Raw genomic sequence first — 57,671 nt, forward strand, 5'->3', positions numbered from 1 at the left:
TGTCCCTTGAGGACTTCAACTCAATAAAGGTCCCCAAACTTGGAAGCCATGGCATGAGGAGGGCGATACGCTTCAGGATATGGGACGTGGATGCCCATGAGAGCCAGGAGGGCCTTACAGTTGAATTCTCAATACCCAGGGGGTGCTATGCAACCTCTGTTTTAAGGGAGATCATGAAAAAGGATGTTGTCTAGGTCTTCAGACATGCAGGTGGGTCCATGGATTTTACTGAATATCCGTGACCACTTACTGAATGATTAAAGGTATGGAGATGATCCGGTGGAAGTTGACTGCAGAGTTATATCACGTGGAAAGGGAAGAGGTCCAGTTCTGGTATCAACCGAACCATTGAGCTTTCTCGGAGGAGTTGATCCCGGCACAGGGAGGGTTATTGACCAGAAACACCCATTACATGGCAGGAGCATTAGGGGGAAGGTTCTCCTCATACCCGGCGGTAAGGGCTCCACGGTGGGGTCCTATGTCATATTTCAGATGGCAAAGAACGAAACAGCTCCGGCCGCCATAATATGCCTGAACGCGGAGCCAATAATCGCAACCGGGGCCATAATGGCTGGAATACCCATGGTGGACAGACCCTCGGAGGACCTCCTCGGTCTTCTGGAGGATTCAATGGAGGTTGAGGTGGATGCTGATGAGGGAAAAATCAGGTTCTAGTCCCTGAAGGACCCCAGTATGCTGCCGGCGCTCCCACCAAGGAATCCAAGGCTCATATCACCTGCAAGGGCGTATATGAGTATTGAGAGGATCGGCATATTCATGATACCAGTTTTGATGTAGACCATGAGGATGTTTATGATGCCAACGGCGGCCCCCATGATAACCCCGTTCACCGCACCGTTGAGATAATCCTTATCTGCGATGTAACCGCAGGCCACAGAGGCCAGGAGAATTGAAAGCACGCCCATCAATGAGGGGATCAGTAATCTGAGGAGGGGTCCAAGGATGACTGTAAGGATGATACCAGAAACAACTGCCTTCCAGTTAACTTCAATTTCCATCATCGATCACCATGAATAATAATTTATGATGGATATATAATCTTATGGTCGAAAGGGTAATGATGCTCCAGATAAAAGTAAGAACCTGCTGGATCGGGGTTCATTCATGGGATAATTTGAACGGTTTTTGGGTGCTAAGGAGTTGCATTTCATGATTATTGATGATTTTAATGATTATAAGCTCTCATTTTTTGATGATAAATGGTTACCGGTTTTTCTGATCGTCTGGTTAACGGTATTCCTCCTTTCCCATCCTGACATGAACTTTAAGCTCCTGGCGGGCCTGATCTTTTCCACCATAATAATCGTCTATAAACCGGAGGGCTTCCTTGAGGACCATAAAAGGAGGATCTTCATCTTAACAGTCATACTGTATCCCCCCGCTGAATTTGCACTGAAGCTACTGGCTGCCTCAGGGCCCCTTGCAGTTAACATGGCCGAGCACTTTACTGCGGGTCTTGTGGTGGCAATTTATCTTTCAACACTCCTCCATGGCGCACTCAAAAAACTGAGCCAGTGGGAGAGGTTCATGTTCACGGTATCGGCTGCAGTCCTCTTCTGTCTCTTATATGAAATCACAGGGTTTTTAATCTACTATGAGCCATCTGCTGCCCTGTACTCAGACACAATGAGGGACCTCTCAATGAACATGGCCGGTGCGGTCATGGTAGCTGCACTCATCTCCGACTATGAGGGAAAATCTAGAATATAGGTTTTTATGTTCTCGGTAACGATGGATGAGTTACAGCAGATAGTACTGAGAAAATCTAGAATATAGGTTTTCATGTTCTGGATGGAGCCAGCAGTTCAAGCTGGTCACGGGAACGATGGAGGTATCGGTTCTGGCTCCGGGCCAGGGCCGGAGGTGTTATTTGTCGGCGGGTTCTCCGAGGCACTTCCACTATCGGTACTGCAGCGTACCTCCCCGGTGTCCTGGGCAGAGTTTAGTCTGCTCCTCTGGAAGTAGGACCTGTAGATTATCAGTGAGAGTATTGCAATGACCACTATGGCTCCGAAGAGGAGTATGTATTCTGAGGATGACTGACCGGATTCATCCAGTAAAAATGATTCAGAAAACATGTAGATCAGCCCCTAAATCTATATAGGTATATAGGTTCCGTTGTATATATATTTTCCTTACAGAATTGAAGGTGACCATAAGGGTATTTTCAGGGGTTTTTACATGAGATTTGCAGTGAAGGGTGAATTTCTGGACATCTATTCAGGGGAGCATGAAAGGAGGTACGTGCTTGTTGATAAGGGGAGGATAACCGCCATTGAGAGTAGTGTCACAGGTGTTGAGGTTATTGATGCCTCTGATAAGTTCATTCTACCAGGCTTCATTGACCTGCACACCCATCTAATGGAGGATGGGTTCAGGACAGAGAGCAAACTTGAGGATCCACTCTCACTCTACTTCTACGGGGCCCTTGACAATATGAGGGCAACCCTCCAGGCAGGTGTTACAACGGTAAGGGATGCGGGTCTTGCAGACCTCGGTGTTAAGATGGCCTCCGACCGGCACATCATCCAGGCGCCCCGGATGCAGATAAGCGTCACGCCCCTATCAATCACGGGGGGGCACTTCGACTTTCACACAAGATCAGGACTCAACATTGAAAGGAGATACAGGGGGCTACCCTCCGGTATCTGTGATGGGATCCCATCTGTGAGGAAGAGGACGAGGGAGGTCCTGAGGGCTGGGGCGGATGTTGTTAAGGTAATGGCGACTGGTGGAGTCATGAGCAGCACGGACAGACCATCGGACACCCAGTTCACACCGTCAGAACTTGCAGCCATAGTTGAGGAGGCATCATTCAGGGGTAAAAATGTTATGGTCCATGCCCATGGTCTCCAGGGGATAAAGAATTCCATAAAGGCGGGTGTTCATTCAGTTGAACATGGAACATACCTGGATAAAAGGACCGCCAGGTTGATGGCTGAAAGGGGCGTCTACCTGGTACCAACATTCCTGGTAACCCGCCTCAACAATGATAAGGCCCTGAGGGGAGAACTGGCGGAATACAGCCGCAGGGACGCCATTGAGGTGGCAGAAGTCCACCGGGAGAACATGGAGATGGCCTACAATGAGGGTGTGCGGATGGTTATGGGCACAGATTCAGGTGTTGTTGAGCATGGAATGAACCTGCTTGAACTATCCTACCTTACAGAGACCGGCATGGAGCCACTGGAAGCCATAAGGGCTGGAACCATACATGCAGCCGAATGCATGGGGTGGGAGGACCGGATAGGTTCAATAGAAAAGGGTAAAATTGCAGATATTGTTGTAACTGAGGTGAATCCGGTGGAGGAGATAGACGAACTTTCCAGGCCCGGGAACGTGCTCCTGGTTGTGAGGGATGGCATAATCTACAGGGATGAGCTGGTCTATTGATTGGCTGAAGTTCAGGTTGAATCATGGATCTGGTGGAATGTAAATGAAAAGAATAACGATAAGGATAGGCGGGATGGGGTGCGCTGCATGCGCACTGAAGATCGAGGAGGCCCTCAGAAAACTGGATGGAATCCGCGATGCTGCGGTCAACCTGGTTGAGGGAAAGGTTTCAGTTGAGTATGACCCCCGGAGGGTTGATCTCTCCGATATGGAGGCCGCCATTGAGGACGCCGGCTACACTGTACTCAATGAGAACATAGCCATGGCTGTGGGTGGTATGAGCTGTGCGATGTGTGTACAGAAAATAGAATCCGCCCTGAGGGGACTTGAGGGCGTAAGCAATGCCACAGTCAACCTCGCAGCTGAAAAGGCCTACATCTCCTATAACCCATCCCTGACCTCTGTGGAGGACCTCAAAAGGACGGTGGAGGATCTTGGATACACCGTGAGGGGTCTGGAGGGTGAAGAGATCAGTGAGGACCTGAAACCAAAAATTAGAAGAATAATAGTGGGTTTCGGAGTGTCAGTCCCCCTGATGGCGATGATGTACCTCGGTCTACAGCCCCCAGGTGGGGGTATATCCATGCTACTGGTGTCAATCATACCATTCATCTATGTCTCAGGACCGATATTCAGGGGGGCCCTCAGATCACTGAGATCCGGGACACTTGACATGGATGTAATGTACTCAATGGGTATAGGAGTCGCCTTCCTTTCAAGCATCCTGGGCACCGCAGGGATTCTCCCATCCGATTTCATGTTCTATGACACCGCACTTATGCTGGCATCCTTCCTCACCCTTGGAAGGTACCTGGAGGCAGGTGCCCGGGGTAAAACATCAGAGGCAGTGAGGAGGCTCATGGAACTCCAGCCAGACACCGCCACGGTCCTCAGGGACGGCAGGGAGGTTGAGGTGAGGATCCACGAGATAGATGTGGGTGATGAGGTAATTGTGAGACCAGGGGACAGGGTACCCGCTGATGGAAAGGTTGTGGAGGGATCCTCCTATGTGGATGAGTTCATGATAACAGGTGAGCCCCTCCCGGCCCTTAAAACACCCGGATCAGAGGTCGTTGCAGGTACAATAAACACTGACGGCATCCTGAGGTTCAGGGTTGAACGCACCGGTGATGAAACCTTCCTTTCAGGTATAATAAAACTCGTTGACGAGGCCCAGGCATCAAAGCCTCCCATACAGAGGATTGCTGACCGGGCAGTATCCTATTTCATACCCGCAGTTCTGCTTGTTGCAACATCAGCCTTCCTCTTCTGGTACCTTGTTGAAGGTGCAGGGTTACTCCTGTCCATCACGGTTCTCATATCCGTACTTGTGGTGGCCTGTCCATGCGCACTGGGCCTTGCAACACCAACCGCTGTCACAGCAGGTATAGGCAGGGGCGCTGAACTTGGAATACTCATAAAGAAGGGTGAGGCCCTTGAGGTATCCGACAGGATATCGTGCGTGATCTTCGATAAAACAGGTACACTGACACTGGGAAGGCCCAGGGTCACAGACATGGTTGGTGATGTGCTGGGCCTGGCAGCGGCCCTTGAGAGAAAATCCAGGCACCCCATTGCAGCTGCAGTAACTGAGAGGGCCGAGGAGGAAGGGGTTGACGTCCCGGAGGCCGAGGACTTCCGGGCCATACCCGGCATGGGACTTGAGGGGATGGTGGACTCACACCATGTACTTGCAGGTAACCGGGCCCTCATGGAGAAATACGGCATCCCCCTGGAACACTGGGACCCTGAAAAATTTGAATCAGATGGGAAGACGGTGGTCATAGTCGCAGTGGATGGCGAGGTGAAGGGGATCATAGCGGTCTCAGATGAGATAAAGCCTGGTTCAGCGCGGGCTGTCAGGGAACTGGAGAGGATGGGAATAGGCACTGCAATGATAACCGGGGACAACCGGAAAACCGCGGAGGCTGTGGCCCGTGAGGTGGGGATAGGGACCGTGATTGCAGAGGTCCTCCCACAGGATAAGGCAACAAGGGTGGCCGAGCTTCGAGAAAGGGGTGAAGGAGTCGCCTTTGTCGGGGACGGTATAAACGATGCCCCCGCACTTGCAGAGGCCGACCTCGGAGTGGCGGTTGGTAGCGGAACAGACATAGCCCGGGAGGCCGGTGAGGTGGTCCTCATGGGAGATGACCCACTTGATGTTCCAGCGGCCCTCCAGCTGGCAGGGAAGGTCATATCAAGGATCCGGCAGAACATCTTCTGGGCCTTCGCCTACAACGTTGTGCTGATTCCACTGGCTGCCGGAGCCCTTTACCCCCTCGGAATCGTATTCAGACCAGAATACGCGGGTCTGGCAATGGCCCTCAGTTCAGTGACAGTGGTATCCCTCTCACTCACCCTCAGGGGATACACCCCACCTGCAAGAAGGTTGAGGGAGAAGCAGGGAGAAGGTTAATTTCAGGAGCTGGAGCGTAAATCGTTAAAGGAATACGTCGAGTGAGCTCTGTTTTGAGCGGTCACTTTCAAAGAGGGAGTTGACACCGTACTCCAGTATCTCGATGCGCTGCATCAGGTAGGGATCTATGGGATACCTTGATGCGAGTTCCTTTGATATCTCAAGGTACTTTATTACGGAACCCTTGGAGACGGTGAGCACAAGGTTACCCCCGCATCTGCACTCCCCGCTGAGGGGTATGCGACGGTACTTCCGGTTGCACTTTGTGCACCGGACCTTCTGGCGTGAGAAGGCCCTTATGTTACCCATCATGTCAGGGAGGAAGTGTGACATGAGGACTCCCTCAACAACACTCCGCTGATCAACAGCCCTTATCTTCTCTGCAAGGGTTATCTGTGATTCCACCTTCTCCTTCATGGTCGGTAGCAGCTTGTAGAGGCACACCTTCGGACCCTCATCTATCCTGGAGGTGTTATGGGAGAACATGAGGCCAGTGTACTGTTCAGGCTTCCCGAGGCGCTTCTCAACGTTGTCTATAACATCAAGCACTTCCGATGGCCTCGGGTGGTCAAAACTCCTTTCATAGACCTCCAGGGGTATCATGTCCATGGTGTCTATGTTGTGGGATTCATCATCGATCTCCTCTGGATCTATCCTGGTGGATAAAACAAGGGGGGCGTCCATGCTGCCACCCCTTGAACTGGGTAGATATGACTTTGAAAAGTTGAGGAGGGCGTCCAGTAGGAGCATCACCGAGTCCTCATCACTGTCGCAGTTCCTCCTCTTGGCTGAATGGAAGTATGGATGGGCGTAGCATGCAGATGCACCTGTAAATCCTATGATTCTTCCAAGGACAGCTGCAGAGGTGTGGGGTGCGAGGCCGGCTATCAGGTGACCCACAAGGTCCTCCCTTGTTTTAACATTGTAGAACCTTTCAAGGTCATAGAACCTCTCGAGGAGGTCATCGACGAAGTTTGCAACCCTCACCAGGTAGTCTGCACAGTCCTCGGAGATGACAACATCCTGGACCCTCAGTTCAAGTATCTGATCCTCATCCTCAAGTTCATCTCCATAACAGTCCCTGGTGTAGCCAAGCTCCCTGAGCCTTTCAACACTCACACCCACCTCACGGGGCGTGAAGTGCGTCAGGGGGAGGTCTGTGGAGTCATGGCGTATCGTGGCATCCTTGAAGGTGTAAACATCATTCTTGGCCCTCAGTATACCCTTTTCGAGGGGTTCAGGGAATTTTTCGGCGGATATCATACCCTCAACCCCCTTTATTTCATCTAACTTACGCACCGAAACATTTTCAGCCGCCCTTTTCAGAAGGGCCGCCAGGTTGATATTTCTCTTACCTGGCTCTCCTATCACGGTCCTTGAGCCGCAGCTCGGGCAGATGGACTGCATGGAGCTGACCCTGCATGATGGACAGGTGGCACGTCCTATTTCGACAGTAATGGAACCCTTCTTTGCAGCGTCGGGTATGTTGCGCCGGCTACCCCCATACTTTCCGATTGGGAAGAGGACATGGGGGGCTGGTCTCATCTTTCTCTCCTTGGTCTTTTCAGGCCGCCCGACACGTGTGCCGATGTAGGTGGGGGCCTTCTTCATTATTCTGACCGGGGAGACCCTGTTCAGTGCCTCCACAGTATCAGATGAATCCTCAAGGGGCTTCCTGAGGGTCTTTATAAGTGCATGGGCGTCATCATGCCCTATAACTACCCTGGAATCCTTCACCCTGTGAGGGACCCCAAGGATCTCCAGTATCCTCTTCTCTGGTCTGAGCTCAAGAACTAGTTCATCCTCCAGCTGTGAGGTGTTAAGCCACTCCCTGAGCATGTTGAGTTCCCTGACGGTCACATCATGATAGAAGTAGGTGTAGCGTGGATGCAGGGGTACATCGTATTCCTCTGAAATCCTGAAGGCATCCCCGGCACTCACCTCCAGTTCATTCCAGCGGGTCCTGTAGTATGATAGGTTGAGGGGGTCGTCCCCGGGATATTTAGGGGATGAGAGGATGGTCTGTATCCACCACTCCTCACACCAGCCCGCCGGCATCAGGACGTGGTTGTTCCTTAAAAATTCACCGAAGGCCACCAGCATATCACCGAGGAAGAGTATCTCCTCAACCTCTGACCTGACCCGGGACGCGGTTTCAGCATCCTCAATCCGTATAACGTCACCGTTCCTGAGTTTGACCACAGGCCCATCTATTGTGTCGACCGGGACCACACAGTTACCCTTACCTGGCCTTTCGATTTTCATCTGGGTCCCGACGGCCAGAAACTGGAGGAGCTCCATTGTGGCAGGGTGCACCCCCATGGCTGCAAGGCCGGTGTTACGGGCCCTCCCGTACCTCAAACGGAAGGCACCCTTCTCTGAGGGGTAGGCAAGGACGGGTCTTCCACCTATTATATCCTCAACGTATTTACTGTCTGCCTTCACAACAACCTTTTCCTCTCCTTCACCCTTCTTGGGTGCCTTTGAGAACTTTTCAAGCCAGTCCCAGCCCTCAAGTTTCAGCTGCTTGGCGTACTTGAGGACCTTGGGTGCCTTCTGTATAACCCCCTCAACCATGGCCAGGAGGGCGCCCCCACGGATGTTGTTTGTTTCAACCCTTTCAAGGTCCCTGTGGGACACCTCCACCTTATCCGTGGGTTCCCCTGTCACCTCAACAGGGATTTTGCTGGCTGCAAGGCGCACCTCATCGGGCTTCGGTGAGTACTGGAGGTTCGTGACCTCTGATTCATAGAGTTCAACCTCCTCAACGTACCTTTCAATCTCCCTCTCTACTGGTTTGTACCTGTCCAGGCCCACAGCCAGGCGTATGTAATCTGCTATGAGGACTGAGAGGGCTGCGGCTGTACCCCCGGCGCTCCTGATGGGCCCTGCGAAGTACACTGCCAGGTACCGGGATTTGTCGAAGTTCTCCTTTATCCTGACCCTGGCTATACCCTCAAGGGGCGCTGCAACCACACCCTCAGTGAGTATTGCAAGGGCTGTCCTCAGGGCCTGATCTGCCAGTTTTTCCCTCTCCTCGGGATCATCGTCGGGAACAGCCTGGGAGGCTATCTCAGCCGCGATCTGGAATGCAACCTCCTCACGTCCCCTGTCACCTTCAAGTTCCTTTATTCTCCTGGCTATTCCCTCGGGACCAACAAGCCCCTCAACACGTTCAGCAAGGTCCTTGGCAAGCGGTATCTCAGGGGTGGTGCTTACATCAAGCCCCCTGGCCCTCGCCTTTCTTGCGATCTCATAGAGGCGTTCTGTCTCCCTTTCAAGCTCATTGAAGTAGTCCATCATGATACATCACACATAAACCTGAACTCCATTGAATTGTCTCTCAGTAATCTGGAGGTCCTTCAGTTTCAGCTAGTGAAACTTATATTATATGGTATCTGCAGAGATATAATAAGCTTTATACATCAAACTTATGGTGATTTTTCATGGCAAAGAAGGATAAGAAGACACTTCCACCCAGCGGTGCAGGTCTTGTAAGGTACTTTGAAGAGGAGACGAAGGGACCGAAACTCACACCGGAACAGGTAGTTGTGATGAGCATAATACTGGCAGTGTTCTGCCTTGTACTCAGATTTTCGGGATGATCAAGGAGTGTTAAGATGGCCATTCATCCAGTTGAATTCAGGTACGGGACACCTGAAATGAGGGTTATCTGGGAGGCTGAAAATAAGCTCCAGAAGATGCTTGACGTTGAGGCGGCCCTTGCACAGGCAGAGGGCGAACTTGGAATCATACCTGCTGAAGCGGCCTCTGAGATAGTCAGGAAGGCCAGCACAGAATTTGTAACCCTTGAAAGGGTTAATGAGATTGAGAGGGACACAAAGCATGATATTGCATCCCTTGTAAAGGCCCTTGCAGAGCAGTGTGAGGGTGACGCAGGGGAATATGTGCACTTCGGTGCAACATCCAATGACATTGTTGACACATCCAATTCCCTGCTTCTCAGGGACTCAATCTCGGTTCTCAGGGATAAACTCACCAGGGTACTTGAGGTTCTCCTTGCTCTGGCGGATGAAAACAGGGACAGGGTCTGCATCGGAAGGACCCATGGACAGCACGCCCTCCCAACCACCTATGGCATGAAATTCGCCATCTGGGCAGATGAGATCCACCGGCAGCTGGAGCGCCTTGATGCGTGCAGTGAAAGGCTCTGTGTCGGGATGATGACAGGAGCCGTCGGAACCACAGCGGCCCTGGGGGAGGAGGGCCTGGAGGTCCATGAGAGGGTCTCAGAGATACTGGGACTCAGACCGGTCCTGATATCCAACCAGGTCGTCCAGAGGGATAACCATGCAGAGTTCATAATGGTCCTTGCCAACATAGCCACAACCCTTGATAAGATAGCCCTCGAGATCAGGAACCTTCAGAGGACAGAGATAATGGAGGTTGGAGAGAAATTTGACCCTGAGAAACAGGTGGGCAGCAGTACCATGCCTCATAAGATGAACCCAATAACTGCAGAGAGGATATGTGGTATTGCGCGTGTTATAAGGTCCTATGTTGTCGCGGCCCTGGAGAACAACCCATTATGGCATGAGAGGGACCTCACAAATTCATCATCCGAACGCATAATCCTTCCTGAGGCATGCATCCTCACGGACTACATACTTAAACTGACACTGGATGTCCTCTGCAACCTCGTCTTCTACCCTGAGAATATTAAGAGGAACCTTGAATTCACAGGAGGCCTGATAATGGCGGAGAGGCTCATGGCTGAGCTAACAAGGAGGGGCATGGGTCGGCAGACAGCATATGCAGCTGTGCGCCAGTGTGCCATTGAGGCCAGCAGGACAGGAAGAAGCCTAAGGGATGTGGTCCTTGAGAGGTCCGAGATCATGGATTACCTTACAGTGGAGGACCTTGAGGAGATAATGAACCCTGAGACCTACATCGGATCAGCCAGGAGGATGGTTGAGAGGGTCCTTGAGGAATCACAAAAATGGCTCTGATCGGTCTGGAAGACGCATATTCTTCTTAATACCTCAAAAAAATCTTCTCATAAATTTTTTATATGTCCTGTCACCATAAATCATTATGGTGATAAGATGGAGTTAAAAGAAATAAAGTCTGTGAGGGTTGTTCCCTACACAATAATGAACTCCTCCATAGGGGCGATATGGGCATTCATATTCGCTCTCCTGATCCTTATATTCGCTGGGGCAATTTCATCTGCCCTTCCAGCCGAATTAAGGTCTCTTGGGGGGATAATTACTGGCATATCCGTCGTTGGACTGGTGGTCCTGCCGGTGGGTGTATTTCTGCTCAGCATCGTGGAATCTTTTCTGAGGGCATACATTTACAATGGACTGACACCACGCCTTGGAGGCATCAAGCTTGCTCTGACAGGTATGGAGAAGGTGGAGTCCTTTGACATCGTGAGCACATCACTGATACTCTCTGCGGTGACAGCGCTTCTGAACCTCATATACCAGCTTTTAGCAGCCCCTCTCCAGTGGATATTCTTCAACACCGTGGCTAACATTGCAAAGACAGTTGAACCATCGGCTGTATCAAGCATGGCTGCGGTTGGATCTGCAACGGCACTCGGGACTGTCATAAACATCGTGTTAACACCGGTAATGACCTTCATAGCATCCTTCGTGATAATTGCCATAGGACTCCTCCTCTACAACTTCCTGGCACCCAGGATAACACCCATAAAACTGAAACTCAGCGATTTCGGTGAGGGCCTTGTGAGTATAGATGGGATAGAGGCCATACCACTTGGACTCATAACCGGGTCAATCGCTGCGGTCCTTGGTTTGATAGTGGGGCTAATAGCACTGATCATTTTAGCCATTGCAGGGGAGTACACTGCAGGTATCCTCATACTTGTGGCTTTAACAGTCGGCGCATTCATCTGGGCATTCATAGCATATGCAGTCACAGCCCTCTTCTACAATGTACTGGCACCAAGGATAGGCGCAGTTCAGATAAGGCTCGACTAGGGGCTTTATTCCCAATTAATTTTTTTCTTTCTGCCAAAAACAGAGAGGATGATGCAGAGCCCCTTAATTTCCCTCTATACGAACAGTTCCACGATATGAATGCCTTATTAAATGAATAATATAATAATAATTATTTAAACCCTTATAAAGGTGTTATTAATCAGCCGATGATTTTTAAGGGGGGCGCGGCACCTTTAATATGGGTGGTGAACATAAAATTACTCAGACATTAGATTCTATAAGGAGTTGTATGGTGATCCTGTGATTGATGATTCACGTCTTCTGGCTGCAATGCCAACAAAGGCAGAAACATGTGTACTGAAAAATAATGGTGTACGGGAAAAATTCAGCCATGAAAAGCTCGTAAAATCCCTCCTGAACCTGGGGGCCAGTTTATGGACCTCCGAGAATGTGGCCTCAGAGGTTGCAAGGTCTGTCTACAATGGAATAACCACCAAGGAGATAAAGATCCTGGTCTACGACTCCCTCAGAAAGGTGGATGAGGAACTGGCAGATCGTTACCTTGCAGCCAACAGACTCAGGGTGAGGACATCAAGGGATAAGATAGAGACCTTTGACCAGAAGAAGATAGAGGACAACCTCATAAGGGAGACTGGCGCCTCAGAGGATGTTGCAAGGGAAATCGCCACCGAGGTCTGGAGGGAGCTCAAGAAACTGAACGTGGAATACCTCACAGCCCCCATGATAAGGGAGGTTGTTAACACAAAGCTCATAGAGCACGGCCTTGAGACCCTCAGGAAGAGGTACACACGTCTCGGGATCCCGGTCTACAACATCACAAACCTCATAGAGAACGGCTCCAGGGACAACGCCAACATGATCCACAACCCTGAAACCGTCCACAAGTACGTGGCTGATGAGGCCCTCAAACAGTACACACTCCTCCACATACTCCCCTCCAGGCTCGCAGACGCCCACATGTCAGGTGACATACACATCCATGACCTCGAATTCTTCGCTGCACGGCCACTTAACTGCCTGCAGCACGATCTCCGGCTATTCATAAGGCACGGGCTCCGGGTTGACGGTACAGGGGACCACACATCAGTTGCAGGACCACCAAAGCACCTGGAGACCCTCATGAACCATGCAGGGGAGATAATGCTGGCATCCCAGCAGAACATGTCCGGCGGCCAGGCCATGAGCCTCTGGAACGTCTTCGTGGCACCCTTCGCCTCAGGGCTGTCCTATGAGAAGATCAAACAGGCGGTCCAGATGTTCATATTCAACCTCAACATGGCCTACGCTGCAAGGGGAAGTCAGGTACCATTCACAAGCATAAACCTGGAGTTCGGGGTCCCGGAGTTCCTTGAGGACGAACCAGCCTATGGGCCCCGCGGGGAGTATGCTGGTGTATACGGTGACTTCGCTGAGGAGGCAAGGCTCCTCACAAGGGCCTTCACCGAGGTCCTCCTCGAGGGTGATGCCGATGGGAAGCCCCACCTCTTCCCCAACACCATATACTCCCTCCGGAGGGAGACCTTCAGGGGGGAATTCGATGAGGAACTGAGCCTGGTCCATGAACTGGCATCCAAGTACGGGACAGCCTACTTCATAAACATGCTGGCGGATTACAGGGGCAAGATGGCAAACTACATGGGCTGCCGTACGAGCCTTGCAGATAACTGGACAGGTGACTGGGAGAAGGACTGCCTCAGGACAGGAAACCTTGCCTACATAACCCTCAACCTCCCCAGGATAGCCTACCAGTCACGGGATGATGATGAACTATTCGAGTACCTTGATGAGTACATTGACATGGCGGTTGAGGTGCTCAGGATAAGGAGGAGCCAGGCTCAGAGATGCCTGGACGACTACCACCTGCTCCCATTCCTCTCCCAGGAGATAGACGGTGAGAGGTACTACCGTATAGAGAATGCGACAATGAGCTTCGGATTCACGGGACTCAATGAGATGCTCGAGTACCACCTTGGGGCAGGTATACAGAGCCCTGAAGCCAACAGGTTCGGCCTGAGGGTCATAGAGCACATAAATGAACGTGCAGCTGAACTCAAAAAGGAGACAGGATGGCGGTGGAGTGTCCTCCAGACACCTGCAGAGTCCACAGCCCACAGATTCGCAATGCTGGACCATGAGCATTACCCTGAGGAGGCTGTGCTCCAGGGCACCGAGGGGGCATACTACTACACCAACTCCAGCCACACACCCGTGAATGCAGAGGTGGACCTTGTTGAGAAGATAAGGATCGAGGAGAAGTACCACCCGCTGACACCCGGCGGGCACATATTCAATGCATGGCTGGGTGAGGCGAAACCTGACCCAGCAGCCCTTGAGGGTCTCACCAGGAGGATCTGCAGGAGGAGTGACATAGGATTCTGGGCGTACAGCAATGCCCTGAGCTTCTGCCTGAGGTGCAAGACCCTCATGAGGGGTCTGCAGGATTCCTGTGCACGCTGCGGCGAGAGGGATGAGGTTGAGTGGTATGACAGGATCACAGGTTACGTACAGCAGGTGGGCCGTGCCAAGTCCTCAAGCGGTGGCTGGAACAGGGGTAAACAGCAGGAACTTCTTGATAGACGAAGAATAGACCTCTGAGTTTAATATGGTCAGCCACTAACTGAATCTCTCTTATTTTTGCCGGTATGCCGATAGCTAATTTCTCAGTTGAATGACAGAGAACAAACCAGTGCCTCAATTTTCAATATATATTAGAAGGTAGCCAGCCGTGACAGAATGAAAAATAGGAGAGAAGCTGGAGAACCACTGGGAGGATTCAATCTTCAGGGAACCTCACAGGAACGGTCTGGGACTCTGATGAGCCACCGAATCCATGTGCTATCATGGTGTGCCTTCCTGCACCGCCTGCCACAACGAGAACAACATCAGCGGGGCTCCTGGTTATATGGACCATGCCATCCACAATGAGACCCTCATCCAGCTTCCTCCCCCCACGGTCAGCCATCTCTGCAGGTACAACGGCCCCCTCATGGATATAGTTTTTAACATCATCCCGTGTCCATCCATGGGATGCAAGTGTCTCTGCATGTTCCGGGCTCATAATCACAAGGAGCTCCCCAGGGACGTGGCTGTTGTTACAGCCGGCGGTGGAAGCTGTATGGATTATGGTGTCAAGGAGGTCCTCGGGCCTCTGGCTACGGTGGTCATTCACGTTATGGGGAGCCTCAACCCCCAGGAGGGTCACAGCACTATCCTCCCCTGATAGGCCCCTCTCAACGTGTAAAGGTTCCCAGGGGCTCTCCTCCTCATTCTCTGCAAGGCAGTAGGTGTACTTTGCAGGGGACCCCATGGTGGCATGGTCCCCAACACCGGGCACAGCCCCGGCTATGTTCATGAGGCAGAGCCTCAGTGCACGCCCAAGGCTTGCACCTGGAAGGTTTCCAGGTCCAAGGCACCCTGCCCCGGAATTGAAGTTCAGATCCCTGACCACGGGTCCGTTGACCACCACCGCGACTGATACAGGATGGGTCGTGGCGTTTATACCTGCAAGGTTGAATTCATCCCTTCCGATACCCTCAATGCATGATTCAAGGAGCGGCATCATCTGGGGTATGCAGCCAGCCATGACAGCATTAACAGCCACCTTCTCCACAGTCGCAATCCCCATCCTGGGGGGTAACGTCGCTATGACATCCCCGGGTTTTCTGGCTGTGTACCTGTAGAATTTCTCCACACGTCCCCTTGTGGGGGGTATGATGGGGAGACCATCGGTCATCCTCTTCTCATAGAACTCAAGGCTGACCCTCTCAGGGTCGGGGTCTACCATGACCTTCATATCCTCCTCTGATGAACCGCAGAGCCTGTTATCGTCCAGAAGGTCATCTATGAGGCATCCGCAGGATTTGTCAATTTTAACCAAACTATCACCTCAGATGGTCCACTATGGCGGGCATAATCTTCCTGGCCTTCCTGAGGATCTCCTCAGTTTCCAGTCCAGCCACTGGATGTTCTATCTCAACTATCCGGAGGCCCGGCATCCCATGGGCGGCTGCAAGTTTCTCTGCATATTCCCTGAAAGTGTCTGAACAGATGGAGATTGTTGGAACCCCCATACCCTCAAGACGAATCGCGTCAAGGATCACCCAGGTTGTGCAGGAGCCGCAGTCACCCAGGGCGAGTATGCAGAGGTCCCCCTCCCCGGCCCTGTTTATCTGGTCCTCTGATGCAGGCGCACCGGCAGGTTTCTCAGACCACAGGAACCTTAAACCTTCAAGGGAGGACTCAACAGCCTCAAGTATGGTTCTGGCCCCGGGTTTGGTGTTGTCGAGGAGTGAAACTGTCTTAACTTCACCCACCCGGTTGACCGGCATCTCATCCATGCATGTATCTGCCAGAGGGTCCATCACATCCCTTTCAACAATCCTGACCTTCATTTCAGGCCTCCAGTCTTAGCCTCCTTATCACGAAGTCCCTCTCAAGTGAGAGGAGGAATGAAGCCGCCCTTGGCCCCATCTTCTTACCTATGAGGACCCTGTATATTGCCTGGAATGCCTTCTGGGGTTTAAGTCCATGCCTTCGGAGTATGCTGTACATCTCGTCGTGGAGTTCCTCGGCGCTCATCTCCCGGGACTCCATGAGGTCCGCAACGTCCTGAAGGAATTTCAGCTGTGGCTCTGATAATTCAACATCCGGGAGCTCCTCCTGAACCTGGAACTTGACGAATTCAGGGGCATAGAGTCTCAACCAGTTTTTAACGTTCTCTATACGCTCATTCAGCTGTTCGAGCTGTTTATCTGTGAGCTGATCCAGTTCAAGGTCCATTAACTCCTCTGGAAGCTGTGAGTTTCTCCTGAGGATATCATAGAGCCTTTCAGGGTCATCACCCGCGATCTGGCAGGCAACCGTCATGAAGCGGTAGGAGGGCCTGAGGGGTAGATCGAATTCCTCTATCATTGAAACCCTGTAGATGTTCCTGAGCTTCTGTTCCTCCTTTTCTGATGCAGCATCCTCCATCCCATAGTAGATCCTCTCTGTCCGGTCGAACTGGTCCATCAGGTCAAGGAAGGGCATGTCCGGGTTGAAATCCTTGTGCTTCATGGGCTTGCTCCTGAATATGAAGTAGTTGAGGCTCTCAGGGGGTCCTATCTCAAGCCACTGGCCCGGTGTGAAGAAGACACCCCTTGACTTGGACATGGCCTCACCCCGGAGGGTTATCCACTCGTAGGGAACAGGGTAGGGTGCAGGATAGTCAAATATCTCCTCGGATATGATGCTGCTGACGTCATAGGAACCGCCACTTGCTGCATGGTCCTTACCGAAGGGTTCACAGGTGACGCCGAGGATCTTCCACCTTGCAGCCCACTCAACTCTCCAGGTGAGTTTACCGAGCCCTGATTTTATATCCATCTCCCCATCGAAGCCGCATTCGCACCGGTACCTGACGGTATCCCCACTAAAGTCATAGGCCTCCGTCGTGTTCACGCGGCCACACTTCTCACAGATCGGGTTGTAGGGTAGCCAGTCATCCCGCAGGGGCCTGTCCCTGAACCTGTTGAATATTTCCCTTATCTCAGGGGCCCTTTCAAGGGATGTTCTTATGTAGTCATTGTAGAGGCCCTCGGTGTACATACGGGCCCCGGAGTAGTGTTCGACGCCTATCCTGAACCTTTCAAGGGCCTCCAGGAAGGGCCTCTGGAAGTGTTCGACGAAGCTCTCACAGCAGCCCTCAGGGCAGGGTATCATGGAGTAGGGCACTCCGAGGTACTTCTCGTAGCTTTCAGGGAGGGGGTAGGGTACCTTTCTGAGGGGGTCGTGGTCGTCGGCTATCCAGACGGTCCTTGATTTGAACCCGTCCTTTTTGAGGGATTTGGCTATGGAGCTTGCTATGAAAACGTCGCAGGAATTACCTATGTGTATTGAGCCGGATATGGATGTTCCGCTGGCAACAACGTGCTCTTCAACATCTCTCTCCTTCAGTTCATCAGCTATCCTTTCAATCCAGTGCTTCAAAGAGATCACCTGTAAAAAACGTGATAGAATCAGTGCAACAAAAAAGTGTGTGAACTTCAAAATATATTAATCTTCTCTAAAAAAAGGAGTGGGTGGTTCAGTCGAAGATCCTTGTATCTGCACTGTCAAGCCACTCGTTAACGATCTTGACCGCGCAGTATTCCCCACACATTGTACAGGTATCAGGGTCCTCAGGGGGCCTCTCATCCCTTATACGCCTGGCTTCAGCAGGGCACATCGCGGCATCGAACTGGGCCTCCCAGTTGAGCTTCTTACGGGCGTTGGCCATTTCGAGGTCCTTCTCCCCGTTGTGGATACCCTTGACCATGTCACCCACATAGGCACCTATCCTTGTTGCTATGACACCCTCCTTCACATCATCCGGGTATGGGAGGGCGAGGTGCTCCGCCGGTGTGACGTAGCATATGAAGTCTGCACCTGCAGCAGCTGATGCGGCAGCCCCTATGGATGACACTATGTGGTCATAACCGGCCCCTATATCCGTGACTATGGGTCCCAGCATGTAGAATGGGGCTCCCCTGCAGAGTTTCTTCTGGAGTATCACATTGGCCTTTATCTCATTGAGGGGTATGTGGCCCGGGCCCTCAACGATGGTCTGGACACCGGCCTCCCTTGCCCTGTCAATTAGTTCACCGAGTACTATGAGCTCCTGTACCTGGGCCCTGTCGGTTGAGTCTGCGATGGCACCGGCGCGCATGGCGTTGGCCATGGAGAGCACAAAGTCATGTTCCTTTGCAATCTCCAGTATGTAATCGAAGTTCTCATAGAGGGGGTTTTCCAGTCCATTCTCAACCATCCAGGCGGATACAAATGCGCCTCCCCTGCTCACAAGGCCACCCTCACGGCCCTGCCTTTTGAGCCTCCTCAGGGTTTCCCTGTTGACACTGCAGTGGATGGCCATGAAGTCTATACCATCCTTTGCCTGTTTCTCGATGGCCCTGAACATAACGTCTTCGTCCATGTATATGGAGGCTCCCTTTTCCCTTATGGTCTCAATGGCTGCCTGGTAGACAGGTACGCTTCCAACGGGTATGGGTGAGAGGTCAAGGATTCTTCTCCTTATCTCATCCAGGTCCCCGCCAACTGAGAGTTCCATGAGGGTGTCTGCCCTGTTTTCAATTGCAATGCGAGCCTTCTCCTCCTCCATATCAAAGTCGACGATGTCTGTGGATGTTCCTATGGTGGCGTTGACCTTGGTCCTCAGACCTGCGCCTATACCGACAGCTGCAACCTCTTCACGGTTAAGGTTGCTTGGGATGGCTATTTTACCACTGGCAACTCCTCTTCTCACAAACTCTGGGGTGACGTTCTCTGCCTCCGCCACCGCTTTCATTTCATCTGTTATAACACCTTTTTTAGCTTCATCCATTTGAGTCATGTAATCACCCTTCTGGTTTGACCCTTAACCCGTGAGGGTATGATCTGGATCAGCGGAAATGAGATATATGGATATCATATTGATTGGTTCCATCCAGTTATAAAAACTACTGTTTCAGTCCCCGTTAATACTCTTAAGGAGTCTTTGATGTCTCCCCTAGTTGAGGGGCCACGGCTTGCTGCCTGCTACGCATTGTGTATCATGTTTGTCAGAGTCTGGGGGGGCCCCATCATATCGGGGGTTCATAGCCCCACTGTGCAGTGAAGCGTTTCACGGCTTCTCCTGTGTCAGGGATGTTTGTCTGGGTACCCTCATCCTCTACTATGAATGATGCAACTGCAGATGCGAACCGCCCACAGGTTTTGAGGTCCGCGCCCCGGAGGTAGGCCCTCATGAAGCCTGCCCGGTAGGAGTCCCCGGCCCCTGTGGGGTCAACCGCCTCCCGGGGTATTGCGTCTATCTTTATCACATCATCGGAGTATATGATGCTCCCCTCTTTCCCGTAGGTCTTAACCACCACCCCAGGTCCCATCTCCCGGAGTCCATGGATATCCACCGACAGTTTGCTGCATATGCGATCTATTTCATGGTGGTTCCCAAATAGTATGTCGCATACACCAACGGCCCTTTCAAGCTGGCTGCGGGAGTACATGTGGAGGTCCTGCCCCGGGTCAAAGCTTATTATCTTACCGAGGGACCTTGCAAATTCACCGCACCTGCAGTTGAAGGATGGGTCACCGGTTGCAAGGTGCACTGCACGGGCAGATTTTATGGCATCCGCAGGTGTCTCGGCGTCTTTGAAGTACCTTGCAGCGCCCCAGTAGAAGTAGCTTATCTGGTTGTGATCAGAATCGGTCATCACAAAGGCTGTTGGGGTGCTTTCGTCCGCCACCAGGATCATGGATTCAATATCTATACCACTTGACTCCAGGAGCTCCCTGTACTCTGAACCCTCAAAGTCGCCTCCAACCGCGGATACAAGGGATGTTCTAAGACCAAGCCTTGATCCCACCAGGGCGACATTTGCGGCTGCTCCCCCATGAAGGTTCCTCATGCGTTTTATGGCTGTTGATGTGTTTGGTTCTGGAAATTCATCCAGATGTATTATGTAATCGAAGGCGGTATGTCCAACAGCAAGAAGGTCTCTGTCTTCACTCATATGATCACCTGAAAAATATGGGGTTAATTCTGTTGGGGTTGGTTTATAATGTGATTGGATTATTCGTTATAGATGGATTGGGCCTGGTTCTGTTGAGCATCCTTTATTGGGTGGGACTTTATACTTTGAGGCGGATTAAGGTGATTTTTATAAAATGTGGTCCTCAAATTTCATGCAGGGAACTGATCCCATAAATGGTTTTTCAGCGGGTTTTCATGCTCAGTGAAGCGGCTCAAAGCCGGATTCAGCAACCAGGGCCTGGCCCTCACCGGTGATGAACTCAATCAGTTCATCGACCCACTCTCTATCACGGCACCTCACTGCACTTATAACGTGCCTTGTCTCGTCCCTCAGGATGTCGGAGCCGCTGAACTGACTCGCACTTAAGAACGTAAGCAGCTCCGGGTCATTCATGACAATTCTGTGGGCATGATATGGGGATCTCACCTCCCTGACAACCTCAAATTCCACACCAGCCTCTGAGAGGACCTCCCATGCCAGCCTCTGGGCAGAACCCGAAACCCCCACAAAGCAGGAGCCGTCAAGGTCCCTGATATCACTGATACCCCTGCCAACAAGGACCAGGTGGTCATAGGCGACAGGAACAAAATCCAGGTCCCTCCGGTATGCCTGGAGGGGATCATCCAGGAATACGGCATCAAGCATGCTCCTCTCTGCAAGATGGAATGAATCCTCATCACAGCATGAAAACAGGGATGCTGACACACCCAGACCCTCAATGGCGGCCTCTACAAGGTTTGAGGATATGTAACCAGCAGCTATCATCAGTGGCCCTGAACCCTCCAGTATTTTAATCTGTCGCAGGTAGGCTCCCAGGATCTCCATGGCCTCCGGTGTGAGTTCTGATCCAGCCCCACTGCTTCTCACCAGTTTCACACCAAGGAGGGACTCGGCCCTGAGCACCCTCCTGTTGAGCACCTGTGGTGATACCCCGAGAACCCTGGCGGCCCTTCTCTGTGAGAAGGTCTCTCCTATAACCCTGAGGGTCTCAAAGAACCTGTGATCAAATCTGTGCCCATTGATTTCCATTCCAGGGAGGGGCTTCATATCCATATTGACACCTTTCTTGAGCACCTATGGTGTTTCTGTGGTTTCAGGGTTTCATAATCAACCGGACCATATTCCAGGCCCTTTACCGTGGCCAGGTTTTCTCAGATCCTTCTTCAGTCATGGGTTTCAGGGGTAGCCCGGGGTTCTATGGGTTCAGCACATTTTATGATCATAGTAATACATTTCATCTGGATTGGAATAAGGTCTGATGGTCCATTCCCCACTGTTTTTATATCATACAGAGTATATATTGGTATAGGTGTTGCGATGATAATAAAAGAGGCTATCAGGGACATAATCCATAATCTGGAGAAGATGGAGAGGGATATTGATGAGAGAACCCTTGATAATTTCATAGAAATCCTGACGTCTGCAGCCAACGTCTTTGTCCTGGGACTTGGGAGGTCGGGCCTCGTTGCCAGGGCCTTTGCCATGAGACTTATGCACCTTGAGATAAACGCCTTTGTGGTGGGCGAGACCATAACCCCTGCAATAAATGAGGGTGATGTCCTGATCGCAATATCAGGTTCGGGCAGGACAAGTTACATCGTGAATGCAGCCTCCATCGCCCGGGAGAGGGGTGCAAAGGTCGTGGCAGTAACATCATACCCTGACTCTGACCTCGCAGGGCTGGCAGATCTTACTGTGACCATAAAAGGAAGGACAAAGATTGACGGTGAGAAGGATTACATGAAGAGGCAGATGAGGGGCAACCATCACTCAAGAACACCCCTTGGAACACTCTTTGAGATATCAGCCCTGGTATTCCTGGACGGCATCATAGCTGAGCTCATGGAGAGGTTTGATAAGAGGGAGGAGGATCTGCACCACAGGCACAGCTCCTTTGATTAGCCATCATGGCAGAACAGTGAACTGGAGCATCATTGACAGGCCACGGGGCATCGGATTCAGAAACTCAGGTTTTTCAGATGTTCCGGTTCAGTTAATTTTTATCAGCTGTTTAAGCGTTCGGTCCGGTATTAATTCAGCTGTCCAATCTCTCTATTCTGAGAACCGATCCCTAAATTATCCTCTCAGGGTGGCTGTATATATTGAATCTCTTCCCGCGGACGAAACCGAGCATTGTAAGACCCGTCCGCTGGGCAGCATCATAGCCTGAGGATGTTGGGGCGGCGTTGGATGCTATAATCGGTACCCCTGCACGGACGACCTTTATGAGCATATCCGCTGGCATTCTACCACTATAGACAATGAAGCTCTCTCTGAAATTAACACCATCCATTGCACCGGAGCCTATTACCTTATCGACAGCCACGTGCCTGCTAACATCCTCAAAGACCCTGAATTCATCACCTGTTACAAGTGCAGCCACATGGGTACCCCCGGTCATCCTCCAGACAACCGCGGACTTCACCATACGCTTGAATGCCAAGAATATATCATCAGCCCTTACCCTCAGGTCTGAATCAACGGGGCCCACCATTTCAACCCTCTGTCTCCAGCCACCGAAACAGTCGGATCCCATCACAAGTTCCCTTCGTATATCAAGATCACCTGATTCTATCTCAGCATCGATTATATTATCGCTGATTTCAATGGATACTATGTCATCGACGGAGTCCACCAGACCCTCACCAAGGAGGTAACCTGTTGCAAACTCCTCAAGGGCCTGGGGACTTGCAGTGAAGCGCTGCTCCATACCACCATTTATCCTTATACGCACCTCAATGTCATTAACGACCTTTTCAGGGACCCTTCTCCTTTCATCATCCACACGGAAAGCATCAACCTCTCTGTACAGTGACATACACCCACCACCTCACATCTAAAAACATATATCCATCTTTGATTAACAGTTAAACAGATCTTTTGTCCTTAATCTATAATATATTTGAGTTCATGACTCTTTAACCTGGAGGCTTTGAATGGATGAGGAATTGAAGAGAATATTTGCGGGTTACACTGGCCATAAATCTGAAATCATACCAATACTGCAGGATATACAGGATGCATACGGTTATCTTCCAGAGGATGCCCTGGAGGAGGTAGCAAGCTTCACAGGGGTTAGCAGGGCCCATTTATACGGGGTCGCCACCTTCTATGCCCAGTTCAGGTTCAAACCAAGGGGGAGAAAGCATATCATGGTCTGCACTGGAACGGCATGTCATGTCAGCGGAGCGGAACAGGTTCTTGATGCCCTTGAGAGGCACCTGGGCATAGAGGAGGGGGATGTTACAGATGACATGGAATACTCCCTCGAATCCGTGGGCTGTATAGGGTGCTGCTCCCTCGCACCATGTGCAATGGTAAACGATGAGGTTGTATCACGCATAAAACCATCAAGGGTAGGTAAAATATTCCCAAAAAAGTCTTAGAGTGTCTTAAATGATAGAAAAAATTGCAGGGGCTTCCCTGAAGGAATACATGTCCCTCTTCAGGGGTGAACCGACAATATTTATAGGCTCAGCCACCTGTGGAAGGTCTGCAGGGGCCCAGAAGATAGAGGAGATAATGGGGCAGAGGGCAGCCGAACTCTCAGTTGAGTGCAGGATGATACACACAGGCTGCATGGGTCTCTGCTACGCCGAACCCATGGTGGTCGTCTTCAATGGTGACAGCCGTGGTTACATCTACGGTCCGGTGAACCGTAAACTCGCAAAGAGGATAATCCAGGAGCACATCGTGGAGGGCAGGGAGGTTGAACCCATTGGTTATGTGGACATAGCCTTCAATGGCGACTCATTTGAACCAGTTTACGCTCTGGAATTCATGGAGGGACAGTCAAGGAGGATACTTCGAAGATGCGGCCTTATAGACCCTGAAAACATGGGACACTATCTGGCAACCGGAGGCTACAGGGGCCTCATGAGGGCCCTTGAAATGGAACCCGATGAGGTAATTGAGGAGGTGAAGGACTCCGGCCTGAGGGGCCGCGGAGGCGCAGGATTCCCGACATGGCTTAAATGGAGTCTCTGTCGCCAGGAGGCCTCAGAGGTGAAGTACCTCATATGCAACGCCGATGAGGGAGACCCTGGCGCATTCATGAACCGTTCACTCATAGAGGGGGACCCCCATGCACTGCTTGAGGGGATACTAATCGCCTCATACGCGGTGGGGGCCAGGGAGGCCTACATCTACTGCAGGGCAGAGTACCCACTTGCCCTTGAGAGGCTCAGGGTGGCCATATCTGATCTGAGGAATCTGGGACTTCTCGGTAAGGATATCCTCGGGTCAGGGTTCGACCTGGATATAAAGATAAAGGAGGGTGCAGGGGCATTTGTCTGTGGAGAGGAAACAGCCCTGATATCCTCAATTGAGGGTAAGAGGGGAATGCCAAGGACAAGACCCCCATTCCCAACAACACGGGGCCTCTGGGGCAAGCCCACCGTTATAAACAATGTTGAGACCCTTGCAGCTGTTTCAATGATAATGCAGCACGGCGCAGACTACTTCAACTCCCTTGGCACCCCTGAAAGTAGGGGAACCAAGACATTCTCCCTTGTGGGCGATGTCAGGAGGACCGGCCTCATTGAGGTCCCCCTGGGCACAACCCTGAGGGAGGTCATCTTTGATATTGGAGGGGGGGTTGTGGATGGAGAGCTGAAAGCTGTACAGATAGGGGGACCTTCAGGGGGATGCCTCCCTGCTGAACTTATCGATACAGGTATAGACTATGACTCCCTCACATCTGCAGGGGCAATAATGGGTTCAGGCGGCCTTGTTGTTTTATCGGACCGCACATGCATGGTTGAACTTGCAAGGTACTTCCTTGAGTTCACACAGAGGGAGTCCTGTGGAAAATGCGTACCCTGCCGCGTGGGGACAAGGCAGATGCTCATGATACTCAATGACATCGTAGAGGGTTCAGGAAGACCTGAAGACCCTGATATACTCAGGGATGTAGCTGAAAGTGTCAGGGCAGCCTCACTATGCGGCCTCGGCCAGACATCACCAAACCCGGTTCTGACGACACTCAGATACTTTGAGGACGAGTACCATGACCACATAAAAGGCAGGTGCACAGCCGCAGCATGCAGTGAACTGATGCACTACATGATAGACCCTGAGAAATGTGATGGATGCATGGCATGCATCAAGACGTGCCCGGCGGAGGCCATAAATGGTTCAAGGGACGAGGTCCATGTTATAGACCAGGATGGGTGCCTCAAGTGCGGGTCCTGTCTTGATATATGTAAGAGGGATGCTGTCAGGAGGGTTCCCGGTGCCTACCGTCAGGGAACCTATTCAGCAAGGATTCCTGAGAAGGATGGGTGGTAGGGCGCACCTGATCAGCCGCAGCCTTTCAGCCGGCGGAAACCTTCAGGGTACATTAAATTAGTACATTGGATGATCCCTCAAACGGCATATAATGTTCTCAGAAACAGTTCATGGAGTGTAGTAGGGGGATCTCCTTCTTATGGCCTCAAAGAATAGTTCACGAAGTCTGCCAGTGTCGTTTTCCCTCAGGGCGTCCCTGGTATCCACGAGGTTGTCGTTTCTGAGGAGGCAGGGTTTCAGCTTCCCATCAGGGGTTACCCTTAGCCTTGTGCAGTTTGCACAGAACCTTGTGTTGTCCATGGGCCTCACAACCTCGATTTCCCCGCCATCTATATAGTACTTCTTGCGGTCCTGCATGAATTTTCTGGTTCTGATCCGGTCTGCCATCTCTGCAAGTTCCGCCTCGATGGGGGTGATGTCGCAGTGGTATCTTTCGACGGCGTCATCATGGCAGCTTTCTGTTTTGAGGAGTTCAATTATCTGGAGCACCGCGCCCTTCTCGCGGCAGAATTCAAACATGTCCCATACCTCGTGGTGGTTCACACCCCTGAGGATCACCATGTTTATCTTGACAGGATCAAGTCCCACATCAACGGCACTGGTTATACCTGACTTAACCCTTTCAAGGTAATCCTTCCGGGTTATGAAGCGGTAGGTCTCGGGGTTGAGGGTGTCAAAGCTCACGTTGACCCTGTCAAGTCCAGCTTCGCTCAGAGCCGCACTGTACCCTTCAAGGAGGGTGCCGTTGGTTGTTATGGATATGTCCCGGAATCCGATGTTGTTTATCCTCTCAACTATTTCAACTATATCATCCCTTATGAGGGGCTCTCCACCTGAGAGACGTATCTTCCCCACACCCAGGTCGGAGGCAACCCTGCAGAGCTTCTCTATATCTGCAGCCGACAGCTCTCCCCTGGATGAGGTCATTCCGTCCCTGTGGCAGTAGATACAGTTAACGTTGCAGCGACCTGTTATGGATAGCCGCAGTGACATAACCGGTCTTCCGTGTCTGTCCTGGACATGCATTGATTTACCTCTGAAATTGGGTGGATGCCTCACATAATGTTTCAGTCACCTGCTTGACTGAGCTTCATGTGGACTATTTTATGATGAGATCAACCCTTCCATTCTTAAGGCTTTCTGTTTCGAGGGCATCAATCATACCCCTAACTGTCTTTGATATGAACTCCTGGACGAAGGGGTTCAGGGGGACAGGTTTTCCATCGATCCTCAGGAGAACCCTCTCCGGCTGACTCCTGCAGTCGATATCATCAGCCTCGCCACGGATCTTGGCCTCTCTGAACTCTCTGCATGAACTGAACCCGCATTTTTTGCAGTTGAGGTTCTGCAACAGCCCGTAACTCCTCTTTTTTATGAGATCGATGAGCTCATCCACATCCTCCAGTGAGAATGGATCAACAACCTTCACTGTGAATTCTCCGGGGGTGGAGGTTGATATGCTGGCATACTCCATCTCCTTGAAGCCCTCAACTATGAGGAAGTCCAGGTCATCAAGGATCTCAAGGGTGCCAGCTATCTCCTCAAGATCCATCTCCCTTTCAAGGAGGAAGAAGGTTTCCCTACCACTCCCGGCAACGATCTCTGCACCGGCCCTCCTGTGCTTATCAGTATCCTTTCCAGGGAAATCAAAGCCGGTATGGGTATGTTTAAGTGTAGCGACCCTGTAGCCCTCCCCGGTGAGTTTCTCCACGATTTTCTCCACAAGGGTGGTCTTTCCGGTGTCCTTTGTACCGGTAACGCCAATGATCTTCATCCTCTTCACCTCACTCTCTACTCATAACCTTTATCTGTGCATCATGATAAAGTTTCACCATAAAAAGGACACTGAAGATAACATGAAGGGGACTGTTAAATTTAGAATAGATGGAAGGGAACTTGAGGCTGAACCTGGAATGACCGTCCTTGAGGCGGCCCTTGCAAATGACATATACATCCCTCACCTCTGCTTCAGGGAGGGTATCGAACCCTTTGGGGGATGCAGGCTGTGTCTGGTGGAGAACACTGATGGACGCCTTGTAACGGCCTGTGAAACTCCTGTAGAGGATGGCGCGGAATTCATATCTGAATCAGAGAGGATAAATAATATCCGGAGGACCGTGGTATCCCTCCTGATATCAGAGCACAGCAGGGATTGCCTTTCATGCCCCTCGTCAGGGGACTGCAGTCTCCAGGAGGTCTCATCCTATCTTAATCTGACAGAGGATGACCTTTCGAGACTCAGACAGGATCTGCCTGAATCAGAACCAGATGAATCAAACCCCTTTTTCATTAGAAACCATGATAAGTGCATTCTTTGCGGTTTATGCGTAAGGGTCTGTCGTGCTACTGGTGCAGAGGCCATAGACTTCGCCTACAGGGGACATGACACAAGGATATCCACCTTCATGGACAGGGCCATCACTGAATCGAGCTGTGTATCCTGCGGGGAATGTGTGGAGGTCTGCCCTGTGGGGGCCCTTGTTTCACGGGAAGAGAAACCCTTCACAGAGGTGAAGACGGTATGCCCATACTGTGGTGCTGGCTGCGGCATCTACCTCGGTGTGAGGGGGGACAGGGTTGTTAGTTCAAGGGGTGACCCTGATAATCCCGTTAACAGGGGTAAACTATGTGTTAAGGGCAGATTTGCATTGAAGTTTGTAAACAGCCCTGAAAGACTTAAAAAGCCACTCATAAAGGTTGATGGTAGATTCGTTGAGGTTGAATGGGATGAGGCATTATCCACCGTGGCCGAGAGGCTATCAGAATATAGTGGTGAGGAGTTTGCTGCAGTTGCATCTGCAAAGTGCACCAATGAGGAGAACTACATCCTCCAGAAGTTTACAAGGGCTGTGATGTTATCCGGTAACATCGACCACTGCGCAAGGCTCTGCCATGCACCCTCCGTAAGGAGCCTCAGCATGACGCTGGGTAGCGGTGCAATGACAAACTCAATAGCTGAACTTGAGGATTCAGCATGCATCCTGGCGGTGGGGACCAACCCCACCGAGACACACCCCCTAACGGCCTACAGTGTAATCAGGGCCATCAGGTCAGGTGCAAAGCTGGTGGTCATTGACCCGAGGAGGACGAGGATCTCGGAGCTTGCAGACATCCACCTCCAGAACCGGCCTGGCTCTGACATCCCACTGATCATGGCCATGTGTCGCTTCATCATTGAGGAGGGCCTCCATGACACAGAATTCATTGAGTCAAGGACAGAGAACTTTGATGAATTCAGGGATGCAGTCATGGCACTGGACCTTGAGGAGGTTGAAAGCCTCACCGGTGTTGGGGTAGAGGATATGAGGAGGGCTGCAATCACCTACGCCTCAAAAAAGCCGGCATCCATCATATACTCAATGGGTATCACCCAGCACGCTCACGGTACTGACAATGTAATCGCACTTAGCAACCTCGCCCTCCTCACAGGGAACCTCGGGAAACCATCGGCAGGTATAAATCCCCTCAGGGGCCAGAACAACGTCCAGGGGGCCTGTGATATGGGGGCGCTCCCGGACCTTCTACCTGGCTACCAGACCCTTGACGACTCCTTCAGATTCTCTGATAAATGGGGTTCAACCATACCGGGGCCCGGAATGACGCTACCCGAGATGTTTGACGCAGCCCTTGAGGGACGTTTGAGGGCCATGTACATAATGGGCGAGAATCCCCTCCTGAGCGAACCTGAAACTGAGAAGACCCGGAAGGCACTTGAAAGTCTTGATTTTCTTGTTGTCCAGGACATATTCATGACCGAGACTGCTGAACTCGCTGATGTGGTCCTTCCGGCATGTGCATGGGCAGAGAAGGATGGGACATTCACCAACACCGAGAGGAGGGTTCAGCTGATCAGGAAGGCCCTGGATGCCCCTGGAGAAGCAAGGACTGACTGGGAGATAATCTGCATGCTGGCAGAGAAGATGGGGGCTGAGGGCTTTGATTATGCTTCATCATCGGAGATATTCAAGGAGATAGCAGCACTCGTGCCATCATATGCCGGCATATCACATGAGCGGCTTCAGGATGGTGGTATACAGTGGCCCTGCACATCTTATGAGCATGGGGGCACACAGTACCTGCATTCTGAGAGATTCTCAACACCCACAGGGAGGGCGTCATTTTTACTGCCAGGGTATCATGTAGGGGAGGTATCAGAGGAGTATCCGATGGTCCTTGTAACCGGCCGCAATCTCTACCAGTACCATACAAGATCCATGACAGGGCGCGTGCCAGAACTTGATTCATTCTCTGACAGGGAGGAACTTCTCATTAACCCTCTGGATGCAGCAAAACTCGGAGTTGAGGATGGCGGCACGGTCCTCGTGAAATCAGAGGGGGGCTCTCTGGAGGTGAGGGCAAGGGTTTCAGGGGATGTCATGGAGGGTGTTGTCTTCATGACATTCCACTTTGCAGAGACCCCGGCGAATGTCCTCACAGGGGGAGATCGTGACCCGGTATCAGGGATGCCTGAACTGAAATTCACACCCGTCAGCATAAGACCTGTGGAGTAACCACACACCTATATATATATTTTTCTATTTGATTTTTGTAGAAAATTATTATATGGACGGCGGCTAAATGTGTGATTAACACACATGGTGACCCTATGCCGAAACATATAGTTTCTGGACTCAAATACATAGCAGCTGTAAATCTGACAAAGCAGGGCCATTCACAGAGAGAGATAGCTAAGGCTCTCAACATGAACAGATCAACTGTTTCTCACTACCTCAACGGCAGGAACCTCTCCTGGAGGTCAATAGAGGTTGCAAAGGTAATAACAGAGATGTGTCCAAGGGACTTCCTTCTTCTCACCCACTCCCTTACACAGAACACAGAGATGACAAGGACCATCATAAGGACATGCCAGAAGCAGAAATTCCAGGGAAAGGTCAGGAACTCATGTATTGGGTGCGGGCTATGTGTGGACACATGCCTTATGAAGGCCATAAGTTTAAGAGACCTCAAGGCACATATAGAATCCGAATGGTGCTGCGGGTGTCTCATCTGTGTTGATATGTGTCCAACTGATTCTATAGAAATAAAGGAGGTAGAACTTGATGGAAACAACCGAAGTAATTGAAGGTAAGAACATTACCGTGGAGCGAACCGGTGAAGAAAACAGAAAGTTAATCTTCCAGGATTGCCTCTGCGCTGTTTGCGGACTCTGCGGTGAGATATGTCCTGTGAACGCCATTGAAGTCAACCCGACAGGCGCAATGGTGAGAACCGAACAGGACGAGTCAAAGATATGCATCGATGAGAACAAATGCGTCCTCTGCGGTATGTGCAGCTCAATCTGCCCATTCCAGGCACTGGACCTTCAGATTGACGGAACATCAATAAAGGAACTTGCAGAATACCCAAAAATCATCAAATCAGCTGAGATAGATGATGAAACATGTATACAGTGCAAGGCCTGTGAAACAGCATGTCCACAGGATGCCATAACCATAACAAGGGACCTGCCCGAAAGGAAGGACCTCATAACAGGTGAGATCGAGATAGACAAGGAAACCTGTATCTACTGTGGAATGTGTGAGGAGATGTGTCCGGTTGATGCGATAGAGATAGACCACCAGGTGCCGACCTCCTCAAGTCCAGCAGTCGCGACTGACATACGAGTCGATGAGGATAAATGTGTCCACTGCGGTATATGTAAGAGGATATGCCCTGTTGACGCCATAACTCAGGTCTGCAGGATATGCCCATACGGTGAATACGAGATCAAGGTCCCGGAGGTCACAGGAACCTCCTACATCGACCCTGAACTCTGTGTGAACTGTGGATGGTGCCAGGAGATATGCCCTGTTGACGCTGCAACGGTGACAAAGCCCTTCGAGGGAGAACTCATAATCGACGAGGACACCTGCCAGGCCTGTGAAACCTGTGTGATGGCATGCCCATGCAACGTTTTATCATTCCCTAAACCAGAAAAACCAGGTGAAAAACCAGCCAAGCTCTACAAGGACGAAAGGTTCTGCATATACTGCGGCGCATGTGAGAGGTCATGTCCCGTTGACGCAATAGAGGTTAAGAGGAGCAGGATAAATACCACTCCAATCAAATCAAAGGCCTGGAAGAACGCCTTTGAATCATTACTCAAATAAATGGAGGTAATCAGATGGCAATAGGACTTAAGGCATACCCTGAACTCTGCCATGGATGTGGAAACTGCGTGATCGCATGTCCAGTGAACGCCCTCAGAAGCCCCGAGGTTGCAGGTGGAAAGGGGCCAACAGATGATGTGGAGATCATCATGATAGTTGAGGACGGGGTTGTTAACATAAAGAACCCTGATCTCTGTGGAAAGTGCGGCACATGTGTTGAAAGCTGCCCTGTTGATGCAATCAGGCTGGAGGAATTAGAATGAGAGTCATACTAAACACAGGAAGGACCATCTGGCAGGGACAGGCTATAGAGTCCGGTAAGGACCTTAAGATGTACGTCGATGCAGCTGCCATAATTCAGATGAACCCTGACATGATGAAGCAGCTCGGAATAAGCGAAGGAGACAACGTGAAGGTCATCTCAGAATATGGGGATGTCGTTGTAAAGGCTGTTGAAGCTAAGGAGCCACTCCCAGAGGGAATGGTTTACATACCAATGGGGCCCTGGGCCAACAGGGTTATAAGGCCAGATACTGATTCAACAGCAACACCCAGCTTTAAGAACATACCGGTGGAGATCATACCCACCGATGAAGAGGTTCCTGACATGCCAACCCTCATGAAGGTCTACGGTAAGGTAGGTCAGATCTAAAGCTCAGCGGGAGGATTCAAATGGAATACATAATCAAAAACGGATTTGTTTACTGTCCTCTTAACAACGTCGATGGAGAAAAGATGGACATCTGCGTCAAGGATGGTAAAATAGTTGAAAGCGTCAGTGACAGCGCAAAGGTCATTGATGCATCTGGAAAAATGGTGATGCCAGGAGGTGTCGACCCTCACTCCCACATAGCCGGTGCAAAGGTCAACGTGGGAAGGATGTACAGGCCAGAGGACAGCCGCAGGGACGCTGAAAAATTCAGGGCCGGAAGGGCCGGAAGCGGTTTCTCAGTACCATCAACCTTCATGACAGGTTACAGGTACGCCCAGATGGGTTACACCACAGCAATGGAGGCAGCCATGCCACCACTGCTTGCAAGGCACACCCATGAGGAATTCCACGACACACCGATAATAGACCACGCAGCATACCCACTGTTCGGTAACAACTGGTTCGTGATGGAGTACCTGAAGGATGGCGACGTGGATGCCTGTGCAGCCTACGCATCATGGCTCCTCAGGGCCACCAAAGGTTACGCAATAAAGATAGTTAACCCTGCCGGTACAGAGGCATGGGGATGGGGTGGAAACGTCCACGGAATCTATGACCCCGCACCCTACTTTGACATAACGCCCGCAGAGATCATAAAGGGACTCGCAGAGGTCAACGAGAAACTCCAGCTACCACACTCAATACACCTCCACTGTAACGACCTTGGACACCCTGGAAACTACGAGACAACCCTGGCATCCTTTGACGTGCCAAAGAACATAAAACCAGACCCTGCAACCGGTGAAAGGGACACAGTACTCTATGCAACCCATGTCCAGTTCCACAGCTACGGTGGAACAACCTGGAGGGACTTCGTATCAGAGGCACCAAAGGTTGCTGACTATGTAAACAGGAACGACCATGTTGTGATAGACGTTGGTCAGATAACCCTGGATGAGACAACCACCATGACCGCAGACGGTCCAATGGAATACGACCTCCACTCACTCAACGGCCTCAAATGGGCAAACTGTGACGTGGAACTCGAAACAGGTTCAGGTGTCGTACCATTCATATACTCTGCAAGGGCACCGGTCCCAGCGGTCCAGTGGGCAATCGGAATGGAACTCTTCCTCCTCATAGACGACCCCGGCAAGGTGTGCCTCACAACAGACAGTCCAAATGCAGGGCCATTCACACGGTACCCCAGGGTCATCGCATGGCTCATGAGCAACAAGTACAGGATGAACCTCATTGAGGGAGAACTGCACAAGTGGGCCCAGAGGAAGAGTACAATAGCAACAATCGACAGGGAGTACACCTTCTCAGAGATAGCACAGATCACAAGGGTAACATCTGCAAAGGTCCTGGGTCTCAGCGAAACCAAGGGACACCTCGGCGCAGGTGCAGATGCAGATATAGCAGTCTACAACATCAACCCTGAAACAGTCGATCCATCAGCAGATTACATGGCCATTGAGGAAGGATTCTCAAGGGCAGCATACGTCCTCAAGGACGGAGAAATAGTTGTTAAGGACGGAGAAGTTGTGGCCTCACCACACGGAAGGACCTACTGGATTGACACCCAGGTGGATGAGTCCCTCTACAACGAGGTTCTCGCCAGTGTTGAGAGCAAATTCAAACAGTACTACTCTGTCAACTTTGCAAACTACCCTGTGCAGGACGAGTACCTGCCAAAATCTGCTCCAGTTAAAGGGGTGATGTTATGAGTGAAATAATACTAACTCCAAAGGAACAGCCCGAAGTGCCACTGGAGGCACCAAACATCAAACCTGATGTCTTCGCAGGAAAGTCAATAGATGAGATCAGGAACATCCAGATAATGCACGGTAACGAGGTAGTTAAGCTTGGAGACTTCTTCGAGGTCAGCGGTGAACCAGCAGACTCAGCAGCCGACATAAAAATCATAATCGACGGCGATGTCTACAACACCAAGAGGATAGGCCAGGATATGACCGCCGGTGAAATCCTGGTGAAGGGTAACGTGAACATGTACGTCGGCGCAGGTATGAAGGGCGGTAAGATCACAGTGGAAGGCAACGCAAAATCCTGGGCAGGACAGGACATGAGAGGAGGAGAACTCGAAATCTTCGGAGATGCGGGCGACTACGTCGGATCCTCCTACCGTGGTGACTGGAGAGGTATGAGCGGTGGAGTCATAACCGTACATGGAAACGCTGGAAACGAGATCGGAGAGTACATGAACGGCGGCAAAATCATCATCAAGGGTGATGTTAACATAATGCCTGGAATACACATGAACAACGGCCTCATAATAATTGAGGGCAACGCCGTTGCAAGGGTCGGCGGTGAAATGGCAGGCGGGACAATAGTCGTCAAGGGAATGATAGAGGAATTCCTCCCAGGATTCAAGTACCTCGGTGTTGAAAAGGACATAGAGGTTAACGGGGAAACCTTCCCTGGAGCATACTACAAGTTTGAAGGAGATCACGCAATTAAAGGAGCTAAGGGTATGGTCTATGCGGCTGTCGGATGCAACGGCCACATAGAACCCTAAACTTTCTTGGAGGTAATTATCATGGAATATGTGAAAAATGTGGTCTGCCCCTTCTGCGGAACCCTCTGTGACGACATCATATGTAAGGTTGAGGGCAACGAGATCGTTGGAACCATCAACGCATGCAGGATAGGTCACAGTAAGTTCGTGCATGCAGAGGGTGCAATGAGGTACACCAAACCACTCATAAGAAAGAACGGAGAATTCGTCGAGGTTAGTTACGACGAGGCCATAGACAAGGCAGCAAAGATTCTTGCAGAATCAAAAAGACCATTAATGTATGGTTGGAGCTGTACCGAGTGCGAGGCACAGGCCGTCGGGGTTGAACTTGCAGAGGAGGCCGGTGCAGTAATCGACAACACAGCATCAGTATGCCATGGACCATCAGTCCTCGCCCTCCAGGACGTGGGTTACCCAATCTGTACCTTCGGTGAGGTCAAAAACAGGGCAGATGTTGTGGTATACTTGGGATGCAACCCGATGCACGCCCACCCCAGGCACATGTCAAGGAACGTCTTCGCCCGCGGATTCTTCAGGGAAAGGGGAAGATCAGACAGGACACTCATAGTGGTGGATCCAAGGAAAACTGACAGTGCAAAGCTTGCAGACATACACCTGCAGCTCGACTTTGACCATGACTATGAACTCCTCGATGCAATGAGGTCATGCCTGCTTGGACATGAGATACTCTACGATGAGGTGGCAGGTGTTCCAAGGGAACAGATCGAGGAGGCAGTTGAGGTACTCAAAAACGCACAGTTCGGTATACTCTTCTTCGGTATGGGTATAACCCACAGCAGGGGTAAGCACAGGAACATCGACACAGCCATTATGATGGTGCAGGACCTCAACGACTACGCCAAGTGGACACTCATACCCATGAGGGGTCACTACAACGTTACAGGGTTCAACCAGGTCTGCACCTGGGAGAGCGGATACCCCTTCTGTGTTGACTTCTCAGAGGGCGAACCCAGGTACAACCCTGGTGAGACAGGTGCAAACGACCTTCTCCAGAACAGGGAAGCTGACTCCATGATGGTGATAGCCTCTGACCCGGGAGCCCACTTCCCGCAGAGGGCCCTTGAGAGGATGGCTGAAATCCCTGTGATTGCCATTGAACCCCACAGGACCCCAACAACCGAGATGGCTGATATCATAATTCCACCGGCCATCGTGGGTATGGAGGCAGAGGGTACCGCCTACCGTATGGAGGGTGTCCCTATAAGGATGAAGAAGGTCGTTGACACAGACCTCCTCTCAGACAGGGAGATCCTCGAGAAACTTCTTGAGAAGGTAAGGGAGTATAAGGCCTCTAAGTAGGTCCGATCCTAAATAAATTCTATTTTTCCCATTTTCTTCTCATGAAAACTGTTCAGTTTTTGCTTTTTTGTTCTTTATTTTAACCATTTACCAAAAAATTTAAATAGATGTTTCAACAATTGAAAATTGTCGGAAGGCAGAAGCATACTTCCGGCAATGTTGAAGATGGTGAATGGTGCATGGTAAGAAAAATCGCGATATATGGAAAGGGTGGAATCGGAAAATCCACAACACAGCAAAACACTGCAGCTGCAATGAGCTACTTCCATGGTAAAAATGTGATGATCCATGGATGTGACCCAAAGGCAGATAGCACACGCCTGATACTTGGAGGTAAAATGCAGACAACAATGATGGATACCCTCCGTGAACTTGGAGAGGTCGCATGTACACCGGATAAGGTTATTGAAACAGGCTTTGGGGGAATAAAATGTGTTGAATCAGGAGGTCCTGAACCCGGCGTAGGATGCGCTGGCAGGGGGGTCATAACTGCAATAACCCTCATGGAAAGACATGGAGTCTATGAGAAGGACCTGGACTTTGTATTTTTTGATGTACTGGGTGACGTTGTGTGTGGGGGCTTTGCAATGCCTGTTAGGGATGGGAAAGCGGAAGAGATATACATAGTGGCATCTGGGGAGATGATGGCACTCTATGCAGCCAATAACATCTGTAAAGGGATGGTTAAATATGCCAGGCAGAGCGGAGTGCGTCTCGGGGGCATAATATGCAACAGCAGAAACGTTGATGGGGAGAAAGAGCTTCTTGAAGAATTCTGTGAAAGAATAGGTACACAGATGATACACTTTGTTCCAAGGGACAACATAGTACAGAAGGCTGAATTCAACAAAAAATCGGTCATAGAATTCGATCCAGAGTGTAACCAGTCCCAGGAGTACAGGGAACTCGCAAGGAAAATAATTGAAAACAAGGACTTCGTGATACCTGAACCAATGACAATGGATGAAATGGAGGAACTCGTTGTAAAATACGGAGTTATGGATTAGGTGTTAAAGATGAAGATGATAAGGGCCATAATAAGACCAGAGAAGTCTGAAGAGGTGATTGATGCCCTCGATAAAGCTGGATTTCCAGCCCTAACAAAAATGGATGTTGCAGGGAGAGGTAAACAGAGGGGGATACGCCTTGATGAGATCTACTATGAGGAGTTACCAAAGACCATGCTCCTCATAGTTGTGGATGACAGTGATGCAGAGAAGGTCATAAACACCGTCCATGAAACAGCATTCACAGGTAACATTGGGGATGGTAAAATCTTTGTAAGTCCCGTGGAAAGTGCATATACCATCAGGACAAGGGAAGAGGGTCTTTAGGTGTTTTAATGAAGGAGATAATAGCCATAATAAGGTCAAACAAAATGAAAAAGACCAGGGATGTCCTTGAAGTCCTCGGGTTTCCCGCCATGAACGCCAGAAGAGTCCTGGGAAGGGGGCATCAGAGGGCCATAATTGACGATGTTAACATCCCCTTTCCTCCAGAGGGTATTGAAGAGTCGAGAGGTACAATGAGGTATATTCCTAAGAGGATGATCAGCATCATGGTTGAAGACAGGGACGTGGAGCTGGTTGTGGAGGCCATAATGAAGGTAAACCACACAGGCAATATTGGGGATGGTAAAATCTTTGTATGCCCAGTGGATGATGCTGTAAGGATAAGAACCGGCGAGAATGGGGATGTGGCACTTCAATAGAGTGAATTGAATGGACTTACTTGAAGGATGATTTAAAATGCCATTTAAACTGTTTGATGTTGACGCTGAAATACCTGAGAGAAAAAAACATGTCTATATAAAGAAGAAGGAAGATCCCGAAGAGGATCTGCCCTTATGTAACACAAAGACAATCCCTGGTTGCATGACTGAGAGGGGCTGCGCCTTTGCGGGTGCGAAGGGTGTCATAACCGGTGCAATAAAGGATGCTCTGCATGTTATCCATTCCCCTGTTGGATGCACAGCATATGGCTACGGTACAAAGAGGTATCCCACATCACAGGAAATGCCTGATGGCAGCCTTTTTCCCATTGAAAACTTCAACCTGAAGTATATAACGGGCACAAATCTCACAGAGACAGATGTTGTGTTTGGGGGTATGGATAAACTCAAAAGATGCATCATCGAGGCTGCTAAAGAATTCCCAGAGGCAAATGCTGTTTACACATATGCAACATGCACAACCGGTCTCATAGGAGATGATATTGAAGCCGTTTCAAGGGAGGTTTCAGAAGAAATAGGGAAGGACGTGGTTGCAATAAATGCCCCCGGGTTTGCGGGTCCAACACAGTCAAAGGGGCATCAGGTTGCAAACTACACACTGTTTGAGAACCTTGTGGGAACCGCAGAGCCTCCGGTAGTAACAGACTATGATGTAAACCTCATAGGAGAGTACAACATCGATGGTGACCTCTGGGTTCTCAAGAGATACTTCGAGGAGATGGGAATAAATGTCCTCAGCACATTCACTGGAGACTGCTGCCATGATGAGATAAAATGGATGCACAGAGCTAAGCTTAGCCTGGTCCGGTGTCAGCGTTCAGCCACATATATTGCAAGGCTTCTGGAGGAACGTTACAATGTTCCATACATGAAGGTTGATTTCTTTGGAATAGAATACTGCAAGAGGAATCTCATGGCTACAGGGGAATACTTTGGGATTCCTGAAAGGGCAGAGGAGGTCATAAAGGATAGGATGGAGAAGATAGGCCCCGAAATTGAATATCTTCGTAATAAATTGGCTGGTAAGAAGGTCTGGGTATTTTCAGGGGGTCCTAAGAACTGGCACCTTCCACGCCCCCTTGAGGATGAACTTGGAATGGAGGTAGTTGCAGTTTCAACAATGTTCGAACACGAAGACGGCTATGAAAAAATCAAGAAAAGGGTCGGAGAAAATACGGTGATAGTTGATGACCCAAACTCACTGGAACTTGAGGAAATCATTGAAAAATACAGGCCAGATATCATCCTTTCAGGTATAAAGGAGAAGTATCTTGCCCATAAACTTGGTGTACCATGCGTTCTCATCCATTCCTACGAAAATGGACCTTACATAGGTTTTGAGGGGTTCCTGAATCTCGCAAGGGACATGTATGCATCAATATACAGTCCTGTCTGGGATCTCCTTGAATTTGAGGCAGGTGATTGAATGTCAGAAATAAATGTGATGGAAAGAACAAGGGAACTTGTGGTAAACCCTCTTGTGACCTGTCAGCCATTCGGGGCAATGTTCGCAACCCTTGGCATACGGAGGGGTCTCCCCATAGTCCATGGTTCGCAGGGTTGCAGCACCTTTGTGAGGTATGGTCTTAATAGGCACTTCCGTGAACCGGCTGAAATAGCTGTCACATCGCTTCATGAGGATGCTGCGGTTTTTGGAGGCAGGAGCAACCTCATAGATGGTGTTAAAAATCTTGTGAAGAGATTCAGGCCAGAACTCGTAGGAATTGTAACGACCTGTTCAAGTGAGATAACTGGTGACGATGTGGATGGATTCCTGAGGGTTGCGGAGGCTGAATTAAGAGAAGAACTTGGAGAAAGATTCAGAACAAGGATGGTTAGCATATCAACACCAAGCTTTGTTGAACATCACTTAAGAGGATATGGAAATGCCCTAAAATCGTTTATAGATACTCTTGCAGTTGATGAGGGGGACTGCAATGAGAGGATCAACCTGATACCAGGTATTGTTAACCCGGGTGATATACGGGAGATAAGGCACATCTTTGAGTTGATGGACGTCGACCCCATTATACTCACAGACACTTCGGATCCATTCGATTCACCACTACGACCATCAAAGACAGAGAAAATGCCATTCTATCCTAAGGGTGGAACAGTGGTTTCTGATATAGAGGAATCCTCAAACAGTATAGGAACACTTTCAATGTCAATGTATGGAAATGAAGCATCAGAAACACTTAAAAAGCGTTTCAATATTCCCAAGGAGCACCACATACCCATTGGTGTCAGGAATACAGACGATTTCGTCCGTTCATTGGCGAGAATAGCAGAAGTAGATGTGAGCGAAGAGCTTCTGGATGAAAGAGGTATCCTCATTGATTCAATGGCAGATATTAGCTCAAGATATCTCTTTGGAAGGACAGCAGCTGTTTACGGGGATCCCGACATGGTAATGGGTGTGTCAAGGTTCCTCTGTGAACTTGGAATCACACCACTCTATGCATGTGTCGGTGTCGATAATGAAATCTTCAGGGAGGGAATGAAAAGAGTGGCATCCGAGGCAGATGAAAGGATAAACGTCATGATAAACTCAGATCTGAGGGCACTTGAAAGAGAACTTACAGAGGAACCTGTGGACTTTATGATAGGGAATTCGGATGGAAGGCTTATAGCAAGGGATCTTGGAATACCCCTTGTAAGGATGGGCTTTCCTGTATATGATAGAGTTGGGTATCACAGGATTCCTGTTGTGGGTTACCGTGGATCTGTCAATCTTCTAAACAGAATAACAAACACAGTACTGAGAGAATACTATGAACCACAGCACTGGAAACTCCAGCAATAATAAAGAATTTCCTGGAAGTAACCTTGAATTCCAGGTGGGGCATGTTGATAGGGTAATCGACACCATCCCCTCAAGGAGAGGACACTTCAAAAGGAGTGGAGGGGGAGGTCCATGCTGCAATAAGGCATCAGTACCGGGTATGGTTACTCAGAGATCATGTGTATACGGAGGCGCAAGGGTTGTTCTTATGCCGATAACAGATGCAGCTCACATAGTCCATGGACCTGTTGGATGCGCGGCATGTACATGGGATATAAGGGGCAGCAGAAGTTCAAAGTCAGATCTGTACAAGACGGGATTCTCCACGAACCTTGAGGAGAAGGATGTGGTCTTTGGCGGTGAGGACAGACTTCTCAAATGCATACTTGAAGTGGACGAAATTTACTCTCCATCAGCAATATTCGTGTACTCCACATGTGTTTCAGGTGTCATAGGCGATGATATCACCGCCGTATGCAGAAATGCAGAATATAAAACGGGAAAATGGGTAATACCCGTACAGTCTGAGGGTTTTAGGAGTTTCAATAAATCCTTAGGCCATCAGCTTGCCTGTGATGTCCTTCTTGATCACGTTATAGGTCGTGGAGATGCCGAAGTAGGGGAAAGGTCAGTTAATCTTGTGGGCGAATTCAATGTGGCGGGGGATTTATGGGAGATAAAGAGGCTCCTTGAGAAAATGGGCGTTAAGGTTGTTGCATCCATAACCGGTGATTCAACCGTGGCTGAGATTTCAGCCGCCCACAAAGCCCAGCTTAACCTTGTACAGTGCAGCAAATCATCTGGATACATCGCAGAGGAGATGGAAAAAAGGCATGGAACACCACACATCAACGTCAATTTTTTTGGTATGAGGGAAACCATGGATTCCCTCATTTCAATTTCAGAGTTCTTTGGACTGGAATTAGCAGAGAAATGGGTACTTGGAATGGTTGAGGAAACAAAGAGGAAGGTTGCCAGATACAGGAATACCCTTGAGGGAAAGAAGGTGGCCATATACGTAGGAGGTAACAAGGCGTGGTCACTCATAAGGGCATTTGAAGATCTGGGAATGGAGGTTATCATGAGCGGAACCCAGAATGGTCTGCCCAACGATTACCTTCGAATAATGGAGAAATCTGGCAGAGAGCTCATACTATTCGATGACGCCAATCCAGTTGAACTTTCAAGGTTGTTGAATAAATATCGACCAGATCTTTTTGTCTCAGGAGCTAAAGAGAAATACCTCTCATACAAACTTGGCATACCTTTCTGTGAATTTAATCATGACAGGATAAAGCCCTTTTCATGTTTCAGGGGATTTTTGAATTTTGCAGAGGAAGTTGATAAGGCTGTAAACAGCAGAGTATGGAAACTGGCAGCACCAAGAACCTTTCTAAATTGCGGAGTTGAGTACGGTTATGAATAGAAACATAACAATAAACCCCGGAAGGATCTGCCAGCCACTTGGCGCCGTCATGGCTTTCCTTGGAGTCAGGGGAGCGATGCCACTAATACATGGTTCGCAGGGATGCAGTACATATATGAGGTTTCAGATAACGAGGCATTTCAGGGAACCAGTTAACATTGCATCAAGCTCATTGAACGAGGCAACGGTTGTATACGGTGGAGAAAAAAACCTTCTGAAGGCTATAAGAACGGTTGAGGAAAATTACAAACCGGAGGTCATAGGTGTTATCTCAGGTTGCCTTTCAGAGACCATAGGGGACGACATCAACAGGATTGTGAGGATCTACAGGGATGCGGGATCGGAATCCCGAATAATTCCGGTTTCAACACCTGGCTTCAAAGGGTCCCATGTGGATGGCTATGACATGGCAGTCACCTCCATCCTCAGATCCATCGCAGGGGATCCCTCAGATCAGATAGAGAGGGTTAACGTTATAAATGGCATCATGAGCCCAGCCGACACATATGAGTTAAAGAGTATTCTTAGGAGTATGGGAACGGAATTCCTCATGATAACTGATACCTCAGAATCCCTTGATGAACCATTCAATGGAGATCCCTACTTCATAACGCGGCACGGAACACCCATAAGTAAAATAGAGGGGGCCTCTAACTCCATGGCAACACTAAGTCTTGGAGGATGTAAAGGCGGTCGGGTACTTGAAGGTAGATATGGGATTAAAAATATCGGTCTTGAGATCCCAGCAGGTCTTGAAAACACCGATCGTTTCATAGGTAAGTTAACGGAGCTCTTTGATGCAAGTATTTCACAGTCCCTCATGAGGGACAGGGGACGCCTGATTGATGCCATGATTGATGCCCATCAGTATACCTATGGAAGGAATGTTGCAATCTTCACAGACCCTGGATATGCAGTGGCAATCACTTCCATGGTCCTTGAGATGGGAATGACACCTTCAGCCGTTTTTACAGGTTCAGAGAGCATATATTTCAATGAGAAAATTAGCCAACTTCAAAAGGAATACGGTTTCAAGTGTATGGCCATGAGTGGCGCGGATATATTTGATTTACAGTCATATATTTCAGAAAAACCCATTGATGTTCTCATAGGGAACTCTTACTGTGGTAGAGCGGCAGAAGAAAATGGAATACCCCTCATGAGGGTCGGCTTCCCGGTTTATGATAGACTTGGTTCCCAGAGGATAAGAATTGCAGGTTACAGTGGAGGTATAGAATTTGTTGATTCCCTCACCAACCTGATAATTGAGAGATACTATGATGAGGGTTATGAAATATCCGATGTGAGTGACGCTGATGAGAGCTGTTGCATCAGATGATTTGAAATACGTTAAAATACCTGTAGATGGGGATACTCTTATAAAAATTGAATTTAATAAGGATATTCCTTAAATAAGGAAATTTGATGGGATAAGACTGAAAAGAAATGATAATGTGGTGCAACTCATAAAATTAGATGAATCTGACTGTATATGTGGCAAGGTACTGTACTGAAATCTTTAACCGATCTGAAGATAGTTCAATTAATTTAACTAAATACCTGGATGTAAATCAATGAAGGTCCTGACAACATGTACAAGGGATTGCCCTGGTTCATGTGGTCTTACAGTTAATGTGAGCAGGGGTAAGGTCAATTCCATAGAAGGAAGCAGTATTCACCCACACACAAGGGGATTTATATGTAAAAATACAGCGAGGTATCATGTAAGGAGGCTCTATTCTGATAGAAGGGTATTAAAACCGTTGAAGAGGGATGGGAGGCAGTGGAAAACGATATCCTGGGATGAGGCACTTCATGTGATTTCTGATAAATTGAATGAGTGCATGGATGAACACGGAGCTGAGTCTATAGTGTATTATCAGGGTTTTGGAGCACGAACAGCGTTGAGACTCCTCAACAGGAGGTTTTTCAATCTCATAGGAGCAACAACTCTCAGGGGAACTCTATGCGGGGGTGCAGCCATAGCAGCTCAATCAAAAGACTTTGGGAGGAGACTGTCCCATGATCCGTCAGATCACCTTAACAGCAGGAACATATTCATATGGGGACGTAACCCTGCCGTCACAGACATTAATCTCTGGAGGATAATAAAGAGGGCCCAGAAACATGGAACACGGGTTATCACAATCGATCCCATAAGGACTCAAACAGCAGTGAAATCAGATATTCACTGTCAGATTGAAGCCGGGAAGGACCTATACCTTGCAATAGCAATGGCGAAGATAATCATGGCTGAAGAGCTTCATGACTCTGGATTCATAGAGAAACATGCGGAAAATTTTGATTCATATATAGAAATCCTTGATGAATTCAATTTAAATCAATTATCAGAGCTGAGTGGGGTTCCATTGAAAATAATCTCTAAGCTTGCACACCTATACTCTGATGGGCCAAGCAGCATAATACTTGGCTGGGGTCTGCAGCGGTACTTCAACTCATATATGGCTTGCAGATTCATAGATGCCCTTGCAGCCATATCAGGGTATATAGGTGTGAGTGGAGGTGGTGTGAGCAGCGGTTTTGATGAATATGGGGCCTTTGATGAATCTGTTACACTTGAAGGGGCAGGAAATGGTAGAAAAGTGTCAATGCCCCTTTTTGGAAGGGAAATAGTGAATATGAATTCACCAACCGTTAACTGTGTATTTATAACGGCAGGTAATCCCGTGACCCTTGGACCCAACTCCATTCAGACTCTAAATGCGCTAAGAGAAGTTGATTTTGTTGTCATGGTGGATCTCTTCTTGAATGATACAGCACATACAGCCGACCTATTTTTACCCGCAACAACATTTCTGGAGGAAACAGACCTTGTTGGAAGCTATGGTCACCCCTACGTGTCTCCTGTAAACGCTGCAGTCAAGCCATTGGGTGAATCTCATTCCGAGTTCTGGATTTTACAGAGATTATCAGAGATCATGGGTTTTGCTGATATGGAAGGAACAAGGATGGAGTGGCTTGAAATTATAGCTTCAAAGGTTCTTGATTATCATGGAATAGAAATTTGTGATCTCCTGGAAAAACCATACAGATCACCGGGATTCCCTCCGGTCCCATTTGAGGGGCCTTTATTCTATACAGACAATGGAAGGTTCAATTTACCATCGGACAGGCCTTACGAGATGGAGCAACATGATGGGGCACACCCTGAAAATTCCATAAGGCTTTTAACAGTCATGTCACCACAGTGGGTAGGTTCCGTTGAGCCTACCTTTCATAAAGGTCTTGTAGAAATTTACCTAAACCCCGGAACGCTTTCACAACTTGGTTTTAATGATGGAGAGATTTCAGTCGCGGAATCAAATGCAGGAAAGAGTTGTGTGATTGTACGTTCCAGCGAGGATGTCCATCCACTATGCGCCCTTTCATTCAGGGGGACATGGTTATCAAAGGGAGGCTGTATAAATACTGTCATTGAGGATAGAGAGACAATTATGGGTCATGGAACAGCTTACAACGAGACCAGAATAAAATTAAAAAAAGTTTCAGGCGGCGTTTCTGTTCATGAAATGTGCCATGAGACTCACAAGTATAAATCCCGCCACTATGAGTGAAACTATCTGAATGGCTGCATTCACAGTATCACCTCATTCATCAACTGCCTCGATCAGGCATACCCCACCTTCACATTCATGTTCAAGTTCGATGAGGTACTCCTTCAGCTTCTCAACATCAATTGTTGTAAGGCCCTTTATCATATCACTGTCGATCTTTATCTGCAGAACCCCTGCGTTGTTGGTGACGACCTTTCCAGGTATATACACACGGCCGAGGGATAGTCTCACGGTATCCCCGGGCTTCACCTCCTCCTTTATGTACCTGCAGAGTTCCTCACAGGTTGCTATTCTATTTTCCTTTTTCAAAGAGATCACCTTCCACTGGATTATATGCACCTATGGTGCTTATAAAAATAAGGTTTACACTTCATCCACATATCTGAATTCCCTGAGATCCATGAGTCTCTCGATGGCCTTCATCCTTATCTCAACACCCGCCTCTCTGACAGCTGCAAGGGGGTTCAGGCCGCCGGGTGTGACTATACCTGCGTGATACTTCTCCACACGGGCATTGTACAGTATCTCGCCGGGGACGCCGATTTTGAGCACACTGAATCCTGCTTCAGAGAGTTCTTCAATCAGGCCCTCAGCATGGTCCCTTGCAAGGTACGGGACCTCCCTCAGACTCGCAAGGACCCTGCCCTGTCCATTGAGGGCTTCAAGGACCGCAGTCATATTCTTTGATACGTAGATCTCATGGGGGTCAAGGGAGGAACCACTGTAGGCTGTGAGCTCAACAAAGCGGGGGGCCCTGCCGCCGACCTCAAGCAGACCCCCGTACTTTGGTGTGGACATGATACCGCTCTTTATCAGTACACCATCCAGTGTGAGACTGCATACAGTTGCAATTCCAGCCATGCCCCCCTCATCGGTGACTCCTATCATGGGGAGGGTGGAGAATTCTGGCCTCTCACTGAGAACCTGACCTATGACTTCAAGGGCATAATCCAGATCATCCCTGCTTATGAGGGATATGTTGGCTATAACCCTCCCTGAAAGGTCCTCTGGATTTAAATCCACTCTGTTTATGAGGTTCCAGGCCTTTGACAGGAGGAAGCGGACCTTGACACCCCTTTCAGGTGCAGAAACCATTAACTTTCTCTCAGGCTTTACAAGGGGCTTCAGGCTCTGGAATTCTATGAGGTTCTCTGCCAGTTTAATTTCTGCACGGTAGCCGGCCTCCTGGATGGCGCAGAGGGGAGTTATACCCCCTATGATTGCAACACCCACCATTCCATCTGCAACCGGGACACCCAGGACGTCCTCTCCGGGTTCTCCAACCTTGAGCACCCCTGATATCCCGATTCCCTCAAGTTTCCTCAGAATTTTCACGGCGTCCTCCCTTCCGGTCCCTGGCACGAGGCGGAGATTTGCCGGTACCAGCCCATCCCCCTCCTCAATGACACTGAGAACCGAGGTCATGTTCTCTGAGGTGAAGGCCTCCAGGGGTGTCATCGATGTTTTCTTGTAGGCTATGAGCTCTGTGAAGTTCACTGGCTGATGGTCCTCAAATCTCACAAGGCCCCCGAACTGGGGTATGACAGGTATGCCACTGGCGAGCAGGATGCCGTCGACGGTTGTCCCGCATATGGTGCTTATTATGCACCCATCACCATCCCTTTCAAGCTTAACCCTTGGGCTGAGGCAGAGCCCATTTCTCATAACATGTTTGAGGGTCTCAATGGACCGGGGGGATATCCTTGACGTGTTAACGACAACCTTCCCCTCGAGGGTGTCAGGGTTGAAGCTTGTATTGTATATCATGCTCTCAAACTTTGAGAATATGAAATCGACCTGGTCATAGACGAGGCCACGGTTTATCTCCTGCAGCCCCTTCTCTGTTATTCTCCTTCCAGCATAACCAACCCTTTCTGTGAAGCCCTTTTCGTCAAGTATGCGCATGTGGTATCTGACGGCCCGTTCCCCGAGGTTGTACCCTTTCTTCCTGAGTTCAGATGCTATTATCTTTGCCCCGAGGACATCATCATGCTCTGCAAGGATCCTTAAAATCTCCATCATCTTCTGGTTGGTCTCATCAGCCATCAGAAACACCATATAAAAAGTAGGGGGAGGGTTTATTTAAAGGTTAAGAAAAAAAGGAAGTAAATTTTGAGGCTTAGATGTCAAGGTACCTTTCAAGTTCGTACTTGAAGACCCTCACACGGTAGTCGTCCCATTCCCTGTGCTTGATCTCCATGAACTTCTCGTAGACGTGACCACCAAGGGCGCCCTTGATGACATCATCCTCCTCTAGGGCATGGTATGCCTCCCAGAGGCTTGATGGGAGTGTCTCGATGCCCATCTCCCTGAGCTCACTCATTGATTTTTCATAAACGTCGATCTCGGTTGGTTCACCGGGGTCGATCTTGTTCTGTATACCGTTCATACCTGCCTCCAGCATGGCTGCAAATGCAAGGTATGGGTTGCATGATGGGTCAGGCATCCTTAACTCGACACGTGTACCCTTTCCACGTGATGCAGGGATCCTGATGAGGGTTGACCTGTTTTTAAGGCCGTAGGCAATGTAGACCGGTGCTTCATAGCCAGGGACAAGTCTCTTGTAGGAGTTGACTGTTGGAGCACAGACAGCTGTGAGCGCAGGGGCGTGTTTCAGAAGCCCCCCTATGAAGTACAGGGCCTCCTCTGAGAGCTGTGTCTCTGTGTCAGGGTCATAGAAGACGTTTTCACCATCCTTGAAGAGGGACTGGTGGCAGTGCATACCGCTACCGTTTTCACCAAAGAATGGCTTTGGCATGAATGTTACCATGTACCCAATCTTGTCGACTATGGCCTTTATGGCCTGTTTGAAGGTTATAACTGCGTCTGCTGTCTTCAGGGCCTTGTCGAATTTGAAGTCTATCTCGTGCTGTCCAGGAGCAACCTCGTGGTGGCTGACCTCAACGTCGAAGTTAAGGGCCTCAAGGTCCATGACGAGTTTTCTCCTGAAGTCGGTTCCCTGGTCCACCGGTTCAACATCGAAGTATGCACCGCAGTCGTGGGGTATTATGTTGCCATCCTCGTCCTGGTCGAGGATGAAGAACTCTGGTTCCGGTCCGACATTGTATTCATATCCAAGGTGGGCGTACTTGTCGAGGGCCCTCTTGAGGACGTACCTTGGGTCCCCTTCGAAGGGTTTTCCGTCTGGCCAGTATATGTCACAGATGAATCTGCACACACCCTTTTCCTCTGGCCTCCATGGGAGTGTTGAGAAGGTGTCGGGGTCAGGTTTCAGGACGAGGTCGCTCTCGTTTATATCCACGAACCCCTCAACTGATGACCCATCAAAGAGGAGACCGTCCTTTATTATGTCCTCTATCTGGTCTGGCCTTACCAGGGGTATTGCCATATTCTTTGGTTTTCCGTGTATGTCCACAAACTGAAGGCGGACGAATTTAACGCCGCATTCATCCATTTTAGCTATTATTCTTCCAATCTTATCTGACATGGGTTATGCCTCCATGGCATGAGCTTAACTTCACCGGAAGTAACTTTCCTTCTACTGGTTTATATATTTTTTGTTCAGGATAGTTCAACAATTTTAAATGGTTCGCCCTGAAAGAGATCAAACTTTAACATTCGGGGGGCGGCTATCACATCACCCCTCCCTGTGATCAACTTGAGAACCTCCGCTGCCTGGAGGCAGCCGGTGATATTTGCCACGGGACCTATCACCGGAGGTGTTTTTGATGATAGATCTCTGAGCTTCGCCTTCACATCAGCTGTGAGCTCAAGGCCCACAGATGGCAAACGGAAGAGTTCCTCATAGGATGGTGATCCCTCCCTGAATACAGTTACCTGACCCATGGAGCCATGTATGGCGCCGTGAATGAAGGGTATTCCCTCTGATGTGCACCTCCTTGATGCAATCACCCTTGATGTTATGTTATCAAGGGCATCAACCACGGCATCGCTGCCAGGTATTATTTCAGCTGCATTTTCTTCATCGAAGATTTCATGATAAACCTTGACCCTGCTGAAGGGGTTTACGGTGCGAATACGCTCCGCTGCAACATCAACCTTGGGGATCCGGAGGTCCCTGAAGCTGCTCATGAGCTGCCTGTTGATGTTCGAGACGTCAAAGACGTCACTGTCAATTATTCTGAGACTGCCCACACCCATCCGTGCAAGCATCTCAACTGCAGCGCCACCTATACCTCCGCAGCCGATCACAGAAACAGTGGAATCCTTGAGCTTTAACTGGTCTGCCCTTGAAAGTAAACCCATCTGCCGGCTGACCATCTCCCAGTAAGCCATACCCTCATATCTCTCAGGCATTCAAACCCTCTTTCATGTTCTTGCATAATACTATGTGTGTGTTGATATAAATCATGAGGGGGTCATCCTGTAGGACCACAGCCTTATATCTGCTTGCAGCATGAGCCTATCACTGGAGATCCTGTGGGAAAGATTCTTCAGATCAGTGAAAAGCAGATGTCTGGGGCGGTCCTCTGGAGCCATTCTGAAATCGAAAAACAGTTCGGTTCAGGGAAGGGGTTTTATTATCTCCAATTTAAAGAAACGTGATTTTTGTTTTTTCAGAAGAATTCATCTTTTCTGTTTTAAGGATAAAAAAGTTTTTTTTGAATGCAAAAATGGGGGGTTAAAGTGCCGGGGGCGGGATTCGAACCCGCGGCCTCACGGTATCCCAGGAAAAAGTCAGAGCACTGCTTAATACCCTATGAGCCGTGCGCTCTAACCAGCTGAGCCACCCCGGCATGACTTATACAAGATCAGTTTTCATCAAATTTAAACTTTTCTGTCAGGGGTGCAATCATTATTATGAAATGCCACCATAATTATATATGAATTTTCTTTGCGGGGGTTTAATGTGTCTGATGATCTTGATTTCTCAGAGGGGGCCTGTGGGATATGTCATGCAGTCCTCGCAGATATCTCCAGGACCGGCTTCATGGTTGAAACAGCAGAGTACCCTGAGGGTGTCAGGGCCAGGATAACTGACCCTTCAGGGGATTCTGTGGGGGAGGGTTCGGATATAACCTGGGCCCCGGCGATACTCGAGGCCGAGATCAATGCAGGATTTCTGGATGACGAAGCTGCAGATAAACTCTCGCCCTTCCTGACAGGCAGGAGAGACCAGATACGGGTTGCAGAGATGTCTGGCTACGGGAGGGTTGTTAACACAGCCTCCATGATAATATCTGATATCTGGTCGGCTGGGGGTTCAGTTGAGGTCAGAAGGGACGGCCCTGGCATAGAGGTCATACTATACTCTGCAGAAGGTGATGAAATTGTATCTGCAGCATCAGGTTTCTGCCCGGTCTGTGCAGTAAACATAGCAGCTTCAAGGGTGCCATCAATCAGGAGGAGGATGGCATCCAGGAAATCCAGAAACACGGGAATGGAAAAGTATGAGAGAGGGGTGACCGGCAGGGTCGCCTGGAGGAGGAACAGGATCCATGTATCCCTCCTTGAGAATGGGGAGGTCATCGGCAGGAACTGGGGGTGCTGCATAGCCTATGCAACGGTGAGGGCGGAGATAGATGCTGGATTTGGAAGCAGCAAGTGGAACCGCATCTTTAAGAATTACTGTGACCTCTGTCCCCTGAAACATTTCTGGTTCGGGAAATCCATGGGTGCCCTCGGAAACAGGATACTTCAGAGGATGACCAGGGTCGGTGTGAGGGAACATGTAAGGATGGAAGATTATATAACTGTGGATATCCTATCTGGTGATAGGAGGGTTGGATGTGGTATAGGAACGCTCTGCTCATTCAGTGCAACCGTCAATGCACTCCTGAGATCCGATGCTTCCCTCATCCTGAAACCGGACCCTGCCGATGGGTTTCCGTACCCCTAAGCTGTTGAGGTGTTCGCTGTGGGTGAACATGTAATAGAGGCCCTGGGAAAAAGTCGTGTCACCGTGAGGAATGGAAGGGTGGTTGATGTATCCGAACCACTTATCGATTACTGTCCCCTCTTTCATAAGTACCGGGGCATTGAAAAAATCACATCTGAGGCTATCCGTCAAAATATTGAGTTTCGCATTAAAGATTTTGGCATGTGCACAGGTAATCGTGAATTAAGAATGAGGGATTTTCTATCATTTGGCATTTCTGAGATAATCTCAACACTCATCGAGGAGGGCGAGGTGGACGCAGCAGTCATGGTATGTGATGGTGCAGGCACAGTCATAGTCACCGAACCCGAACTTGCACAGGGAATCGGGGGCAGGATATCAGGAGTGGTGGAAACATCACCTGAGGATGAGGTTATAGGATCCATAGGACCAGAAAAGGTCCTTGACCCCGAAAAAGCCACGATAGACCAGGTTAAGGGGGTTGAAAGGGCCTTTGAGATGGGCTATGATAGGGTTGCTGTCACCGTGGCTGACCCGGCAGAGGCAGAGAGGCTGAGGGAAATGGATGGAGGCGAAATCTACATATTCGCCGTTCACCTGACCGGGATAGACTACAGGGGCGCCGAGAAAGTGATTAACACAGCCGATGTTGTAACATCATGCGCATCAAAATACATAAGAAGAATAGCTGATAGAAGGGCGCTGCTGAAGGTAGGATCAGCCATACCGGTATATGCATGCACAAAGAATGGTAAAAGATTCATTGAACTCAGAATTAAAAGGATGGGTGGTATAAAGGATTCAGGGAAAGGTTCAGGCTCCCCGCAACCACTGGTATGAAACTAGAGATAATCTGCAAGGGCCTTTATTATGCAGCTCTGGGTTATCAGTCCAACCAGTCTACCATCCCTGACAACCGGTATCCTCTGATATCCGGTATCTGCCATTATACGGCTTATCCTGCTTATAGGAGTTTCCTCATCAATCACAACAAGGTCCTGGCTCATTATGTCCTTCACCCGAAGCTTCAGGGCCTCGCCACCGGCAAGCAGAATGTCCCTGTGGGTTATGAGCCCAACAAGTTTATCACCCTCCACAACAGGGACACCACCCACGTTCGCACGGACCATCTTGAGGTTGGCGGCTGCGACAAGGTCATCGGGGTGGGAAACAATAACATCACGGAGCATTATATCCCTTGCACGGAGCTTCCTGATCATGAAATTATTTTTATGGATATTCATATATTAAGATTGAGGGATCCAAAGTGACTCAGATGGAAGAAGCAAGAAAGGGCAATATAACCCCTGAGATGGAGGAGGTTGCCCGGAAAGAAAACCTGGACATTCAGATGCTTATTAGGGGTATTGCAAACGGTCGAATTGTGATACCCTCCAATATTAATCGGGAATCATCACCCTGCGGCATAGGGGAAAATCTTTCAACAAAGATCAATGCAAATATCGGTTCATCCTCAAAAATGGAGGACATTGAACTGGAGGTTGATAAGGCACTTGCAGCTGTCGAATACGGTGCAGATGCTGTCATGGACCTCAGCACAGGCCCCATGCTGAGGGATGTCAGGAAAGCGGTCCTGGAGGCTGTTGACGTTCCTGTGGGCACGGTACCCATCTACGAGGCCGGTGTCGAGGCCTTCATGTCAGATGGAGCCGTGGTGGACATGGATGAGGATGACATGTTCAGGGCCATAGAGAACCAGGCCCGGGATGGGGTTGACTTCATGACCGTGCACTCAGGAATCACCCTGGAAACCGTTGAAAGGGCTCAGAGATCAGGGAGGATAATGGGAATAGTTAGCCGGGGAGGAGCATTCCTTGCAGCCTGGATAATGCAGAATCAGGAGGAGAATCCTCTCTACAGCAACTATGAGTACCTCCTTGAAGTGGCCTACGAGTATGATGTCACACTCAGCCTCGGGGATGGCCTCAGGCCGGGGTGCCTGGCAGACGCTTCTGATATACCCCAGATCAGTGAGCTCCTCACACTTGCAGAACTCGTTGAGAGGGCACGTGATGCAGATGTTCAGTGCATGGTTGAGGGGCCCGGTCACATGCCCCTTGACCAGATAGCCGCCAACATGAAGATACAGAAGGAGGTCTGCGACGGCGCACCCTTCTATGTCCTTGGACCCATAGTCACAGACATGGCACCGGGTTATGACCATATAAGCGCAGCCATAGGCGGGGCCGTCGCTGCAATGAACGGGGCGGACTTCCTCTGTTACGTCACACCGGCAGAGCACCTGGCGATACCGGGGGTTCAGGATGTTATTGAGGGTGTCATTGCATCAAGGATAGCTGCCCAGGCTGCAGACGCCGCCAGAAAATTACCGGGCGCATGGGATTCTGAACTTGAGATGGCTGATGCAAGAAGGTCCTTTGACTGGGATAAACAGTTCAAACTGGCCTTTGACTCAAAAAAACCATATGAATACAGGATGCAGTGCCCAATTGAGGATTCAGAGATGTGCTCAATGTGTGGCGAATACTGCGCCCTCAGGATACTGCGTGAAGACAGATGAATCACAGCCTCGATCCTTAACATGCTGGTAAGGGTTAATAGAGATCAGAACCATAATTAAACTGGTGGTCCTATGGGATTCGAGCATGTTGAAGGTACTGAAAGGGGCAGTGTAAGGCTATTTGCACTCAGCACATGTGGATGGTGCAAAAGGACACGGGAGCTGCTGGAGGAACTTGGGGTGGCCTACGATTATATATACGTCGACCTCCTTGAGGGTGAGGAACGTGAGAATGTAATTGAGGAGCTTAAGAGGTGGAACCCATCCCTCTCATTCCCCACACTTGTAATAAACGATGAGGAAGTGGTGGTGGGATTCGATCCACTCTCAATAAAATCATCCCTCAGGTAGGGATCATCATGAAGGATGAACTCCAGGAACTATACAGAGAGGTTAGGGAATCAGCAGAGAAATCAGGTTATAAGCTTAATCCTGACAGGGAATTCGTCATGGAACTGCTCAGGGGGATGCTGGTTAACAGGAAAAGATATGGCTATGATTCCTGCCCCTGCAGACTCGCATCAGGCAACCCCGAGGAGGACAGGGATATAGTGTGCCCCTGTGATTACAGGGATGATGATATTGAGGAATACGGGACATGCTACTGTGGACTCTATGTCAGGGATGAGGACGTTGAGTTCAGATCCATACCCGAGAGGCGGGGAAAGAGTAGAGGTCCTGGCAGGGCACCAGCCGGCCTTGACATACCTGTGCTGAGGTGTCGCATCTGTGGTTATCTCTGCGCAAGGAAGATCCCTCCGGAACCCTGCCCCATCTGTGGCGTGGCAGGAAAATTCCATGTTTTCATTGAATAGAGGAGTGCATTACCTTGCTGGAAGCCTTCACTGAAGTCAGAAAGGATATCAAATTTCTTTTCTCATCCGAGATAAGGCTCAGGGTTTTAATGGCCCTCATGGACGGTCCAATGGAACTCTCTAAGATGAGGTCCATCATAAAATCAAGTTCATCAACTATTCTCCATGCCATATACCAGCTCGAGGACAAGGGGCTGGTCTGCAGGGTCAACCGTAAGTATGAACTATCATCAACCGGCAGGATAATATCTCTGAAGGTTCAGGGGATTATAAGGACAATCTCGGTGATCAGGGAACTCTCGGATTTTCTGCTTGACCATGACCTTGGATCCATACCCGAATCACTCCTCTACAGCATAGAATCCCTTGAGGGAGTATCACTCCTCGAGGCAAAACCCGAGAACCTCACAGAGCCCTATGAGGTAGTTACAAAGAACGTCATGAACTCCGGGAGGGTCTGGATCCTTTCAGGCGTTCACCACCCCTTCTACGGGGACCTCCTGAAAGCGGGGATAAAGACCGAGATGATCCTCTCAGAGAATGTTGTGGATGCAATTGAACATGTTGAAGCTACGGAAAATGTTAAGATCAGCACCATCGATTCTGAACTGAGGTTCAGCCTCATAATAACGGAGACGGCAATGGCCCTTTCCCTATTCATGTCTGATGGCCTCTATGATCCCGTGAGATTCCTCTTTTCAAGGGATGAAGAGGCCGTTGGATGGGCCTGGAAACTCTTCAAACACTTCAGGGACATGGCGGAAGCGCCAGCAGACAAGGATGACTGTGAATTGTAGGTGCTGAAGAATGGTTTTAAGGTCGATGGGAGTTTAACGGTTCAGATTACTTAGGGGATGAAGGAATTGCTCTATATGGAACTTGCAGAGGTATACCACAGACTTGAATCAACCACAAAACGCCTTGAAAAGACTGAAATACTTGCGGAACTCCTGAGGAGTGTTGATAAGGAACTTCTGCCCGATGTAACAATACTGATGCTTGGCAGGGTGTTTCCAATCTGGAGTGAGGAGGAACTTGGGGTTGGCATAAAGCTGCTCATGAAGGCAATATCCCTGGTTGTGGGGGTTTCGATGGATGAAATCGAGGACGAAATAAGGGAACAGGGTGATATAGGCCTTGCAAGTGAAAAACTATTCTCCAGAAAAACTCAAACAACCTTTTTTTCACAACCCCTGACAGTGGAATTTGTTTACAGCAGACTGAAGGCCCTGGCATCAGCTTCTGGTGATAGGGCACAGTCAAAGAAGATAAACATACTTGTTGAGGTCCTGTCCCAGGCAAAGCCACTGGAGGCACGCTATATAACAAGGACGGTCCTTGAGGAACTGAGGGTTGGTGTTGCAGAGGGAATCATAAGGGACGCCATTGCCCGGGCCTTTGAGGTTGACCCGGCACTCGTTGAAAGGGCCCACATGCTCACAAATGACCTGGGAATGGTGGCCGCAGTTGCAAGGGAGGAGGGCGAGCCTGGACTTGGAAGACTCAACCTTGAACCGGGAAGACCCGTGAAACCAATGCTGGCACAGCTTGCCAGCAGCATAGAATCTGCCATAACGGAGCTTGGAAGGGCCTTCTGTGAAACCAAATATGATGGTATACGTGTTCAGATACACAGATGCGGGGATGAGATATCCATCTTCACCAGGAGACTTGAGAACATCACCGCGGCGGTCCCCGAGATACTTGAGGGTGTTGAGGAGGCCCTTCCAGCCGATGACTACATAGTTGAGGGGGAAATAATAGTCACCATGGATGGGAGGCCAGCCTCCTTCCAGTACATACTCCAGCGTGTCAGAAGAAAATATGATGTGGAGAGACTTACAAGGGAGGTTCCCCTCTCACTGTTCCTCTTTGATGTCCTCTACCACAGAGAACCCCTCATCGATGAACCCCTCCGGCACAGAAGGGAGGTCCTTGAGTCAATACTCTCAGAAATACCTGGAAGGGTTGAGGCGAGTCGCATGGTTGATGTGGGCCCGGATAACCTGAATGATGCTCTATGGCTCTTCGAGGAGTCAATAAGAGAGGGACATGAGGGTATAATGATAAAGGATACGGAGGCGCCGTATATACCGGGTATAAGGGGTAAAAAGATGCTTAAGTTTAAGGCAGAACCAGAGACCCTGGACCTCATTGTGGTCGGTGGCACCTATGGCAGGGGTAAAAGGGCACATCTGGTGGGATCCTATCTCCTGGCAGCCAGGGATGAGGATAGCGGGGACCTTGTTACGGTTGCACATGTTGCAACGGGGCTTGACGATGAGACGCTCCAGCAACTCTCAGAGAGGATGGAAAAACTTGCCATTGAGAGGAAGGGACGGAAACTCTTGGTCAGGCCAGAAATAATACTTGAGGTCGCCTACAGTGAGATAGTGAAGAGTCCTGAGTATGAAAGCGGTTACTCCCTGCGTTTTCCAGTGGTGAAACGTATAAGGGACGATCTGTGCCTGGACGATGTTGATACAGTTGGACGTATAGAGTCCCTCTTCCAGTCCGGACAGCCAGACCAACCAGGTTAGTAATATTTAAATAGTACAAAGTAATAATTACTTTTATGGGAACCCTTCTGGATGACAGGAAACTGCTCATAATATCAGCCATGCTGGGACTCGCCGGCTTCACCGGAATGATAATCTCTTCGGCGACCCTCACACCGGACCCTATTAAAATAGCTCAGATTGACAGGGGCATGATTGACAGGAAGGTTACGGTCGAGG

52 protein-coding genes, 1 tRNA gene and 1 pseudogene (2 of these 54 cut by a window edge) are annotated in these 57,671 nt (G+C 49.8%); 36 read left to right on the plus strand and 18 right to left on the minus strand.

Going from position 1 to position 57,671, the window contains the following annotated elements:
• Positions 1–194, plus strand: the 3' end of a protein-coding gene (truD, locus tag MTH_RS07305; protein WP_010877138.1) for a tRNA pseudouridine(13) synthase TruD. The gene continues 1,054 nt to the left of window position 1, outside the view; the window shows 194 of its 1,248 coding nt (coding positions 1,055–1,248); the start codon falls outside the window, past its left edge; its stop codon occupies positions 192–194.
• Positions 195–279: 85 nt separating this feature from the next.
• The gene (locus tag MTH_RS07310; protein WP_010877139.1) at positions 280–675 is read left to right on the plus strand and encodes a DUF126 domain-containing protein; all 396 of its coding nucleotides are present in this window, start codon (positions 280–282) and stop codon (positions 673–675) included.
• Here the strand turns inward: MTH_RS07310 and MTH_RS07315 are convergent.
• Positions 672–1,019 (minus strand): DUF5518 domain-containing protein, encoded by a 348-nt coding sequence (locus MTH_RS07315; RefSeq protein ID WP_115892650.1) that lies wholly within the window; start codon positions 1,017–1,019, stop codon positions 672–674. The genes MTH_RS07310 and MTH_RS07315 overlap by 4 nt on opposite strands.
• A gap of 259 nt (positions 1,020–1,278) precedes the next feature.
• Between MTH_RS07315 and MTH_RS07320 the strand changes: the two genes are divergently transcribed.
• The gene (locus tag MTH_RS07320) at positions 1,279–1,731 is read left to right on the plus strand and encodes a hypothetical protein (protein WP_143485787.1); all 453 of its coding nucleotides are present in this window, start codon (positions 1,279–1,281) and stop codon (positions 1,729–1,731) included.
• A gap of 203 nt (positions 1,732–1,934) precedes the next feature.
• Here the strand turns inward: MTH_RS07320 and MTH_RS10095 are convergent.
• A pseudogene (locus MTH_RS10095) lies at positions 1,935–2,099 on the minus strand (Flp family type IVb pilin); the annotation flags it as partial.
• 103 nt (positions 2,100–2,202) lie between these two features.
• Between MTH_RS10095 and MTH_RS07330 the strand changes: the two are divergent.
• Both MTH_RS07330 and MTH_RS07335 read left to right on the plus strand, forming a co-directional pair.
• Positions 2,203–3,414 carry a metal-dependent hydrolase family protein gene (locus MTH_RS07330; RefSeq protein ID WP_143485788.1) on the plus strand — a complete coding sequence of 404 codons (1,212 nt, stop codon included), beginning with the start codon at positions 2,203–2,205 and terminating at the stop codon, positions 3,412–3,414.
• 43 nt (positions 3,415–3,457) lie between these two features.
• Positions 3,458–5,830 (plus strand): heavy metal translocating P-type ATPase, encoded by a 2,373-nt coding sequence (locus MTH_RS07335; RefSeq protein WP_010877144.1) that lies wholly within the window; start codon positions 3,458–3,460, stop codon positions 5,828–5,830.
• Positions 5,831–5,854: 24 nt separating this feature from the next.
• Here the strand turns inward: MTH_RS07335 and polC are convergent, their stop codons facing one another.
• Complete coding sequence (gene polC / locus MTH_RS07340; protein ID WP_048061308.1) at positions 5,855–9,130, minus strand: DNA polymerase II large subunit; 3,276 nt, start codon at positions 9,128–9,130, stop codon at positions 5,855–5,857.
• A gap of 146 nt (positions 9,131–9,276) precedes the next feature.
• On the opposite strand from polC, the gene MTH_RS07345 reads away from it, so the two are divergent.
• The 4 genes from MTH_RS07345 to nrdD all read left to right on the plus strand — a co-directional run bounded on the left by MTH_RS07345 (position 9,277) and on the right by nrdD (position 14,376).
• The gene (locus MTH_RS07345) at positions 9,277–9,435 is read left to right on the plus strand and encodes a preprotein translocase subunit Sec61beta (protein ID WP_013294958.1); all 159 of its coding nucleotides are present in this window, start codon (positions 9,277–9,279) and stop codon (positions 9,433–9,435) included.
• A 15-nt stretch (positions 9,436–9,450) separates the two neighbouring features.
• Positions 9,451–10,800 carry an adenylosuccinate lyase gene (gene purB / locus MTH_RS07350; protein ID WP_010877146.1) on the plus strand — a complete coding sequence of 450 codons (1,350 nt, stop codon included), beginning with the start codon at positions 9,451–9,453 and terminating at the stop codon, positions 10,798–10,800.
• 96 nt (positions 10,801–10,896) lie between these two features.
• Positions 10,897–11,799, plus strand: a complete 903-nt coding sequence (locus MTH_RS07355; protein ID WP_010877147.1) for a hypothetical protein — start codon at positions 10,897–10,899, stop codon at positions 11,797–11,799.
• Between the two features lie 291 nt (positions 11,800–12,090).
• Positions 12,091–14,376: an anaerobic ribonucleoside-triphosphate reductase gene (gene nrdD / locus MTH_RS07360; RefSeq protein WP_193330373.1), complete on the plus strand. Its 2,286-nt coding sequence runs from the start codon at positions 12,091–12,093 to the stop codon at positions 14,374–14,376.
• Between the two features lie 178 nt (positions 14,377–14,554).
• On the opposite strand, the gene MTH_RS07365 is transcribed toward nrdD, so the two are convergent.
• The 6 genes from MTH_RS07365 to MTH_RS07390 form a co-directional block, all read right to left on the minus strand.
• Entirely contained in the window at positions 14,555–15,658 is a 1,104-nt protein-coding gene (locus tag MTH_RS07365) for a hypothetical protein (protein ID WP_010877149.1), read from the minus strand.
• A gap of 4 nt (positions 15,659–15,662) precedes the next feature.
• Positions 15,663–16,172 (minus strand): UGSC family (seleno)protein, encoded by a 510-nt coding sequence (locus MTH_RS07370; RefSeq protein WP_010877150.1) that lies wholly within the window; start codon positions 16,170–16,172, stop codon positions 15,663–15,665.
• A gap of 1 nt (position 16,173) precedes the next feature.
• Positions 16,174–17,748, minus strand: a complete 1,575-nt coding sequence (gene lysS, locus MTH_RS07375; RefSeq protein WP_048061081.1) for a lysine--tRNA ligase — start codon at positions 17,746–17,748, stop codon at positions 16,174–16,176.
• Between the two features lie 97 nt (positions 17,749–17,845).
• A complete protein-coding gene (gene thiC / locus MTH_RS07380) occupies positions 17,846–19,147 on the minus strand; it encodes a phosphomethylpyrimidine synthase (protein ID WP_010877152.1) in 1,302 nt (433 codons plus the stop codon).
• Between the two features lie 229 nt (positions 19,148–19,376).
• A complete protein-coding gene (locus MTH_RS07385; protein ID WP_010877153.1) occupies positions 19,377–20,306 on the minus strand; it encodes a carbohydrate kinase family protein in 930 nt (309 codons plus the stop codon).
• Between the two features lie 219 nt (positions 20,307–20,525).
• The gene (locus MTH_RS07390; protein WP_048061082.1) at positions 20,526–21,380 is read right to left on the minus strand and encodes a LysR family transcriptional regulator; all 855 of its coding nucleotides are present in this window, start codon (positions 21,378–21,380) and stop codon (positions 20,526–20,528) included.
• 264 nt (positions 21,381–21,644) lie between these two features.
• Here MTH_RS07390 and hxlB point away from each other — a divergent pair, with 264 nt between their 5' ends.
• Positions 21,645–22,229 (plus strand): 6-phospho-3-hexuloisomerase, encoded by a 585-nt coding sequence (gene hxlB / locus MTH_RS07395; RefSeq protein ID WP_048061311.1) that lies wholly within the window; start codon positions 21,645–21,647, stop codon positions 22,227–22,229.
• Between the two features lie 169 nt (positions 22,230–22,398).
• Here hxlB and fdhD read toward each other — a convergent pair whose 3' ends face one another.
• Positions 22,399–23,145, minus strand: a complete 747-nt coding sequence (fdhD, locus tag MTH_RS07400; RefSeq protein ID WP_010877156.1) for a formate dehydrogenase accessory sulfurtransferase FdhD — start codon at positions 23,143–23,145, stop codon at positions 22,399–22,401.
• A gap of 118 nt (positions 23,146–23,263) precedes the next feature.
• On the opposite strand from fdhD, the gene nuoE reads away from it, so the two are divergent.
• Positions 23,264–23,713 (plus strand): NADH-quinone oxidoreductase subunit NuoE, encoded by a 450-nt coding sequence (gene nuoE / locus MTH_RS07405; RefSeq protein ID WP_010877157.1) that lies wholly within the window; start codon positions 23,264–23,266, stop codon positions 23,711–23,713.
• A 10-nt stretch (positions 23,714–23,723) separates the two neighbouring features.
• Positions 23,724–25,616: an NADH-quinone oxidoreductase subunit NuoF gene (locus MTH_RS07410; RefSeq protein ID WP_010877158.1), complete on the plus strand. Its 1,893-nt coding sequence runs from the start codon at positions 23,724–23,726 to the stop codon at positions 25,614–25,616.
• Positions 25,617–25,724: 108 nt separating this feature from the next.
• Here the strand turns inward: MTH_RS07410 and moaA are convergent, their stop codons facing one another.
• On the minus strand, positions 25,725–26,642 hold the full coding sequence (gene moaA / locus MTH_RS07415) for a GTP 3',8-cyclase MoaA (RefSeq protein WP_048061083.1): 918 nt from the start codon (positions 26,640–26,642) through the stop codon (positions 25,725–25,727).
• Positions 26,643–26,715: 73 nt separating this feature from the next.
• Positions 26,716–27,390, minus strand: a complete 675-nt coding sequence (gene mobB / locus MTH_RS07420; protein WP_010877160.1) for a molybdopterin-guanine dinucleotide biosynthesis protein B — start codon at positions 27,388–27,390, stop codon at positions 26,716–26,718.
• 82 nt (positions 27,391–27,472) lie between these two features.
• Between mobB and fdhF the strand changes: the two genes are divergently transcribed.
• The 16 genes from fdhF (at position 27,473) to MTH_RS07500 (ending at position 45,755) form a co-directional block, all read left to right on the plus strand.
• Positions 27,473–30,127: a formate dehydrogenase subunit alpha gene (gene fdhF, locus MTH_RS07425; RefSeq protein ID WP_048061084.1), complete on the plus strand. Its 2,655-nt coding sequence runs from the start codon at positions 27,473–27,475 to the stop codon at positions 30,125–30,127.
• Positions 30,128–30,222: 95 nt separating this feature from the next.
• Positions 30,223–30,699 (plus strand): helix-turn-helix domain-containing protein, encoded by a 477-nt coding sequence (locus MTH_RS07430; RefSeq protein WP_048061085.1) that lies wholly within the window; start codon positions 30,223–30,225, stop codon positions 30,697–30,699.
• Positions 30,677–31,726, plus strand: coding sequence for a tungsten-dependent formylmethanofuran dehydrogenase subunit FwdF (gene fwdF, locus MTH_RS07435; protein WP_048061086.1), 1,050 nt, complete (start codon positions 30,677–30,679; stop codon positions 31,724–31,726). Before MTH_RS07430 ends, fwdF begins: the two co-directional genes overlap by 23 nt.
• A 14-nt stretch (positions 31,727–31,740) precedes the next feature.
• A complete protein-coding gene (locus MTH_RS07440; protein ID WP_010877164.1) occupies positions 31,741–31,989 on the plus strand; it encodes a 4Fe-4S binding protein in 249 nt (82 codons plus the stop codon).
• Positions 31,986–32,378: a tungsten-dependent formylmethanofuran dehydrogenase subunit FwdD gene (fwdD, locus tag MTH_RS07445; RefSeq protein ID WP_010877165.1), complete on the plus strand. Its 393-nt coding sequence runs from the start codon at positions 31,986–31,988 to the stop codon at positions 32,376–32,378. The genes MTH_RS07440 and fwdD overlap by 4 nt, the downstream gene beginning before the upstream one ends.
• A gap of 20 nt (positions 32,379–32,398) precedes the next feature.
• Entirely contained in the window at positions 32,399–34,108 is a 1,710-nt protein-coding gene (gene fwdA, locus MTH_RS07450) for a tungsten-dependent formylmethanofuran dehydrogenase subunit FwdA (protein ID WP_010877166.1), read from the plus strand.
• Positions 34,105–34,917 carry a tungsten-dependent formylmethanofuran dehydrogenase subunit FwdC gene (gene fwdC, locus MTH_RS07455; protein WP_010877167.1) on the plus strand — a complete coding sequence of 271 codons (813 nt, stop codon included), beginning with the start codon at positions 34,105–34,107 and terminating at the stop codon, positions 34,915–34,917. Before fwdA ends, fwdC begins: the two co-directional genes overlap by 4 nt.
• An 18-nt stretch (positions 34,918–34,935) precedes the next feature.
• Positions 34,936–36,237, plus strand: a complete 1,302-nt coding sequence (locus tag MTH_RS07460) for a formylmethanofuran dehydrogenase subunit B (RefSeq protein ID WP_269889822.1) — start codon at positions 34,936–34,938, stop codon at positions 36,235–36,237.
• Between the two features lie 179 nt (positions 36,238–36,416).
• Complete coding sequence (gene nifH / locus MTH_RS07465) at positions 36,417–37,244, plus strand: nitrogenase iron protein (RefSeq protein WP_048061088.1); 828 nt, start codon at positions 36,417–36,419, stop codon at positions 37,242–37,244.
• 9 nt (positions 37,245–37,253) lie between these two features.
• Positions 37,254–37,571, plus strand: coding sequence for a P-II family nitrogen regulator (locus tag MTH_RS07470; protein ID WP_048061089.1), 318 nt, complete (start codon positions 37,254–37,256; stop codon positions 37,569–37,571).
• Positions 37,572–37,579: 8 nt separating this feature from the next.
• Positions 37,580–37,948: a P-II family nitrogen regulator gene (locus MTH_RS07475; RefSeq protein WP_010877171.1), complete on the plus strand. Its 369-nt coding sequence runs from the start codon at positions 37,580–37,582 to the stop codon at positions 37,946–37,948.
• Between the two features lie 37 nt (positions 37,949–37,985).
• Positions 37,986–39,395, plus strand: coding sequence for a nitrogenase subunit alpha (locus tag MTH_RS07480; protein ID WP_010877172.1), 1,410 nt, complete (start codon positions 37,986–37,988; stop codon positions 39,393–39,395).
• Positions 39,396–40,775: a nitrogenase component 1 gene (locus MTH_RS07485; RefSeq protein ID WP_010877173.1), complete on the plus strand. Its 1,380-nt coding sequence runs from the start codon at positions 39,396–39,398 to the stop codon at positions 40,773–40,775.
• The gene (gene nifE, locus MTH_RS07490; RefSeq protein WP_010877174.1) at positions 40,744–42,180 is read left to right on the plus strand and encodes a nitrogenase iron-molybdenum cofactor biosynthesis protein NifE; all 1,437 of its coding nucleotides are present in this window, start codon (positions 40,744–40,746) and stop codon (positions 42,178–42,180) included. The genes MTH_RS07485 and nifE overlap by 32 nt, the downstream gene beginning before the upstream one ends.
• Positions 42,173–43,519 carry a nitrogenase component 1 gene (locus tag MTH_RS07495; RefSeq protein ID WP_010877175.1) on the plus strand — a complete coding sequence of 449 codons (1,347 nt, stop codon included), beginning with the start codon at positions 42,173–42,175 and terminating at the stop codon, positions 43,517–43,519. Before nifE ends, MTH_RS07495 begins: the two co-directional genes overlap by 8 nt.
• 235 nt (positions 43,520–43,754) lie before the next feature.
• Positions 43,755–45,755 (plus strand): molybdopterin-dependent oxidoreductase, encoded by a 2,001-nt coding sequence (locus MTH_RS07500; RefSeq protein WP_010877176.1) that lies wholly within the window; start codon positions 43,755–43,757, stop codon positions 45,753–45,755.
• 33 nt (positions 45,756–45,788) lie between these two features.
• On the opposite strand, the gene MTH_RS07505 is transcribed toward MTH_RS07500, so the two are convergent.
• The 5 genes from MTH_RS07505 to MTH_RS07525 form a co-directional block, all read right to left on the minus strand.
• Positions 45,789–46,073 (minus strand): DUF2097 domain-containing protein, encoded by a 285-nt coding sequence (locus tag MTH_RS07505; protein WP_245942885.1) that lies wholly within the window; start codon positions 46,071–46,073, stop codon positions 45,789–45,791.
• 45 nt (positions 46,074–46,118) lie between these two features.
• Complete coding sequence (locus MTH_RS07510; RefSeq protein WP_048061091.1) at positions 46,119–47,801, minus strand: DUF128 domain-containing protein; 1,683 nt, start codon at positions 47,799–47,801, stop codon at positions 46,119–46,121.
• Positions 47,802–47,874: 73 nt separating this feature from the next.
• The gene (gene glnA, locus MTH_RS07515) at positions 47,875–49,203 is read right to left on the minus strand and encodes a type I glutamate--ammonia ligase (RefSeq protein WP_010877179.1); all 1,329 of its coding nucleotides are present in this window, start codon (positions 49,201–49,203) and stop codon (positions 47,875–47,877) included.
• A 74-nt stretch (positions 49,204–49,277) separates the two neighbouring features.
• Positions 49,278–50,033: a HesA/MoeB/ThiF family protein gene (locus tag MTH_RS07520; RefSeq protein WP_010877180.1), complete on the minus strand. Its 756-nt coding sequence runs from the start codon at positions 50,031–50,033 to the stop codon at positions 49,278–49,280.
• A gap of 331 nt (positions 50,034–50,364) precedes the next feature.
• Positions 50,365–50,473, minus strand: a tRNA-Met gene (locus MTH_RS07525).
• A 113-nt stretch (positions 50,474–50,586) separates the two neighbouring features.
• On the opposite strand from MTH_RS07525, the gene MTH_RS07530 reads away from it, so the two are divergent.
• Positions 50,587–51,576: a hypothetical protein gene (locus MTH_RS07530; protein WP_143485789.1), complete on the plus strand. Its 990-nt coding sequence runs from the start codon at positions 50,587–50,589 to the stop codon at positions 51,574–51,576.
• 18 nt (positions 51,577–51,594) lie between these two features.
• The gene (locus MTH_RS07535) at positions 51,595–52,416 is read left to right on the plus strand and encodes a methanogenesis marker 8 protein (RefSeq protein WP_048061092.1); all 822 of its coding nucleotides are present in this window, start codon (positions 51,595–51,597) and stop codon (positions 52,414–52,416) included.
• Positions 52,417–52,418: 2 nt separating this feature from the next.
• On the opposite strand, the gene MTH_RS07540 is transcribed toward MTH_RS07535, so the two are convergent.
• Positions 52,419–52,796: a CBS domain-containing protein gene (locus MTH_RS07540; protein ID WP_048061093.1), complete on the minus strand. Its 378-nt coding sequence runs from the start codon at positions 52,794–52,796 to the stop codon at positions 52,419–52,421.
• A gap of 47 nt (positions 52,797–52,843) precedes the next feature.
• Between MTH_RS07540 and thiC (MTH_RS07545) the strand changes: the two genes are divergently transcribed.
• From thiC (MTH_RS07545) to MTH_RS07570, 6 genes are all read left to right on the plus strand, one after another.
• Positions 52,844–54,118 carry a phosphomethylpyrimidine synthase gene (thiC, locus tag MTH_RS07545; protein ID WP_010877184.1) on the plus strand — a complete coding sequence of 425 codons (1,275 nt, stop codon included), beginning with the start codon at positions 52,844–52,846 and terminating at the stop codon, positions 54,116–54,118.
• A gap of 72 nt (positions 54,119–54,190) precedes the next feature.
• Positions 54,191–54,469 (plus strand): glutaredoxin family protein, encoded by a 279-nt coding sequence (locus MTH_RS07550; protein WP_010877185.1) that lies wholly within the window; start codon positions 54,191–54,193, stop codon positions 54,467–54,469.
• An 8-nt stretch (positions 54,470–54,477) separates the two neighbouring features.
• Positions 54,478–54,933, plus strand: a complete 456-nt coding sequence (locus MTH_RS07555; RefSeq protein WP_010877186.1) for a ferredoxin-thioredoxin reductase catalytic domain-containing protein — start codon at positions 54,478–54,480, stop codon at positions 54,931–54,933.
• Between the two features lie 14 nt (positions 54,934–54,947).
• Entirely contained in the window at positions 54,948–55,730 is a 783-nt protein-coding gene (locus MTH_RS07560) for a helix-turn-helix transcriptional regulator (RefSeq protein ID WP_010877187.1), read from the plus strand.
• Between the two features lie 66 nt (positions 55,731–55,796).
• Positions 55,797–57,473, plus strand: coding sequence for an ATP-dependent DNA ligase (locus MTH_RS07565; RefSeq protein ID WP_048061094.1), 1,677 nt, complete (start codon positions 55,797–55,799; stop codon positions 57,471–57,473).
• 35 nt (positions 57,474–57,508) lie between these two features.
• Positions 57,509–57,671 carry the beginning of an exodeoxyribonuclease VII large subunit gene (locus MTH_RS07570; protein WP_010877189.1) on the plus strand. Its footprint extends 251 nt past the window's final position, so the window shows 163 of its 414 coding nt (coding positions 1–163); it begins with the start codon at positions 57,509–57,511; its stop codon lies beyond the right edge, outside the window.

Origin of the sequence: Methanothermobacter thermautotrophicus str. Delta H (genome assembly GCF_000008645.1) — an archaeon.
GTDB lineage: Archaea > Methanobacteriota > Methanobacteria > Methanobacteriales > Methanothermobacteraceae > Methanothermobacter > Methanothermobacter thermautotrophicus.

Excerpts from the sequence above, each read along its gene's own strand:
- MTH_RS07430 (WP_048061085.1), top strand. The coding sequence starts at position 30,223 with ATGCCGAAACATATAGTTTCTGGACTCAAATACATAGCAGCTGTAAAT.
- nifE (WP_010877174.1), top strand. The coding sequence starts at position 40,744 with ATGAACCACAGCACTGGAAACTCCAGCAATAATAAAGAATTTCCTGGA.
- MTH_RS07330 (WP_143485788.1), top strand. The coding sequence starts at position 2,203 with ATGAGATTTGCAGTGAAGGGTGAATTTCTGGACATCTATTCAGGGGAG.
- thiC (WP_010877152.1), bottom strand. The coding sequence starts at position 19,147 with ATGACTCAAATGGATGAAGCTAAAAAAGGTGTTATAACAGATGAAATG.
- polC (WP_048061308.1), bottom strand. The coding sequence starts at position 9,130 with ATGGACTACTTCAATGAGCTTGAAAGGGAGACAGAACGCCTCTATGAG.
- fwdC (WP_010877167.1), top strand. The coding sequence starts at position 34,105 with ATGAGTGAAATAATACTAACTCCAAAGGAACAGCCCGAAGTGCCACTG.
- MTH_RS07335 (WP_010877144.1), top strand. The coding sequence starts at position 3,458 with ATGAAAAGAATAACGATAAGGATAGGCGGGATGGGGTGCGCTGCATGC.
- MTH_RS07510 (WP_048061091.1), bottom strand. The coding sequence starts at position 47,801 with ATGGCTGATGAGACCAACCAGAAGATGATGGAGATTTTAAGGATCCTT.
- MTH_RS07555 (WP_010877186.1), top strand. The coding sequence starts at position 54,478 with ATGAAGGATGAACTCCAGGAACTATACAGAGAGGTTAGGGAATCAGCA.
- MTH_RS07500 (WP_010877176.1), top strand. The coding sequence starts at position 43,755 with ATGAAGGTCCTGACAACATGTACAAGGGATTGCCCTGGTTCATGTGGT.
- fdhD (WP_010877156.1), bottom strand. The coding sequence starts at position 23,145 with ATGTCACTGTACAGAGAGGTTGATGCTTTCCGTGTGGATGATGAAAGG.
- MTH_RS07370 (WP_010877150.1), bottom strand. The coding sequence starts at position 16,172 with ATGAAGGTCAGGATTGTTGAAAGGGATGTGATGGACCCTCTGGCAGAT.
- MTH_RS07385 (WP_010877153.1), bottom strand. The coding sequence starts at position 20,306 with ATGAGTGAAGACAGAGACCTTCTTGCTGTTGGACATACCGCCTTCGAT.
- nrdD (WP_193330373.1), top strand. The coding sequence starts at position 12,091 with ATGCCAACAAAGGCAGAAACATGTGTACTGAAAAATAATGGTGTACGG.
- MTH_RS07485 (WP_010877173.1), top strand. The coding sequence starts at position 39,396 with ATGTCAGAAATAAATGTGATGGAAAGAACAAGGGAACTTGTGGTAAAC.
- purB (WP_010877146.1), top strand. The coding sequence starts at position 9,451 with ATGGCCATTCATCCAGTTGAATTCAGGTACGGGACACCTGAAATGAGG.
- MTH_RS07410 (WP_010877158.1), top strand. The coding sequence starts at position 23,724 with ATGATAGAAAAAATTGCAGGGGCTTCCCTGAAGGAATACATGTCCCTC.
- MTH_RS07320 (WP_143485787.1), top strand. The coding sequence starts at position 1,279 with ATGAACTTTAAGCTCCTGGCGGGCCTGATCTTTTCCACCATAATAATC.
- MTH_RS07315 (WP_115892650.1), bottom strand. The coding sequence starts at position 1,019 with ATGGAAATTGAAGTTAACTGGAAGGCAGTTGTTTCTGGTATCATCCTT.
- nifH (WP_048061088.1), top strand. The coding sequence starts at position 36,417 with ATGGTAAGAAAAATCGCGATATATGGAAAGGGTGGAATCGGAAAATCC.
- MTH_RS07475 (WP_010877171.1), top strand. The coding sequence starts at position 37,580 with ATGAAGGAGATAATAGCCATAATAAGGTCAAACAAAATGAAAAAGACC.
- MTH_RS07495 (WP_010877175.1), top strand. The coding sequence starts at position 42,173 with ATGAATAGAAACATAACAATAAACCCCGGAAGGATCTGCCAGCCACTT.
- moaA (WP_048061083.1), bottom strand. The coding sequence starts at position 26,642 with ATGCATGTCCAGGACAGACACGGAAGACCGGTTATGTCACTGCGGCTA.
- MTH_RS07390 (WP_048061082.1), bottom strand. The coding sequence starts at position 21,380 with ATGGATATGAAGCCCCTCCCTGGAATGGAAATCAATGGGCACAGATTT.
- MTH_RS07470 (WP_048061089.1), top strand. The coding sequence starts at position 37,254 with ATGAAGATGATAAGGGCCATAATAAGACCAGAGAAGTCTGAAGAGGTG.
- fdhF (WP_048061084.1), top strand. The coding sequence starts at position 27,473 with ATGAAGGGGACTGTTAAATTTAGAATAGATGGAAGGGAACTTGAGGCT.
- MTH_RS07345 (WP_013294958.1), top strand. The coding sequence starts at position 9,277 with ATGGCAAAGAAGGATAAGAAGACACTTCCACCCAGCGGTGCAGGTCTT.
- MTH_RS07550 (WP_010877185.1), top strand. The coding sequence starts at position 54,191 with ATGGGATTCGAGCATGTTGAAGGTACTGAAAGGGGCAGTGTAAGGCTA.
- fwdA (WP_010877166.1), top strand. The coding sequence starts at position 32,399 with ATGGAATACATAATCAAAAACGGATTTGTTTACTGTCCTCTTAACAAC.
- MTH_RS07440 (WP_010877164.1), top strand. The coding sequence starts at position 31,741 with ATGGCAATAGGACTTAAGGCATACCCTGAACTCTGCCATGGATGTGGA.
- mobB (WP_010877160.1), bottom strand. The coding sequence starts at position 27,390 with ATGAAGATCATTGGCGTTACCGGTACAAAGGACACCGGAAAGACCACC.
- nuoE (WP_010877157.1), top strand. The coding sequence starts at position 23,264 with ATGGATGAGGAATTGAAGAGAATATTTGCGGGTTACACTGGCCATAAA.
- glnA (WP_010877179.1), bottom strand. The coding sequence starts at position 49,203 with ATGTCAGATAAGATTGGAAGAATAATAGCTAAAATGGATGAATGCGGC.
- hxlB (WP_048061311.1), top strand. The coding sequence starts at position 21,645 with ATGATAATAAAAGAGGCTATCAGGGACATAATCCATAATCTGGAGAAG.
- MTH_RS07520 (WP_010877180.1), bottom strand. The coding sequence starts at position 50,033 with ATGCCTGAGAGATATGAGGGTATGGCTTACTGGGAGATGGTCAGCCGG.
- MTH_RS07355 (WP_010877147.1), top strand. The coding sequence starts at position 10,897 with ATGGAGTTAAAAGAAATAAAGTCTGTGAGGGTTGTTCCCTACACAATA.
- MTH_RS07480 (WP_010877172.1), top strand. The coding sequence starts at position 37,986 with ATGCCATTTAAACTGTTTGATGTTGACGCTGAAATACCTGAGAGAAAA.
- MTH_RS07540 (WP_048061093.1), bottom strand. The coding sequence starts at position 52,796 with ATGATCAGGAAGCTCCGTGCAAGGGATATAATGCTCCGTGATGTTATT.
- fwdF (WP_048061086.1), top strand. The coding sequence starts at position 30,677 with ATGGAAACAACCGAAGTAATTGAAGGTAAGAACATTACCGTGGAGCGA.
- fwdD (WP_010877165.1), top strand. The coding sequence starts at position 31,986 with ATGAGAGTCATACTAAACACAGGAAGGACCATCTGGCAGGGACAGGCT.